The organism is Cupriavidus consociatus (genome assembly GCF_017814975.1).
Classification (GTDB): Bacteria; Pseudomonadota; Gammaproteobacteria; order Burkholderiales; family Burkholderiaceae; genus Cupriavidus; species Cupriavidus consociatus.
In genome coordinates this window covers 1-49,460 of the sequence record NZ_JAGIQA010000038.1, presented here as the reverse complement: position 1 = coordinate 49,460, position 49,460 = coordinate 1, and the positions used below count along the sequence as shown (strand labels likewise).

The window sequence follows — 49,460 nt, the reverse complement described above, 5'->3', positions numbered from 1 at the left end:
CATGCAGCGAACCATGGACGCCGCGCTCACCATTCAGGCACTGCGGGAAGAGTCATGACTTCCGTATAAGGAAATGCCTTGAAGGGCCGCGATCTGAAACGAGAAGGCGAGGCGTTTCGCTTTGCCGGGAATACCTTCCGCGTGTTCAACAGCCGCCCGTTGCCCGCGGGCAAGATCAAGGACGGCACAAACTTTGCCCAGGACTTGCGTGGGAACTGGTTTCTCAACATCGTGATCGAGGTCGCTGATGTGCCGGCACGTCCGATTCAAGCTGGCGTCGGCATCGACCTTGGTTTGAAGGACTTCGCAACGCTCTCGACCGGCGAGAAGCTTCCCAATGACCGGTTTGGCCGGCATGCCGCCGAACGACTGGCGAAGGCGCAGCGGGCGCGAAAGCACAAGCGGCATATCGCCAAGCTGCATGCCAAGGTGGCGAATGCCCGCGCCGACTTCCAGCACAAGCTCGCGCTCGATCTCGTCCGGCGCTTCGATTACATCGCAGTCGGCAACGTGTCGGCGTTGAAACTCGCCAAAACCAAGATGGCGAAGAGCGTCTACGACGCATCCTGGTCGTCCTTCCGGGACAAGCTCCGCTACAAACCGATTGCGCACGGAGCCACGTTTGAGGAAGTGAACGAAAGCGGTTCTACCCAGTCCTGTTCGGCGTGTGGTTCGAAAGACAGCACGACGCGGCCGAAAGGTATCGCAGGACTGCGAATAAGAGAGTGGACGTGTAGTCGATGTGGTGTCGTGCATGACCGTGATACCAATGCTGCGCTGAACATTCTCCGATGCGGACGTGCATCGCCAGCTGTGGGAATCCCCTGCCTTTAGGCAGGGGAGGACGTCAACTCGGAAGTCATAGAAAAAAAGCCCCGCACTCCTTTCGGGAATGCGGGCTTGATTAGAAAGGAACGACGGAGTCGCGGCGCTACTGAGCCGCGAGCGCCACCACGTCGATGACGGCATCGGCTTCATCAACGAGATCGGGCGTCTGGCTGATGAAGAATTCCCGCTCGTAGCCGCCAAGCCGGAGCACCTCGCGCTTCATCTGCATGAAGGCACGCTTGCGCTCCGGATCGAGCGGGCCGTCGGCTTCGTCGGTGAACAGGGTCTGGAACGGCTGCCGCGTGTCTTGCGCCCGATACAGGGCGATTCCACGCGTCAGGCATTCGTTGATCCACACCTTTTGGCCGCCACTCAGCACGGAGAAATCCTTCGTCGTGCCGTTGTCCGCGTCAAGCACGCTGATGGCGAAGCCCTCCCGGGCGTCACCATTGGCCAGCTTCGTCTGCGTCTGGATGGCGACCGTGAAGCGCCGTCCGTAGCAAGCCAGCAGCAGGTCATTGACCATGGCGGTGATGGCAGGGCCAGCGTCGTCGATCGACAAGGCAATGACGCCATCGTTCCCGAGCCCTTTGGCGAGCAACTTCCATTGGGCGATCTCGTCGGACAGACGCTGGACATGGGATTCAAGGCCGCCCAACCCGACGAGCTCCCGCTCGAGCAGACTGCGCTCGGTGGACAGGGCGCTTTGCCGGCGGATCAGCGATTCGATCCGGCCGTCTAATGCACTGACCGCCTCGCGGCCGGCTGCAAGCCGACGGTCAAGATCGGCAACGAGGCCGGTCACGTCCGTCACAGCCAGGCTGTCGCGCTCGCGCTGCAGGCTCGCCAGTTGCGTGTCCACGTCACGGGTATCACGTTCGAGCCGTTCTTTCCGTTCGGTTTCCTCCGCCTCCAGGGTCACGAAATCGCGTTGCGCCAAGTCCAATGCGGACGCCGCAGCATCGAGCAAAGGCTTCTTCGCTGCAAGCCCCGTGAGGCGCTGCAGCTCTGAATTGCCCTGCTCGACTTCCTGCCGCAGCGCTGCAACGGCGCGGCGCACGACGTTGAGCCGCGCCAGCGCTTGGGCCAACTGCTGCAAGGCCTCCTGCTTTGCCTTGTAGCTGGTACGCAGGTTCGCCACTTCGATGACCTGTGGCTCGAGCTTGCCGTTGGCTTCGCGCGCCTGGGCCAGCAACGGACAACGCGCGTGCATGTCATGGCCAGCGCACGGTACCTGGTCCATCACTTCCGTCTGGGCCTTGAGCGTCTTGACCAACTGCGCCGCCACCGATCCACGGGATTCCATCCCCCGTAGTTCGCTGGCGAGCGCCGCGTGCTGGCCGGCAACGGGCTCCAGATCGGCGAGCTCCTTCTGCAGGCGCTCCAGTTCGCCGCGATGGCGGCCCAGCGCCAGCTGCACTTCGTCACGCTGATGGGCTGCCGCCTTGATGGCTTCAGCCTGGGCAAGCGTGGACCGGTGCTCCGCGGCAAGGCGTTGCAGATCCTGGCGTCGCGCCGAAGCCTTCGACGCCGCAGCACGGTCGTCGCCGGCCAGCTGCTGCCTGCGGCCCGTCAGTTCACGATGGCGCTGGTCCAGCTCGCGCAAACGTGCTTCGGTGCCGGCAGAGGCGGCCTGCTTGGCCGCCAGCGTCGCACGCTCCTGCTCCAGCTTGCTGCCGCTGGTGAGCAGGTCTGCGCGGCGGGCGCGCTCGGCGCCTAGACCCTCGTCAATCTGGCAGATCTCCTTGGCGATCGCGTTCACGGTGTCGCGCTTTCCGGCCAGCACAAGCACGTCCCGCTGCACCGTCTCCAAAGCCCGGTTCAACGCCTTGCCGACGTCGCCAGCCTTGGCCGACAACTCACGCAGGTGGTCGATTCCGAGCAGCTCGGCGAGCAGCGTCTTGATCTCGGCAGGCTGATAGCTGGCCAGCGGCCGGCGGTTCTGGGCAGAAAAGACGCTCGTGAAGAACGCCTCGGCCGAACCGAGCACCGCCTCGAGGCAGCGACCATAGGTCTCCGCCTTGCCATCGGACAACGTTCCATCGGCCAGCTGCACCGGCTTCCAGTCATCATCCACCTTCGCGAACAAGTAATACTCCGCCTTGCGGCTCTTGCCCGGGTTGCGGAACGCGAATGCCGACCGGTAGACCTTGCCGCCATGCTCCCATTCCAGATCCTTCTCTGCGCGTGGTGCGCAGAGATGGTCCCAGTACGAGAACGCGTCGGCCGACATCTTGGCCGCGTGGCTCGGCATGATCGGATACGGATGCAGGTTGTCCATGATCGTCGTCTTGCCGGCACCGTTCGGGCCGACAAGCGCGATCAGCCCGGCGGGCAAGGAGGAGAGGTCGACGGTAACGCTGTCGCGCTGCATCCCGTCGCGGATCCCATGGAATCCGGCGAGCGTGAGTTTCAATGGGCGCATTCGGACACCTCCATGCCGGTAAAGGAGTGAAGGTAGTCCGGCGGCACTTCCATCACTTCATCGTCCAGCAACGGCATGTCTGCCGGCATGGATGCTTCGGCGTTGGGCGCGTCATGCGCCGGCGTGCCCGCGATTGCGCGCTCGACCGAGCGGCGTGCGGCCGCGAACTGCGCTGCGGCCATCGTCATGAGAGCATTCCAGTCCGCCTCGCCGGTCAGGGCGCGGAGTTCCAGCTCGCTCCACTGGGAAGCCAGGCCATGCGAGAACGACCAGATGAGGTCCTGCAGTTCCTTGGACGGCGCCACCGCATAGAAGGTGTTGCCACCCGCCTCGCCCAGCGCCATCACCAGCATGTGGTCATGCTTCGCAATGACCGCGCCGCGGCCTGCGCCAAACGGCTCGTACAGCGTGCATGGGGTGAACCCATGATTTTCGGTCAGGCGCTTGGCCATCTCCGAACGATTGATAGACGTCTCGTCGACGAACAGCCACTGCGGGCCGGCGTGATACAAGATCATGGTGCACTCCTCGGGATAGGACGGAGTGCGCCCCGAACGGGAAGCACCCGTCAGGGACAATGGAAAGAGATGGATACTGCTGGGTCGATGCGTCCAGGACGCGGGGTGAAACCGGGTTTCGACTGCCACAAAGGCAGTCGGAACATGGCTTGCATGCTCAAGGTGTTGGCGTATTGCTACGCAAAAAGGTCGTCGGTCAGCCACTCCATCTGCGGCGCTGCTGCAGGGGTCAAGCCCAGTGGTTCGGCACGCGTAGTTGGTACATCATCGCCGGGCGTCGCGAACGGGCTGGCTCCGGATGGGAAATCCTCCGACCAGGCGGGCGATTCCGCGGGTTCCGGCGCCGGCATGCCGCGCAACTGTTCAAGCACGCCGTCAGCAATCGACTGCGCGTCAAGCGATTCCAGCAGCGCCAGCCGCTCCGCGAGAGGGCCTGTCGCAACACCGGTCAATTCCCCCCACCGGGAGAGCTTTTCGGGCAGGCTGGCCGCACGGCTGATGCCTTCGGCACGGCTGCGCACGGCGGGCAGGATGTGGCCTTCGATTTTCAGCTCGGCGCTCTTGGCAAATAACGCCACGATGGCGTCGCGGTCGACCAACTGCCGATGCTCTTCGTTCACCGTCCAGCGCACGCGCACGAACTTGTCGACAGACTCGGCCGCAAGGGCAGCCAACGCGTTCATGTCCGGCGGGCCATCGAAGTCCACGCAGACCGTCTCGCGCGCGGGCGTCTCCACCAGCGCTGCGGTCGCCCTGCCCGGAACGATGTCCCATTGCAGGTACCCTTTTGCACCGATCTCGCCGTAGTGGAAGCGTCCAATGGAGCCTGGGTAGGCAATCACCCTCCCCTCCCGTTCCCATTGCTGGGCACGGTGGATGTGGCCGAGTAGGAAGCCATCGCACTCCGCGTCGAACAGGGCGCCGATCCCGAACTCGTGATCGAAGCCTGCCATGGGTACACCGTGCTCGGTCTGGCAGCCGTTGACCGTGCCGTGCGAGACGCCGACCGTGGCGATCCCCCAACTGCGCAAACGCGCGTTCATCGTGCCAGCGGCGGCCAGGTAAGCAGCCAGATGGTCACCCACCGCGGTTGCCGCTTTGGCCACTCCTGCCGCCGCAGCCAACACCGCCTTGTTGACGGTTGGCACGCAGGTGAAGACGACCTCGGGCTTGCCGTGTTGCGCCAGCAGGACGTCAATCTCCGCCTCGGTGAAGATGGGGCCATCCGACGGATAAAACGCGCCGTCACATAGCGCCACCTGGTGGATGCGATCAGCGACATAGACTGGATACTGCGCACCGATGAGCCGGATCACGTCCAGCGTGCCGGGCGGCTCGTGGCTGAATGTCCCTTGCAGCATCAAAACTGGGCAGTAGCCCGAGAGTCGATGGATGCGCCGTGCGAGCGATCCAAGCGCCGGCGTGTGCGCATCGAGACCGTGGTCCGTCGAGTCGCCGGACACTACGGCGACATGGCAGCCGGAAACGATGGCATTCTCTACCGCGAAGCCGAAACACCGGTCGGCCTCGGCCAAGTTGCCGGGCGAGTAATGCAGGTCAGAAAAGTGGGCAAGCCACAAGGGCTCGCTCTCGTTGAGCATCGTGCTACCTCCAAACGAAATGTGCCGGCGAAGTGCGGCAGAGAAAGGAAAAGGGAAGCCCGATGGGCTTCCCTGCAAACGCCGGCACGAGGCTGGCAGGTTACGGAAGGACGTCCGCGGCGATGGCAGCCACCTGTTCACGGAACGCGAGCGGATTGGCCAGCGCCGTACGCAGTTCTTTTACGAACTGACGCACGTCGTGCGGGCGCTTGGACCAGCCACGCCCGATGGTGGCCGCGGCAAAAGCCTTGAGTTGCAGTGCCCCTTCATCGCTGTCCAACTCCAGCCGGGCAATGAGATCGCGGTACTGGCTCTCGAGATCGTCGTCCTCGGGCGACGGCTCCGCATCGGCGTTGTGCGCAGGCAGCGAAGGTCCATCGCCAACGCCTGAATCGTGGACAAGGTTGTCGACATCGTCGGGCCCGGCACGCCGCTCCCCTTCCAGGGCGTCTGCGGCCTGATTGGCCAGCTCCAGAGCAGGCACCGGGCGGTCGGAACCGTCCAGCAGCGCGGCGATGTCGATCTCTGCGTCCAGCGTGATGAGCCATTGCATCTGTCGCACCGGCTTGCCGCCGTCATCGATACGGCTGATCTCGACTTCCTGCTTGGACATCCAGAACTTGACGCCCACCAGCCTGCCACGGGCCATCGCAACGGTCTGCATGGCGGCGTGAGCCTTTTGCAGAACGTAAATCGAGGTCGTGGGCATTTCAATCAGACCAAGCCCCGTCGCGCAGGGCACGGAAAAATAGAAGCTGGCCGAGAGGTTGCAGTGTCCGCTCTGGTACTGCGGGCATTCCTGTGGGTCACAAATGCCATCAGGGACATCCTCGTCCTGACGCAGAATGATGGTGCGGCCGCCCCACATGCGCTTTGCGCGGTTGGCCCGCGCGTCGCGCACAGGTGGCGCGTACATCTTGCAGTAGCGCCTGCCGTCGGGGCCATACTCGGAGAAGTACTGTCGACCGCTGTGCGTCCATGCCACGAGCTGGTTGGGCATGTTGCTCAGCCAGTCGTCGAACACAAAGACCACGGGAAAGCGCCAGAGGCGATGTCCGTTGCCGTCGTTGCGGTCCTCGCCGTAGCGCTGCACGATGTCCTCGGCCAGCGCCGGGTTGGCGAAGTCAGAGGCGCGGCAGGTGAACCACGGAACGTTCTTCGGGACCATCGGCATCTTGATGCCGGTCGCCCGGATGATCTCGGCCGCAATACGCTCGAAGCTTTCGCCTCGAGCCAGGCCGGCATCGTGGATCCGCACGGCTTCGGGCTTCTCGCGCGCGGCCTTGGTCAGGACCTTGATGCCGGGCCGGATCTTACCGATGATTGGCGGCCGCATGGGCCGCTCTTCTAGCAGGCTTCGGCGTCCGCCGGGCTCGCTGTAGGTGATGGGTGCATGCATTCGTCCGTTCTCCTTTTCTGAAGGAACTGAACGACCTGCGCCCGGATGGACACAGCATGCTCCCGAAGGCGCAGGGCTGTGTCGGCCCCGCGCTGGGTCGTTACGCGATTGAGGAAATCCGCTCGCGCGGTTTCCGAAAGACTGGCGACATGAGCCGCCTCACAAAGTGCGCGCCAGGCGTGCGGCATGTCCTTGTACTGCGGACGGCGCAGGTCCAGCGTTGCCGCGATAGCGGCGGAAATCTCGGCGTTCTGGTGCATGAGCGTCTCCTGAAGATCGAGGTCTCTCACCAGAAACAAAAAAAGCCCGCCCCGGTTTGCGCCGGTGAGCGAGCTTTGATTTTCAGACCTGAAATGCCACGCCCCTTCCGGGGGCGTGGCACTCAGGGAGCGACGCACAAATGCGCGCTGCTCGATGCTGAGGACGTAAGGTCGTCCTCGTGCAGCATGGTCACGCTGCACAACAACCCATTTCGCGAACCCACAGGTTCGGCCGCAGGTTCACGGATCGGCTCGACGTCAGCCGTTCTGCCCGGGAGGGGCCTTTGAGAGAGAGCTCCACATGGTCCCGGGCTCGAACGGTGTCCATCGCGTGCACTCACGAGGAGGCAGAACGAGAACGCGTATTACGAGCTGATGAGGGAAGTGTTCGGCGAAAACACTTAGCACAAGGAATATCCACACTGGTAGCCAACCAGTCGGCGCGTGCGCAAATGCACGACTTGAAGCAGAAGATGGACTCGCCAGGAGTCAGGGTCGATGCGTCAGTGACGCGAGGTGTGAAAGCATTGTGGCACAGAATATTCCGGGCAAAGAATACGAAAGCTCGGCTATTTGGCATATGTTTCAAAGTCATTCGGTGTCCGAATGTGCTCGACAATTTCAACCTGAGAGAGCGACCTGAAAACATGGAAAAATGGCCGACCAGGATCCACCCAAGAAACCCCCCAGTGGGCTCAGGCCCATTGAGCGCCATAACAGTGAAGAGCGCCTAAGCCGGCTCACGCCGACGACAGCCTCCTCCACCCTCCACGCCTACTACTCGAAGTTCGCGCGCGACTTCCTCGACGCACATTTTTACTATTGCTCGGCCAAATTTGTCGTGGCTCGAGACGGGAAAGTCAAAGCGCTGGACGAAGCCTTTCGCGCCGCGGAAGAGTGGTATGGCAGCGCCCTCGGTTGGCTTGCGAAGACCGACCAGGTCGAGATTCCGTTGTTCCACGAAGAGAAGGAGGTCAAGGTTTCCCATTCCTTCGCCGGCCGGCTCCTCAGGTTGCTGATGCAATTCGATCGGATCTTCGTGGAAACGCTCTACAGCCAGGAATTCGGGTCCATTTCTCCGGACGAACGCACCACGACGATCCAGATCGCCTCACGACGCATCAATGCGATTCACCAACTCTGCATCCCGGATACCGACAAGTTCGAAGCCGACGGGACACTGATTTCCTCTCACCGGAGCCTTCCCGATGGACATGCGTGACATCGAGCAGTTGCATGCTCATTACGCCCAACCGCCTCTCACTATCGACATCTCGCCAGCAGGTGCGCCAGTGGCGCAGCTTGGCTACGCCGGGGTGTCTTCCACATCAGCTGCCGCCCCGGCATCCAAACAGTTCGCCGCATTGCGACGCAATCAGCGGCTACTGTGGGGGCTCGCCTTCGTGGCTGCTGCTGCGACCATGTTTGCCATCGGCACCTCGATCGGGAAGCGAGAAATGCGCGCTGCCAACGATCGTGACCAACCGGTTCAGGCAGCTTCCGAAGCGCCTGCGCGCGCGACTGCCGAATCCAGTGACCATGAATGGCTGCGAAAGCGTGATGCCGTTTCCGATTCCGAGGCGACCAAGTTGACTGTCGCGCCATCGCCGGCAGTGCCTGTGGATGGACCCGCATCTGGACCCTCCGCCACCGTGGAGCCCGTACAGCAAAAGCCGGAGCGCACAGAGGCAGAGCAGCCGAAGGCGGAGGCGGAGGCGGTGAAGCGACCCGCCCCCGCCGCGCTCCCTGCGGCAGCGACCACCCCTACCAGGACCGCGACGGTGGCAGCGACTGCCAAGACGATACCGCCACCGCAATCCGGCGCGCAGACACGGAATTCTGCGACGCAGCATGCAAGCTCCCCTACCGACGTCAAGATATTCTGAGCTATGGATACTCCTCCGATTTTCAGCCTGCTACGTGCGGGCATGAGCGTTCACGGTGACCTTGTCTCGGATCATGGCTTCACCTGCCTGGCGCTGGTCACCGGCAATGTTGGCGCATCCCGTGGGCTGCTCCATATCGCGGCGGGCGGCGTGGTGCATGGCAACGTCGATGGCGAGCATGTCATTGTGGACGGCGTGGTCGAAGGCGATGTCGTTGGGCGCGCCTCGCTGCTAATCAATGGACGCGTGAAGGGTCGGATCTTGTATGCCGGCACCATCCGGTTGGGTCCGAATGCCGCCCTGGACGGCACCATTGCCCGCATCCAGCCGGTCGGCTACGTCCCCCCACACAGGGAGGGTGCAGCGATCGACAGCCCAGCAACCGAGGCGCAGATTCCCACGCCTTGCTGAGGAACATGTTCCTTCCAAAGACACCGAAAGCACCCTTCCGCACCCCCTCTTTCAAAGACAAACGCCCGGCAATGCCGGGCGTTTGTCTTCAGTAAACCCGTCTCAGGGTCATCAGCTCTGCCTGCGTGAAGACACCAGGGAAAGCCACCCACGGATAGTTCACAGCGTTCGCTGGGTCTCGGAATGACACATAGGGAAAGTCGTTTTCCAACTGCACCCGGAAGAGGCGCCGGCGTCCGTCCTTGCCCCGCACTTCGAACACGGCTCCATGCATTAGTTCGAAGACAACACGTTTCTGCTTGAGCGTCACCGCGGCCGCGGGGCCCTGCAGATATCGCTGGTCCAGCCAGGCGTCATACCCCATCGGCACTGCATGCTGCCTGACATGAGCCTGCCACTCGAAAAAGAGTACGAGAATTCTGTCCTTCGGAAAGCTTGCCACATCGATGGCCTGTCGCTGCATAAGTCGCTCCGCGACTCGTTGCCCTTCAGTCCTGATCGTGTTGCGGCAGGCGTGGCGGCCTTGAAACGCAGGCGTCTGCGAGGTCCGGAACAGCCAGCGGGGGTATCGAGAATAGAAATCAATCAGAATCATGAGCAACGAGCGAAAAAAAACCCCGGACAGTGCCGGGGTTTTGGAGACCTAAAACGACTACTTCCATGCCAAGCATCGGCATCGAACGTAGTTCGCTTGAGGCCTTGTCAATGAGATGAGCTCTTCAAGCAACGAGTTCGAGCGCTGCGTCCCAGGCCCGCTGCTTGAGTACCGCGCCGGCACCGAACCACGCCGAATCCAGCCGATTGCCCGGATTGCGCGCACGCTGGCGGTGATCGACGTACTCGGTGACGCTGTTCACCAGTCCCCAGGCAGTGCCGGCCGCCGATTCCAGTGTGGCGCCGCGACCGTTGCCATCGAAGAGATTGAGCACCGACTTCATGCCGCGCTCGTTCACCTTGGTAGGGCCCTCGGACTCCGGTGTCGCCCACGAGTACGTGAACAGACGCTGGAAGAACCGTTCCGATTCCGCCTGGCTCACCTTGCGGGCGGCCAACTCATGCATGCGGACCATGAAGCCATCCCACGACGAGATTGCGATGCCCAGTTCTTCCTTGACGGCGCGCGGGTCGAACTGGCTGCGGTGCGGCACCTTGACGGCGCCACGATTGCGCCCAAGCGCGATCTGCAGAGTGTTGTTGCAGACAACCCGCACCGACGTGAACTGCGCCGTGGTGGCCAGCGTGCCATCACATGCGGTGGCCAGCAGCAGATAGCCCCGGACCTCGTCGACGCCGGCGATACTGGTCGATTGCCCCGTGCGCGCGAGCGCCCAGAGCTTGCGACCTTCCTTGAGCACACCAGCGGTTTCCAGCTGGTAGCCGCCGACTTCGGTCAGATCGCGGTAAAACTCCAGGATCTCCGCGGGTTGAACGACCTGATAGCGCTTCGACACCGTCGAGAGCGGCTTCTTGGTATCCGAGCGGAACAGCACTTTCTGCTCGGGGAACGAGTGAATTGGATCAAGATCGTGGGAGCCGATGCGATACATCACATCGGTTTCCTCGATTCGCCAGTTCATGCCGGCGGCTTCGGCCCAGGCTTCGAGCGGCTGATTGCTTTCCAGCTGGTTGCCAAGGCCGTGCCACGGAGTGGCGCCAACGTAAGCCATGGTTTGCACGAGATGAGACATGGATTGCTCCTAGAAATGGGGATGGCGCGAACACGGCCAATGAGCCGGTCGCAGGAGAGAAATGGAAATGTTCAGAAGCCGCGACGAGCGATGCAGCAGCTCGCGCGTGGACTGGCGTGGCAGTTGACCGTGGTCGCGGGCAGCGGTCTCGGACGACGCGCCACAACGGGCTACGGCAGGTGTTGGAGATGCATGTGGGACAACCGAATGGAGCCCACAGAGACGTCCCGACAGGGAGGGTCCCTGTGGGAAGTTGCAAGAAATGGCCGGCGAGCCGGCTGGGGTCGATGCGTCTGAGACGCGGGTAAAGCTCGGTTTGGACTGAACGGTCTTCAGTGCGAACAGAGCTTCTTGGGTCAAGCAAAGACTAACGCAGTCGTTGCGATTAGAAGGTATCAAAAGCTCGCGATATCCCTGCGTGAGTCGAAGAAGGCGTCCCCAGCCAGCGGCCGGGGACGAAAGTATCAGGCGGCAAGCGCCTCGGGCGCGGCGATCCGCGCCAGCCGGGCACGCGCGTAGCCGAGCGTTCCGTCTTTCGCACGTAGCGGTCGAGACGTCCGCTTCACTGGGTCGTGGATCCAGTAGCGCCGGGCACTCCCGCGAGGCTCGTCAATCAACTGCGTGAAGCCTGCATCGATACATAAGTCGACATACTCGCGTCCGCTCATCACCTGGCCGGTTTCAAGACGGTACCTGGCCGCCTCGGCCTGATGCGTTGCATCCGACAGTTCGCGATCCGTGCGCTTCCGCGCCTTTTCGATGACCTCGTTGGCTTCCCATTCGGCCTGTTCGGCCTCCGAGAATCCACACAGTGCGAAAAGCCGTCGGCGCCTGGTTGCCGCAGCGCATTGGAGAACGTCGACACCGAGCTCGTCGCGCAAGGCGCGCTTCGAATCGGTGTTCCAGTCCTTCGGGCCATCGAAGATCTGCAGGAGCGCAGCGACATTTCGTTGCATGATCGCGAGTGCGACGCGGTTCGGCCACTCATAGCCATAGGCCAGTCGATAGGCCGCGGCGACGCCGGCCTGGCGATCGAATTCGCGCTGGCTGATGCGAAGCGCTTCTCGCTCGCCCTTGGCCTTGTACATGCTGTCGCGAAATTGCCGCTCGCTGATCCGCGCATGGATCGTCGCCGCCAGCTTGGTCACCGGCTGGGCGTTCTCTCCTGCCGGCGGCTTGGGCGTCGGTACAGTCCGTGGCGGGAGAATCCCAGCCTCGAACAAAGCGTCATCGAGCTGCACATCACTGGCATCACGCGGGACATGCCGCAGCGCCGCAAGCAGCTTGCTGGCATTGTGCGGCGTGATTTCCAGCTTCTCGGCACGCATGATCCGGCACAGCGCCTGCAGCACGTTGGGCGACAGAGCGCCGCGCAGGGCCGGTACTTCGATCAGCGGCTTCATCCAGAGGTCATGACGGCCGTGTTGCGGGTTTTCGCGGTACGTATTGATGATGCAGTCCCGCACTTTCTCGCCGCGCAGAAGCGCGTAGGCAACGTGCACTTCATGTCGAGCGTTCGGGCTCGCGTTGGGCGCATACAGTGGCCCGTTGATGCCGTAGCCGAAGCGGCGCACAAACTCACCGCAGACGAACTCAGCAATGTCGAACGGCCCCTGCTCTTCAAAAAGGTCTGCCGTCTGGAAGAGCGGCCCAGCATCGCCCTGCGACAAGTCGATGGCTTCGGCGGGAAAATATGCCAGGCGGCCGGCGGCCACCACGGCGCCCCAGGAAGCGCGGCTCATTTCGTGTGGGCGCAGGATCTTGCCCCCCACGCGCACGATAAAGCGGTCGACCTCATCCAGAATCATGGTGAGAATGCCGCGCTGGCTCCCAGCCGGGCGAACCGCAAAGTTGCCCGAGGCAAGTCGCACCACCGGGATCGCGCCACGTTCGACGTGACGCACGGTAATGTCGTCGACGCGCGGCATCGCCTTGCTGTCACGGTCGTCGTTCAGGTACTGCAGCACGCCGGCAAGCGTCGTGCGATTCTCGGCCCGCTGGCCGATATGAATTACGTACATGTTGGCTCCGGGCGGAGCACGCCCCTTCGGGGGACGTGCCCCGAAAGGGTAGAAAGGGATAATTGCTAGGCGACGGCGGCCATGCGACGAATCGGCCGGGACCGGCTGGCCACGATGCGAGCGCCTGCCAATTGCGACAACAGCTCTGGACACGTGATGCGCCAGACGGCACCGCACTGGTCACCTCCCTCGGTGCCACGCCCCGTGTTGGAGAACTTGCCAGTGGCAAGCAACGCCGCTTTGATGTCCGCGGGAAGGTTCCAGTCGGCCGCCACGCAGAATTCGCCGGCGAGCAGTGGCGCCTGTGGCACGTTCACGCTGAGCGAGGCATAGGGCATGCCATCGTCTGCGCAGACCAGCTGGATCGCCGGGCGCAGGTTCGATTCGTAGAGGCCGATGCGCAGCAGAACGCCGGCGGGATAGCTAGCCGTGCCAGCACCGTAGATGATGTCATCCATGGGGGATACTCCTTTGGGAGGGAGCCGCCCCCATCGGGACGACGCCCGTGTGGGTCTGAAAACGAAAAACGCACTCCAGCGGTGGAGTGCGTTCATGCGATGAGCCAAAGACCGGCCGTTAGCGGAATGCGACGGTCACTTGGCTGGGTGTGGACTAAGCGACACCTAGTCCTTATGGACACGACGCCCGTTTCGGTCTGCCCAAAGCAGGAAGGCCGAAATGGCACCGCCGAGAATCAATACAAAAAGGCCGAGAGTCATCACTCAGTCTCCTTTGGAAAGAACTGCGCCTACGAGAAATAGTACAACACCGACGCCGACGAGGCTAAGAACGTCGGTTAAGGCGCCCAGCGTCCATACGTCGCTTGACCCCACGTAGCCGCTGGCGCCGATGAGGGCAGCAGCCGACAGCGTGTGCGCAAAGCGGCCGGACTGCTGTCGCTGTTCCTTGGTTGGCGTTGTGACGGCCTTCCAGGCTTGTTCCAATAGACCTTGCCGATGCCGGCGCGAGCGGTCAAGCCGGTAGACACCATTCTCCACCGGCTGCAGCGGATAGCGATATCCATCCTCATGGGCAACGAGGGCATGGCCATCACCTGCAGCTTTGGCTCGCTGAACAAGCTCGAGCAGTCGCGATGGCAGTGTAACAAGCCCGGACATCGGCTCGAACTGCGCCTGGCCGTTGATCTCCTCGCCTGCCGTGGATGTGAATGTGACCTTGATAAGGGTCGTCATGATCGCCCCTCAGCTGCGCCGACCGGCAACCACGCGAAGCGAGGTGAGCAGCTTGGCATAGCCTTCATCGGTGGAGAGAGAAGGCACGTGGACGGCATTGTCGCGGCCGCCACTCAGGTCATCGCGACCACGGCAAGTCCGGTAGGACATGCGAACGCCTTCGGCGCCTGGCGGGTGTTGGATCTCGACCAGCAAGGAATCGGTCTGCAATGCGAACACGTTGATGTCGCGCCGACGATGGCGGTGCTCGCGGATTGTGAAATCGCGCGGGCGCAACGCCATGTCGCCTGCAAAGCGGCGCAGCACGCGACATGCGTCGCGACGCAGTGCCTCGCGTGCGGCGGGGTTACCCTGCGAAGGCGACTTGAAGAATGACTTGGGAAGTTTCATGGGTGTCCTCAAAATGGATCGGGACATCCCTTCCCTGACGGGACGAGTGTCCCGCAATGGGTTGGTTCGGCAGTGCCGAACAGTGGGTCGATGCGTCAATGACGCGGGTGAAAGCGGCTTGCCGAACCGGCGACGGTTGGGCAAGCCCTCTCGGGCTTGCAAGGGTTGGCCTGAATTTCAGGCGATATCAAACAGCTTGCTGATTGTTCGGACGGTGTCCCACGCTTGGCGCTCGGTCAACACCTTGGCGATCAACAGCTTCTGACCAACGGTGACCAGGTTGGGGGCATCGCCGGTGTAACCGATGCGGTCGACAAAGACCACCCAGCCTTCGCACCGGCCACGCTGCACGGAGACGGCGAGCCGTTCGCGAGCACCGATCTGCGGCCACTGGCGCGACGATTTCGGGCCGTACATAGCCTCGTTATCGTCATCCATAAAATTGGCCGCATTGAGCCATTCCGGCTCGAGTCCCGCGCTGCGCAGCTGACGGCGGACGTCGTCAGCGACTTCAAAGATGTACTTCCCCTTCGTTTCGATCGGGGTGGTGAGGGGAGACGCTTCTGCAACGTCGAACATGATGGCTCCAGTTCGCGCAGAGCCCCCCGCGCGGGAAGGCCCGCGCGGGGAGATGGATGGAAATGGGGTTCCGACTGGAGCCCGTTAGCGAGTGAGACGATAGCCGCCGGCGCCAGAGACGAGATACAGCCGCTCGCCGGTGACGAACTGCTGATCTGCGTCCTGCGTGACGACGATCTGGCGGCCACTGTCCGTACGGACAATGACCTCCACACCATCGCGGCGATTCAGGTGGGTGGCGGCCGTCTGCGCGATAACCGCGGAGACAGTGCCAGACAATGCGCCAACCAAGTAACGACCGTTGCCGTTGCCGATGACGCGGGCACCGAGCACCGCGCCGACGACGGCGCCGAGAACACCGGGTACACCCGAGTTCGCGGAAAGCATGCCGTCGGTGTCGGCGATCGTGACCGGGCGGACCCGGACGACAGTCACAGTCTCGGCGTTACTCGTGCGCAGCGCTTCGGAACCCCGGTAGGTGTTCGGCGAAGTCGGCTGTGCAGCGCAGCCAGTGAACATGGCAAAGCAAAGGAAAAGCAGGAAGACACGCTTGATCATGATGGCCTCAACGAAAAATGGGCCAACATGCCCACGGGCAGGAAGGCCCGTAGGTGGGAGAAAAGAGATGTCCGGCTATACAACCGGAAGAGTCGATGCGTCTGAGACGCGGAAGGTGCCGTAATGGTAGCAGGCCCACTACCGATTGTGGAGGGGTCTACACCACACCACCCAGCTCGCGAGCGAGACTGTCCAGCACGGTTTCGGCGAGCCGCTCGCGCGAGAGCCGCGATTGCGCGCCGCCGTCCTCTGCTACAGCGAGCGCCAAGACCGCGTCGACGACGTCGAGCCACGCGCCACCGCGCACCCGGACCGCTTGGCCCTGGGTAATCGATGTCGCGAGCCTGGCCCGGGAGACCGTCGCCTCGAAGCCGGACAGGTCGAACCTGGGACGGCCGTCCCGTCGCTCTTCGCAGAAGCCTGCCAGCAGGAACTCCACGTAGGGCGCCAGTGCCTGACCATTCTGTTGAGCGAGGTTCTCGATCCACACACCAACCTGCGGACGCAGTTGCAGTACCAGGTAGCTACCAGATACCTCCATGGCATCCGTTCCCGAACCGGCGAACTGCCAGCACCAGCCATTACCGATCGCATAGAGAGGCTGTTCCCTGCCTTCCACGACATGCACCGCAGAGTGGAACCATTCGACGTGGTCGTTTTCGTCGAACAGGAAGGCCCGGCGGCCGGCCACGTAGACGAGATTCGGCATCACGGCGCACAGCGCATCGCCATCCTCGCTGGTGAACACCGGCACCGGAAAGCCGTTCCACATCGCGCCATTCCAGTAGGCGCCGACGGCGACGTCATCCGGCAGCCAACTGCCTGTCACAAAGACGCGACGATAAGCGCGCGCGGTCTGGCTTTGGATTTTTTCATTCATACGTGCTCCGAGAGAAAGGATGGAGCACGCCGTCAGGGCAGGTGCCCCAACGGGTTGAAAATAGAGCGTGGCGGAGTGCCACGAGGTCGATGCGTCCTGGACGCGAGGTGTGACGCGATCTTAGCAGCGCACGGCGCGGCTCGACAACCAAGGTCGCCCACAAACGAAAAAAGCCACTTCCGACAATGTCGGAAGTGGCGGGCTTAACCGGTCTGGCGGGCTGCGCGGGTTGCACGTCCCTTCGGCTCAGGCAAGTGATACCCGAATCGTGCCCAGGCTTGGGGATCCACTGGCAGTGGGTTCGTGCGGCCCACAGCCAGATTCACAAACGCGCCGCAGTACTGCAAGGTGCCCGTGCGGAACAGCGTCCAGAGCAAATTGTACGCCTGCACCGCCATCGCCTGGTTGATCACCAGCGACTGCCGGCTGAGCGCTTCGGCCATCGAGCAGGACGGCGCCGTGTCACTCTTGTCCCCCTTCGGGTCCAGAAGCTCGGGAAACAGGTCGCCCACATGGGGCAGCCGTTCCGCCGCCCTGCCGCGGACCTGACCGAGGATCACCTGGCCGCTGTCGGCCTCGTTGCCGCAGTCGAGATAATAGCCACCGGAGCCGCGCTGCATTGCGCCCAGGATGGCCTTGCGAGCCTTCCGGGTATCCACGCAGCCGATCACCATGTCGCAATGGAAGCGGTCCCGGCTGCCGACACGACAAACGCGCGCTTCCCAGCGCGTGCCCATCAGGTTGTTGAGCCGATTGACCAGCAAGGTGGCCTTGGGCTGGCCCACGTCCACTGGATAGAATCCCTGACGGCCGACATTGGTCTCGCTGACGGTATCGTCGTCGTAGACCATACAGTCAATGCCGCCTGGGTGGCCCAATTCGAGCATGGCGTGGTGCAGCCGCGCCAGGTTGGGTAGCAGCGCGCTGCCGGTGCCACCGGCACCAACAACGATCACTTTCCAGGCCCGGCTAGCCATGTTCACAGGGATGCGGTGCTCGAAGGTCATGCCAACACCTCCTCGCGTGCCGCCGAATACCAGTCGCCTGGCACTCGCTCCACCGTCTCGAAAATGCCCTTGGCGCAGAGCCGCAGTGCCATCGATGGCGTGAGCGCCGCACAGTTGCCGATCACGAACGCGAACTTCACGTCATGGCGGTCATCCTCGTCATCCGTCACCGAGAAGAAGGCGGGATGGCTGCCGTGAGAATGGCAATCCACCACGAGCACGTCGTCATCTGCCAGCACGGGGCGCTCATACTTCAAGTGCCCGCCGCTGTGCTCGAGGATACCGACCGGGATCAGCCGAAACGCCGCGCTAGCGGCATTCCAGACAATCCATGCGCCAGTTTCCTTCGGATACGCGGCCCGGGCCATCGCGGCGAACTCGCCGATCAGCTCGGCTGGCACCCGGCCGCAGTGCAGTTCGGTCGCCTCCGCGGCCTCGCCATACGGAATGGCGGTGCGGTGCTGAAATGCGCCGAGCCGGCGCACCACGCGCAGCCACGGACGTGCGATCTCAAGAAACACACCGTTGGCCGCGATAAGCAACCGCTCACCGGGCCGCTCCATCGCAGCAAGCTGCCCGAAGCGCGGCACCATGACGGACGGAAAGGACTGCTGCAGGGCAGTGTCTGCAAGATGCATGATTACTTCTCCAGTTTGCCGGCGATCAGATCGGCCAGCGTGCGTTTCATGGGGATGAGGACTTGCTTCGGGTACTCCGGGAACTTCCCGTCGAGCATGTCCTTCCAGAAGGCATAGGGTCCGCGCTGGTACTTCACGCGCTGCGCCCCGTGGTTCGGATGGGTGAAGGCGGAATTGAAGAATCCCGCCTCCCAACCTGCGATGGATGCAACGTCGATCTGCTTGGGCACATGAGCGCTACCAATGCAGATCTTCCCGTTGTCCCAGGTGTTGAAGTAGGGTGGCTCGTGGAGCACCGTCTCCGGTAGCGGCCGATCGTCGCCACGCAGCGCAAAGACTCGGAAACCGTTGTGCGACGCCTGGAAGACCAGGGCCGGATGGGGCACCACCGCGCTGCACTCGCCGAACTCCTTGCAATGAAAGAAGATGCGGCGATGCTCGGCCGGGCACCACCACGTGACCGAGGTGGGACTTATCGAGACCACATTGGGCGTGAGGAACTCGCCCTTGGGCAGCGAGGCTTCGGCGACTTGCCGCACTGCCTGAATCAGCGCGAGGCGATTGAGCGGCGTGCCGGGACCGATGGTCAGGCGACCGGTTGTCGCGTCGGGTTCGATTCGGTGCGCGGTGGCATACGAAAACTCCGCCACTGAACGGCCGTAAAGCAAAATCGCCCCTTGCAGGGCCACGTCGTGCGACCGCGAAACGGTCAGGATCTCGGCCATGGGGCCCTCCTATGAAGAAATGAGTGTGAGCACGCGGTCAAGCGCGCCGATGATCTGCAGCATGCCTGCCAAGTCTTGGAACTGCTGGCGGATCGCCGTAGCGTCCTCAGCAAGCGGAATGAAGCACTGGAACATCGTGGCGTCGCCAGCGTTGTTCAGGCAGTCGTAGTGGTCGTCCAGGATTTCCGACACATAGTCGCTGGGCCGGTAGGCAATGGTCGCCGCTGAATACGCCGGCTCAGCCCATTGGGCACCGTCGATGGCAGACCGCTCCCCCGCTCTGGCCACCACCAGCCGGAGGTCGGCAAGCGCGGTGCAAACCTCGCTCAGCCAGCCATCATGCGAACGCGCCAGCTTGCGCAAGGCGCGTGGGCCAAGCTCACGCAGACGGACCGAAGCCGCCTCGACATGTGCGTGCTTCGGCAGGGTGTCGTCCGGTGCCAGTTCGGCCCGCACGACCGACGGCAGATAGCGCTCGATATCGGCGTCATCGCCGCCGAAGTTCTCCTTGAGAAACTCCCGGGCATTCTCGTCGTCGGCTAGCGTCGAGTCGTAATCCCAGTGCCACCGGGCGAACTGATCCAGCAGCATATCTGGCGTGCGAAGGAAGAGGGACTTACCGCATGCGGCATTGATCATGCTCATGGCGGTATAGAGAAGCGACGGGTGAGCGGATCGCATCGCTTCCGCGCGCGCCTCTCCGATCGCGTACACCTCCTCCTCCGGCAATTCGATGGCCAGGTAGAGCGGCGCTTCCAGGCCGTCCTCCCAGCCGAACTGCATGACCTGGTCCATGGCAGCGCCACGGTCGATCAAGGTCAGGCCGAACTGCAAGCGCTGACACACCGGGGTACGGCAATTCAACCATGCGAACATGGCTTGGGTAAAAGCGTCGCCGGCGCTGGTCGGGTTGGACACATCGCTGGCGCGCAGCACGCCGGCGGCGAACTGCGCGATCACCAAGTCTTTCACCTCCACCTCGTCGCCATAGGTCAGGCGCGCCGTGGCCGGGATGGTGTCGTGCAGCTGCGGCAGCGTCAGAAAATCATGGGCAGGTCGACGGCCGGCAGCGGAATGCTGTCGGTATGACGTCCATGCGGGTCGTTGTCCCGGATCGAGTTCAGGAACAAACGACCGAGGATCGAACAGCATTGTTGAGTCTCCTCAGAATGTAAAAAAACCGCCCTTTCGGGCGGCTCCTTGTTGATGCTGGCGAAATGCCCAGTGGACAGCGCCTTCATGAGGTCAGATTTACGCATCCGCGCCCTTCGCGCCGGCCGCGCGCACGAACGTGTAGCGAGCGACGTCACCCTTGTGCTCCGGGCCGTCCACCGCGGCGGTGGTGAGCTCGGGGTACTGGGCTGAATACACATCGCGCACCTGCTGAGGCGTGAACTGTGGACCGGGATCCATCAGATTCATGCCGTTGTACGAGAACTCGCGCGTGAGCTTCTTGACTTCGAGTGCCATGGCGGTCTCCTTTACAACAGCGATGCGAGGTCGGTACCCGTGGTCGCGGGAGCGTCGGTGCCGGCTTTCGCCTCTGCCTTCGCTTCCGTAGTCGCGGCGTCGCCCTCGTCGTCATCCTCGTCCGATTCATTGGACTGGGCGGTGCTCGAGGGCGAAGCCGCCTTTGTCAGCGCCTTCGTTGCCTTGCTCGCCTGAGTAGACTTGGCCGCATCCAGGATGGATTTGGTGGCTTCAGCCTGCTCCGCCAGCGAGCGGTGCGAAGCCGTCACGGCCGTCACGGTCGCGGCGAACTCCGCATCGAGCTCCGCCGGCGTCGCGGTGAGCGACAGGGGCGTCGTCAGGGCTGCGTCGGCAGCGTTCTTGATGACGGGCATGACAACCACGGTCATGGCGTCGCCAATCATGGAGAGGGTAAGGACGACCTTGTCGGTCGCGCGCACCAGGGGTGCAAGCTCAGTGAACATAGGTGAAGTTTTCTGTGGAAAGGGGAAAAGACAGAGGGCGCCGTTGGCGCCCTCCGATGGGGATGAAGGACTAGTAGTTCAGGATCTTCGGCACCTTGCCGGTGTAGTCGAAGTCCTTCACTGCCAGCAGGCCGGCGATAACCTCCGGCTTTGGCTTGTTGAACAGCTTGGCGAAGTTGTCGCCGAGCGCCTTGCGGATACCCAGTTCGTCCGCCAGGACCTTCATCTCGGACTTGGTCAGCATCTCCAGGAAGTCCTGCGACTTCTGCAGGTTCCAATGACTGCGCAGGTCCAGCCTGTGGTACCGGCACAGTTCCCGAAGGTTGCTCACCTCCATGCCGTCGATGGCCGCAACCGTCAGACCGATCGTCAGTTGCTGACGCCGGCCTTCGTCGAGGGTATGCGCTGCCGTCAAGCAACCTTGGAGGGTCGAAGACACCTTTTGCTCGGTCAGCTTCTCGAAGAATTTGCCCATCACGTCGCCGCCAATATTGCGCGACAAGCCGTTCAGGACGATGGCCAGCAGATAGGCGTTGGCCTGCTCAGCGTTCTGCGCGACTTCCTTGCGCAGCGCCTTGCGCCAGAGCTCGGTGCGGTAATGCTTCACTTTCTCCGACTCGCTGATCGACGTGACCGGCTTGTCCGCAGCAGCGGAGGACTTGTCGCCCTTCGTTGCCGCGGCCGGCTTGCCGGCGGACAGCTTTGCAGCCGGCGCCGCGGCGGCATCACGTTCGGCCTTGATCCGGTCGGCCACCTTCTTCTGGTTGCACGCCGTATCAAAGCACTGACCGCTATAGACCTTGCCCATGGAATCCGGCAGCCCGCTCACCGCGGCGCCGAAATTCTGGCAGGCGTGGCAGGCCTTGGCCTGTTCCTCGCCGACGCCGGTCGGACCATCCACCTTCAGCTGAATGCGGGTATGGTTGTCGCCGGCGCGGATAACACGCACGATCGGGTACTCCTCCCTGAGCCCGTACGCAATGCCATCGAGCTTGCGGTCGGTCTTCTCGGTGTAGCAGGCCCGGTTAGTGCAGTTGCCCGTGGCAATCGCCTCACCGAACATCTCCGTCTGCAACGAGGAGTTATGCGGGCAGGCAGCACAGTCGGCCTTGTCGAAGATCGCCGCTTCCAGGCTGCACGCAGCCGCCTCGATGGTCTTTTTCAATTCCGACACCGACTTCTTCTCGCTGATGATGACCGGCAGGAGCTTGTCCTGCTTGTCCTTGGCGAGCGTGGCGAGCAGTTCGGCGTGGCCAAGCTGGATCTTCTCGTGGGTCAAAGCCTCCCGAACGAGCGAGCTGCAGTTCATGAGCGCCAGGCGCTTATCCAGCTTGCTTCGCGACCAGCCGAGAATCCGTGCGGCTTCATCTCGGTCGCCTTTCACGCGACCAACGAGATTGGCTGCCCAAACTGCTTCATCTGCAGGCGGCATGTCGGCGCGATGAACATTCTCGACACCGGCCAGCGTATCGGCTGTGTCGTCATCGATGTCCTTGATGAAGATGGGCATCGGATAATCCGGCCCATGCTCTTCCCAGGCGGCAAGATAACGGCCTTCGCCGGCGACTTCCTCATACTCGTAGTCGCCATCGGGAGGGATGGGTCGCACGAGAATGGGCTGTATGACGCCGTGCAGCTTAACGGAGGCACGCAGTTCCGCGAATTCCCCAGGATTCCGGTAGGTTCGGGGATTGGCGCGACGACGGATCTTGCGCAGCGGGATGGTTGTGTTGCTGATTTGCATTTGTGGGTTCTCCGAGACGAATGGGAACCCGTAGCCGCACCGGGAACGTGGTTCCCGATGGGATAAGAAAAGAGAGGCATGGCGGCCCGGCAGAGCGGGAAGCCACGTTACTGCAAAAAGCTGTGCACCGGGTGGTGCGAGGTCGATGCGTCAGGGACGCTGAAGTAGGCGAAAGGATATACCAATCGGCTCGCCTACGCCAGATGCGGCACTGCCTGCCACGGGAATCGTTCCTAGCCCCCGCTTCTTGGGGGTAATCTACCCGCGGGATGAATCCAAGCCGACCGAAGCCGATATCGAAGAGGCGAAACTGCTGGAAGACGTGATCGCGGACGCGCAGTTGGGTGCCGATTCCGCCATCAAGAAGCTGGAACGCGACGCGAGCGACGCGGTCGGAATCGTCTGCCCAGCCATCGTGCGGGCGCTGGTCGAGCGCCATGACACGGTCCGAGAGGCCCTGGGCAAACGTCGAGTGACGCTACGCGCGTCCGGGACTCACCAGCGTGGCTCCACCTCAATATCCAAGCCGGCGTACGACATCCACATCACGTCATCGGCTGCGTACTCTAGGGCGCGGCCGACGGAAAACAGGAAATCTTCACCGGATTCCGAGTACACATCTGCTTCGATAAGGATTGGGATCGACCTGATATGCCTGAGTCCCCCCGCCAACCGGAAATCCACCTCTTCCAATGTGGCCGCGGCGATCCGCGCCACAATCTGCGCGAAGGCTGACCCAATGCCTTGCTCGCGCCAGGCGGGCTCCGCCCAGACATCATTGACTTCCAACGCGCAGCCGCTTCCATGGCTCAGCGTTAGGTCGAAGGTGCAGTAGCCAATGGGCGTCAGGTCGTGAGTGCAGGCGATCAGGCGATACTGGATGCGCTGAAACTGAATCCCGTCTTCCACGAACACCGTCGGGGGCTTCGTGCCGTTCTCCCGATGGAGGCCGAAGCCTTCAAGGGTGCTGTAGCGCTCCGAGCCCTTGTCCAGCTTCTTCGCATCCTTGACACCCTTGCGCAGGTGCTGGAGCACCGCATGTATCCCGGGCGCCTTCGGCGGCTCCGTGAAGACGACGAAGTCAGCCACCCCGGCGTCATCCCATTCTGGTCGGGCAAGTTCGAGGGGCAACGGTAGCGCCAGCGCCTTGTCAGTGGCACGCTCGTCCGCCAGTAGGTCGTTCGTCTTCATGGCAAGCTCCTCGTGTGTCAAATGGGTACAGCATACGCGCCCCCGCCGGTCCCTTTTCCTGCCACCGTTTACGGTCGGCTTCGGTACGAGGGGTTGCCGGCACCGACGACCCTGGAATTGCGGATGTTTGGGCCGATGTTCCGAGGGAGCTTACGACGACGGCCGTCACGCGGCTATTCGACGGTCATCGACCGGTCCCCCGTTGAGCCATTGGCTGACCTCGGCCGTCAGCTCTTCCATTGCCCTCGGATTCGGCGGAGAGCCGAAAAAAACCCTCCACGTAGGGAGGGTTGGGAGAAGGGTCCAACTGAGAGAGCTTCCGTAGCGGGCGCTACGGAAACTATCTGTGGTGGTTTGGGGCGTCACATTGCCCCGAAAGCTCAGCTATTTTGAGTGCCTTTCTCCGGCAACGGGCCGATCGGCCTGACCAGCAGGGTGGTGACCGCCCCGCTGACCTGCCACCCGCCCAGCTCGCTCTCAAAAATGCCATGGACAAGGCGGTCGAGGCAGATGAGCTCCACCCCATCCGCTTCCACCGTGCCGAGGACGTTGGCAACAATCGTGCCGCGCGTTCCGCGGCGTTTGATTGTCGCCATGCCTTCACCCAGGGTGACCGTGCATTCGTTCGCTTTCATGCGGCCTCCTTGAGCAGCTGGCGCTGGTCGCGATTCTCGCGGCCGTGTAGCGCCGCCAGATCCTCGACAAATGCATCGAGAAGCGTATCCATGTGCAAGAACGCTTCGCCCTCCAGTTCCGGCGTCGCCCAATCCAACCCGGCTTCCATGGCGTCGCGTTTGTGCGCCACCATCTGGTCCTGGTAGACATCGATGCTTCCCGGCAGGTGGAAGTACATCACCTTCAACTGGCCCTTCCGGTTCCACCGCAGCGCGCGTCGCATCGCCTGATACTCGATGCGCCACGTCCACGAGCGGTCGTAGAAGAGCACGTAGTCGGCATTGGGCAGGTTGTACCCTGCCCTACCCGACCCCTTCGTGCACAGCAGGCCGGTGGCCGAGCCATTTACGAATCGCTTGTCCTTGTCGGCCACGCGTTTCGTGATTGGGATGCCGCCATGGAACGGCACCGTCTCGACGCCCCTAGCCTTGAGCTGCCCGGCTATCAGGTCGATGACCCCGGGGTTTTCGGCAAACAGGATGGCCTGCTTTCCTTCCTCGGCGATCGCGTTCAAGCGGTCAATCACGGCGCGTTGCTTGCTGGTGAGCTGCCCCAGCGCCCCCACCCCGTCCACCCCATGCTGCGGGTAGTTGGCGGCGAAGTGCACTGCGCGGATGCGTGCCAGGATCGCGATCAGGTTGTTCGAGCGCCCGTCGGTGCGACGGATCTCCCGATACCAATCCGCGAACTCGTCGGCCGTGCGCAGATACAAAGACAAGTGCGCCGGGTCCCAGTCCGTCTCGACCGCTTCGACTACCGGTGGATCGATCTGGATGTACCTGGCCACGTCAGGCTCGCAAACTAGCCGGCGCTTGACGTGCGGCGCCAGCATCTGGCGGTACAGCGGCAAGTTGCCGATCTTCGGCACCTCCCGCTTTGCGCCATCCTGCAGGCTCTCGGCAAACTCCCATGTCACCCATTCCAGCACGACGAAGTCATCCCGGAACCGATCTACCCCGCGCTGGGCATGCTGCACGGTGGCCAGCCAGTGCCTATCCAGATAGCCACGGCGGTAGCCATAGGGCTGTGCACCGGTACCGTCACCACCCGTGAAGGCGATGAGGCCAAACACGTCCCGCGGGTAGTTCGCGATAGGGCTACCGGTGAGGATGTAGCGGCGTCTCGCCGACAGCTGCCAGAGCGCGCGGCTCTGATCGCTGTTCGGATTCGACAACCGTTCCCCTTCGTCGGCCACCAGCAGGCCAATCCGGCGTCGGAGCCGATGGGCATACGTGACGCGCCGGGACGCTTCCCGGCACACCGGCATGCGCAGCCGCTCGTAGGCTATGAGATTGATCTGCCCGAGCGCCGCAAGGCTTTCCGGCGAGTCGATAACGTGTACCGCCGCCGGCGGCAGGATCTGCGCCAGCTCGGCACGCATTTCCGGTACCAGCCTAGCCTCGACGACGATCAAGCCATGTTTGACGCCAGCCAGCAGGATCAGCGCCGCGGCGAGCCGTGACTTGCCGCACCCCTGTTCCCAGGCTGCTACCGCACCAGACGGCTTCTGCAGCAGCTCCACCAGGTCATCCTGTTGGAATTCCCAGTTTAGCCACCGGTGGATGCCGAGCGCCTGCATGCGCCGGCGTAGCGCCAGTGCCTGTCCCGGGTACTTCACCGACAGACCTTCGTGCACCGTCTCCCATGTCTGGGCCGACCGGCTGACCGCATAGCGGCTCATGAGCTCATCCAGCGTCAGCACAAACTGCGCACCGCCCGCCTGGTAAGTGTAGCGGCCATCCGGCTGGCGAACGAATGCTACGGCGTCGCCTGCCTTGATCACCGGGCTGCCCCACTTTAGCGGATCCGCAACATGGCTTTTGAGGGCCACGCCGCTGATTGCTTCGGCGGCATTCACACCGGTGGTCCAGACGGTGTGCCGCAGAGGCGTCGCCTGGCGCGCGCTCCGCCGCAGCCGCTTCCGGAAATGCTCCAAGAAGCCCGGTGCCAGTTCGGCCACGCCGCCGGCCTCGCGGATCAGCCGCAGAAGGCCGTCCAGCGCTGCCATTGGGTCGTGCTGCACCAGGTAGGCTTCGAGATCGAGGCGCCCGCTGCCGGCATAGCGCATGCCGCGTGGCAGGCGCTGGCCGTCCAACGGCAGGATGCGCCGATCAAACACCCGGTTGAGCACCATGGCCTCCATGAATCCGCACTCAAAGCCCAGAACGATTCGACGGCCATCATGGGCAATCCGTACCCGTTTCTGCGAAGTCACCGGCCGCGTGATGGCAGGGCCGGTATCGTCCAGCACCTGATGGTTCAGGCGTGGCTCCTGGAAATGGCGGTCGTCCACGTTCAGGTCCAGGCCGGGCAGCGGGACGGTGAAATCGCCGTGCGCCTGGCGCACGACGCGCCCCATCCTGTAGCGGCCAAACACTGCAATGGAGGTGTGCACCGTGGCGCCTTCCTCGCGGAAGGCCGAGGCCGGCAAATCGAAGATGCCGACAAGGCGGCGCGCGGCCGTGCTGTGCGCATCCCGGTGATCCAGGACGTTAGCGAAGCGGTCGACAAAGCTCGTCGGCAGCAACGCCACCACCACCTGCGCGGCCTCGAGCGCCTGGGCAAGCGCATACTCATGGCTGAGGGCGCTACTGTTGGCCCCAAACCGGCCCCACGTGGTGCAGCCAAAAGGCTGCAGATGCGGCGATTCGAGGTGAATCGAGAAAGGCGGGTTGATCAGCGCCACGTCGAAATGGCGCGGGTGAATCTCCTCCATCCCAGCCATGCGGAAGCTTCCTTCGAAGCCGGCGGCCTCTACACACTGCTGGACAGCGGCAATCGTCGGCTCATGCACGTCGACGCCATACAGCGTGTGCACCGCCGGATCCGCGAACTGCAACAGCCGGGCGGAGCCGACAGAATTGTCCAGCACCGAGACCTTACGGCCAGGGCGCCAGCTATCCACAACGCCCCACATTAGCGTGGCGATGGCATCAGGAGTAAAGAACTGCGAGAGATGCCGCTGCCGCGCGGCATGCAACTCGCCCATGTGCGCAATCTTGTCAGCCTGCGAACCGAGGCTGACGATGGCCCGCAAGGGCTCGTACCAGTGAGTCATGGGGATTCCTAAAAGAAAAAGCCCCGTCAACGACGGGGCAATGGATGAGGTGCCGAGCTGCTTAGGCAGCAGCCGGCTCTTGCAGGTGCTGGGCGACGAAGGCTAGAAGGCCATCGCCGAGAGGCGCGGCGAATCGCAATTCCCAGTACTCGTTGAATTGCAGGACGTCCAATCTCGGGAAAGTCCGCCGCTGCTGGGCAGCGAAGACCTCCCCATGGTCGAACTGACGCAGGCAGCCTGCCAGCGCGGGCTCACCCGCATCCTGCGCATACGCGGCCAGGGCCAGCAAGGCCGCGCGCACATCGGCATGCGCGGCTGCTGCAACGCGCCGTGACGGACGCGCGGCAGCCACAGGCACCGACGGCGCCTTGAGCCGCAGCAGCACGACCTTGGCGTGCCGGCGCACGGCATTGGGCTGATCGAGCTGCAGCGCCGCGGCCAGCGTCTCGGCGACCTGCCGGTACGCCAACGTGCGGGCGCTGGCCTGGTACCGCTCGGCCAGCACCCGCCAGTAGCGGTCGAGGTCGGGCGTATCGCCGGTGCGGATGGCCTCCCAGATGTTCGGGTGGCCGTTCACTGGAATGCGCGTCTCGTCGATGCACACGGGTGCGCCTTCGATGCCGAACTCCTTGCTTGCCCGATCGATCAGGCCCGCAACGAGGCGTCGAAGGAACCGGCGAAAGTCGCCAGCCTGGTCGACAGGCAAGGGAACGATCGCAGCATCGGCATGGACCTGCGCGGCAAGCGCGCTGACCCGGTCATAGGCATCGAGCGAAGCGCTGCGCCGAGCGAAACGCCTCAACAAGCGCGTTTCTCAGTGCCGTTCCTGCATGGCGTCCTGGCCGTACTCGCCCACGAACAGCATGAGCGGTTCAGCCAACTCGTGCGAGAACGTAAACTCCCACTTGTCGTTGTAGAGCGTGATATCGAGGCCCGGCATGGACATCTTCTCGCGTGAGGTGTATTCCAGCTGATGCAGATCGATTCGCTGCAGCATGCTCGCCAGCACCGCGTTCCCCGACTTTCCGGCGAAGGTAGCCAGGCCTGACAGGCAGTCGGCCGTGGGCTGCGTGCTGTAGTAACCAACTCTGCGGCGGGCAGATTTCCACCCCGCCTCGGAATGGACGCTCTTTTTGAGCACGACGCCGGAAGCGGTGCGCTTCACTTCCGCATTCCGGTGCAAGCCGAAGCCACGGACAATGCGTGCCGCAGCTTGCCGGTACGCGGTGGTGGCACCGCCGTCGCCGTTGTAGTACGCGCTGAGGGATGCCCAGAGCTGGTCGACATCGGGGATATTGCCTTTTTTCAGCGCTTCGCCGATATCCAGGCCTGCGCGGTCGAACTCGGCGTTGTTGTCGATATCGAGTCGCGCACCCACCGGCGCGAATTCCCGACGCGCGCGGCTGACGACGTTCCCAGCCAGGGCGAAGCAGAACTTCTCCAGTTCGTCGTCCTGGCGGTACTCGGAACGGACGCCCACTGCAAAGAACGGCTCGGCCGTGCACGTGCTGGCCAGCGCCTCGCGCTCGAACTGCGCAGCATCCTGGTAAGCCTGGCGGGCCGTACGCTGGGCCGCAATGAATTTCTCAATGATTTGGTTGTACATGTCGGTCTCTCAAGGAATATGGGAGACCGCCCCGTCGGGATGGTCTCCCGAGGGATTGAATCGGTGAATCAGCGCGGACGGAACCGCTTAAGTGGCCAGTTCCATCCAGCGCTGGGCGGACTCGCGGCTCATTTCTGTGGCGGCTTCCAGACGGACAGTGGCGCGGCCGCCATCGGGCAGGGTTTTGACTTCGTCTTCGCCTGCACCTTCGAGGTCATGGTCGACGACGATCACGTGGACGTGGCAGTCACTCTCAACGTACTGCACCAGGCCGCCGTCCAGATGCACAACGATCGTCGGCTTCGCAAGGGTGTTGGTCATGGCGTGGCCCCTCAGTGAATCGAGATGGCCCGGCCAATCGGCATGGGCATGAATCCCAGTGCCCACCACATCGCAGCCGGATGATTCGGAAAATCAGGAATCTCCGTACGCTGGAAGATGTCCGGTACAAGCTCGATCGCCGAGGGGCGGGCCCTCACCGTTTCGCGCCATTTCCCCTGCAAGCGCAGCCAGGTCAATTCGGCGCGAGCGATGTGATCCCATTCGCTGGGTACCAACGACTCGTTGAACAGGTCGGCGCCTTCCGCGGTTATAACGGCAACCACTTCGTGATAGCGGCCGAGTTCATGCGGGAAGCCGCGGCGGACAAACCGCAGGACTGTGGGATCCGGATTGCCGAAGATGCGCTGCAGCTGCCGGATGTACACCGCGCACTCGCGCCGCGAGCGTTCGCTGTAGTCGTCGCGACCAACCTGCGCGCACGCCTCCTCGGCCGGCACCGGGCCGACTTCAATTTCGATGGTGTTGAGTTTAAACATGGCGTTACCTCGAGAAAGTGGGAACGCCCCCACCGGGCGCGTTCCCGATGGGTGATTGAGTCCGGAAGCGCGAATGCGACCGGATTGGTGTACCTAGATGGCGATACCCTAGTTCAACTGCTCACATGCCGCAGCGTAGACGTTGGATAGCGAGGCGCTGCGGGCATAGCCTCGCCGCCGTGCTTCGCGGGATCGAACAATGCCAGCTTTTCGGCGAGCGTCAGGCTGCGATGGCCGACCGGCTTGACAGTGACCCCAACGTCAGCCACTGCGACCTCTACGGCAAGGCCTTCCGTGAAATGCGCGGCACGCGCCACATTGGTGGGGATGCGCACGGCGAGGGCGCTGCCCCATTTCTGGATCGTAAGTGTTGCGGACTTGGACATGGCAACCACCTGTCGGAATGTAGAGACGAGTTTATACATGGAGACACCATGCATAAACACCGTCTCGCCTTTGCCGCCCGGATTAGAGAAACGCCTGGAGGTCATACATTTCCTCGCAAGGCGGGATACGCCCCACCGGAGAGTATTCCCCGGTGGGTAGTGGAATCGGCCGCTGGCCTGAGCGGTCACGCGGCGGCAGCAGGCTTCCGGTCCAGACCCAGCAGCTTCGCGAGAAGCCAGCTGATCAGCACCAGAAACTCGATCTCCGCAACGATGTGCACTTGCATGGCAGCAAGGCTATCGTCCTCGGTAGTACAAAGAAAGAAGAGGACCGCGAACAGGTTGATGACGGTCGCGAGGACAGCCAGCGCGGTGATACGGGAGAAGATACGCATGGAAGGGCTCCTGAAATGGAGCCTTTCCCATTGGGAAAAGCCCCAATGGGTGGAAATGAAGATGGCCGGTACGCCGGCAAGGTCGATGCGCTGATGCGCGGAGAATCGGACGAATCTTACCCTGCCTGCCGGTGCGGGACAAGAATCGGATGCTTAGCGCGCGCGCGCTGCCGCCTCGCGCGCCCGGCGGTTGGCCTCGCGGATGCGATTGACCACTGCCCAGCGCCGCTGCTCGACCTCCTCCGGATTTTCGAGCTTGGCATAGTCCTGCACCGGCCCCTCGCCCACGAAGGGCTTGTAGTCCTGGGGCAGCTTGCCTTCGGCCTTGGCCTTCTCACGCTGCATGCGACCCAGCCCATCGCTTGTCTCCGTGATCGCTACATAGTCCCACCGCGCTGGCACGGCCGCCTCGGAGAACCAGATCTCTCCCTCGCCCTGCCCCACGATGGCGACCACGTCGTAGACGCTGCCCACAGGCGATGGGATAGCACGAACCTCGAAACGCAGCACCTCCGGCCGTGGATGCCAGAACACCCGGTCCAGATAGCGTTTGAACGTGAACGCGTCCAGGCGGGCGATCTCGCCGTACTGCGGCTCGCCGGGCGCGATGAACTCCGGTTCGTGCTTCGGGCGGTTGCCCAGGGAGATTTCCCGGGAAGTCGGATTGCGGGATGACATGGGGGATTTTGGTAAAAGACGCCCGAAATTCTAACGCTTTCGGCGCCTACGCCGGCAGGACACCTCGGAAAATGGTTGGCGGCGAACTTCGCCCGCCCGCCGCCTTGACTTCGGCGCGGGGCCGGTATCTTGGTCTTAGACCACTCCATTCCTTGCCGCCCATGCGATTCACCCGACTCGGACGCCACGACCCTATCGACTTTAACGCCCGCCGCCAGGCCGCCTTCGCGCGCAAGCAGCAGCGCGAGCGCGACCGATATCCGCTCTTCGCGGAACACGTGGCCGCCGAACAGCACTCGGCCGACGAGGAACTGGCTCGCCGCCAGCAGCGCTCCGACAGGCTCGAAACGACGATGCGCGGACTGCACGCCCGCGTCTGGCGCGAGAAACGCGCCGTCTACTTCTCGCTGACAGCCGAGCAGCGGGCTGACGTTCGCGCCAAGTGGCAGGCCTGGACCGGGCCCACCAGCGCCCTCTACTTCGCCTATATCGTTGACAAAGTCAGCGGCGAGGCCGCACGGCGCGCCGAGGCCTCCCGCGCGCACGCGCTGACCATCCGGCGACGGGCTCTTGCGCGCCTGCCGGAACAACTGGAGATGGCATGACTCCTACCGCCGAACAAGAGTGTGTCGTGGAGGCGGTGCGTGCCGGTGGCGCCGTCAAGGTCAAGGCGTACGCCGGCGCCGGCAAGACCTCCACGTTGCGCATGGCCGCTGAGGCCCGCGGCTTGCGCGCGTGGCCTGTATCTGGCCTTCAATCGGGAGATCGCCAACGAAGCGGCCCGCAAGTTTCCGCAGAACACCCGTTGCCGCACCGTGCATTCGCTCGCCTACAGCGCCACGCGCCCGGAGATCACGCGCAAGCTCAGGAATCCGGTCGAGCCACCCCATCAACTGGCGATCCGCTACGGCTTCGGGAAACTACGCCTGCCCACCACCATCGGCAAGGACCTGGAACTCAGCCCGAGCAAGGTCGCCCGGATGGTGATGGATGGCGCCGCGCGCTTCTGCCGCTCCGCCCAGGCAGAGCCGCTCGCTTGGCACATCCCGGTCGAGGCGATCGTCAAGGAAGAGGAAGCCGAGCACCTGCGCGAATCGCTGCTGCCGTATGTAAAGCGGCTCTGGGATGAATATCTTGATCCGAATGCGCCGTCTGCCATCGCCCACGACGTCTATGTCAAGCTGTTTGAGCGCAGCCGGCCGCGCATCGGCGCCGACTTCATCCTGTTCGACGAAGCGCAAGATGCCGACGGCCTGATGCTGTCGGTGCTGCGCGCGCAACAGGCGCAGGTCATCTACGTGGGCGATCCCTACCAGCAGATCTATGAGTGGCGCGGCGCTGTCAACGCCATGGACCATATCCGTGCCCCGGAACGCGCGCTGACCGAGTCGTTCCGGTTCGGCCCGGCCATTGCACAGCTGGCCAGCCGCGAGCTGCAGCTGATGGATGAGGACACGCCAGTGCGCGGCCAGGACCACGTCGAGTCCCGAATTCTGCACGATTCGACCTCAGGCCACGACCGCTTCGACGCGATCCTTTGCCGCAAGAACGCCACGGTCCTGACCCATCTGGCCGAGGGCATCGGCCGCGGCGACCGCGTCGCCGTACGGGCCAACGTCGACGAGCTCCGGGCGTTCGCCGACGGCGCCGAGCAGCTGATGCGCGGCCAGCGCATTGGCTACCCAGCCACCCTCGCCTTGTTCGAGACCTGGGAGGAGGTTCAGGAGTACGCCGAGTCGTTCGCCGGCCGCGACCTGAAGCCGCTGGTGCAGCTGATCGACAACGAGGGGGTGGACTATCTGCGCCTGATCCTCACCCGCGTGTCCCCAGAGGACGAAGCCGACTACATCGTGTCCACCGTCCACCGCGCCAAGGGCCTTGAGTGGGACCGCGTGAAGCTCGCCGGCGACTTCAAATTCAGGAACGGCGACGACGGCAAGTTGACCATGGCGCGGGAAGAAATGCGGCTGCTCTACGTCGCCATGACCCGCGCCAAGCGTCTGCTCGACGTAAGCGAGATCCGGCGCGATCTGTACACCATGTTCCGGGAAGCCGGCGTCTAAGGAGAGGAATCCATGATCACCGTGCGCATTGGCGGGAACGAGTTTCCGCTCGACGATGTACTGGAAGATCCCGGCCGTTACGCGCGTCACCTCGAGCGCGCGAAAACGGTCCAGGGTTTTGCGGAATGCGGATGCAGCACTCGGCGCCCACGGCCCAAGCTGGTCATTCGCCGGCATCGGGACATCTTCCTGCTCGTGCGCTGGCCGGAACAGGCACACCACCATGCTGCAGGCTGCCCGTTCAACCGCCAGGCGCTGGCCAAGTCGGGCGCGAGCGGCAACCTGGACCCGTTCCGGATGAAGGACGGCCACCATGACATCCGCCTCGATGCCTCGCTCTCGGTCAGCGCGCACACCCCAGCCAAGACCGTCCAGCGAGCACCCAAGGGGCAGAGCACCATGCCGCAACGGCGTTCGGCGGGGCTGCTTGCGTTTCTGGAATACGCCTGGGAACAAGCAGGGGCTGAACGTATGGCCGGGAACGGGTTCGCGCGGCTGGAACGCCTGCTGGTCACAGCTGACAACGGAGCTGGCAGAATGCCGAATCAACGGAAAGCCGGCCGATGGGCTGCTGCACGTCATGCAACGGTGGGACCCGAGCCACAACACGGAGATCCTGGCGGAGTTCGAAGCATGGCAGGGCAGGCTCACGTCCACTCCGGCCGGCAACCCGCGCGGCATCGCGATCGGCCAAATCGAATCCCACGGCACGACCCAGTTCGGTGGCAAGTTCGTGCTGCGCCAAAGTACCCAGCGCTTCTTCATGGCCGCCGACCTCTACGCGCGCCTGCAGGTGTCGTTCGGGGCGCCCTGTCCGGCATCGGCAAGGCAGAACAGCGTTGCGTCGCCGTCCTGCTGGTCGAGCGGTCGAAATCAGGCTACCTAACGGTGGTCGATGCCGCGGCCATGCTGGCCAACCGCCAGTTCGTGCCTTGCGAGGTTGCCATGGCTGACTATCTGGTCGGCCTGCAGCGGGCATTCCGCAAACCGCTGCGCCACATTGGCCGAGCCGCCATGCACCCCGACTTTGTGTTGACCGACGTGGCACCGGAGGTCGTCATCGGACTTGCTCCCACGTTAGAATGAGCGGCATGATCCTTGTCTACCGATACCGGGTGAAGTCGCTCAACGGCCTGCTTAACAAGCAGAGCCGAGCGGTGAACTTCGTCTGGAACTTTTGCAATGACACGCAGAAGCATGCGCTCAAATGGGGTAAGAAATGGCCGAGCGGGTTCGATCTGAATGTGCTGACCACCGGTAGCAGCAAGGAACTCGGTATCCATTCCGGCACCGTCAATGCGACGTGCGAGCAGTACGCGAAATCGCGCAGCCAGCATCGCCGTCCTTACCTGCGATACCGCGGCAGGAAGTGCCTTGGATGGGTGCCCCTGAAGGGCCGCGATCTGAAACGAGAGGGCGAGGCGTTTCGCTTTGCCGGGAATACCTTCCGTGTGTTCAACAGCCGCCTGTTGCCCGCCGGCAAGATCAAGGACGGCACAAACTTTGCGCAGGATGCGCGCGGGAACTGGTTTCTCAACATCGTTATCGAGGTAGCTGATGTGCCGGCGCGCCCGATTCAAACCGGTGTCGGCATCGACCTTGGCTTGAAGGACCTCGCCACGCTCTCGACCGGTGAGAAACTTCCCAATGACCGGTTTGGCCGGCATGCCGCCCAAAGGCTGGCGAAGGCGCAGCGGGCGCGAAAGCACAAGCGGCATATTGCCAAGCTGCATGCCAAGGTGGCGAATGCCCGCGCCGACTTCCAGCACAAGCTCGCGCTCGATCTGGTTCGACGCTTCGACTACATCGCAGTCGGCAACGTGTCGGCTGTGAAACTCGCCAAAACCAGTATGGCGAAGAGCGTCTACGACGCATCCTGGTCGTCCTTCCGGGACAAGCTCCGCTACAAAGCGATTGCGCACGGGGCCACGTTTGAGGAAGTGAACGAAAGCGGTTCTACCCAGTCCTGTTCGGCGTGTGGTTCGAAAGACAGCACGACGCGGCCGAAAGGTATCGCAGGACTGCGAATAAGAGAGTGGACCTGTAGTAGCTGTGGTGTCGTGCATGACCGGGATACCAATGCTGCGCTGAACATTCTCCGATGCGGACGTGCATCGCCAGCTGTGGGAATCCCCTGCATTTAGGCAGGAGAGGACGTCAACGAAGTCCTTGGCATGACGGGCCACGCGGATTATGACGCCAGGCTCGCGCAGAAGCAGGCGTTCTACCGCGCCAACGGCGTACCGTTGATCGAATGGCGCCCTCAGGACCAGCAGATCACGTGTGTCCGGCTGCCCCGGCCGAGCTCTACATGAGCGGGCGGGTACCAACGCCGGCAAAGCTGATCCGGTTCATCGAGCTGCACGACGGCAATACAGCAGTCGACAACGGCGATGGCACGCTGACCGTCACCTATGTCGCCTTCATGGCCGGTATCGCCTACGACAAGCGCGAGACGATCCCGGCGACGGCTGCCGCCGTTCGGGACGTTCTGGGCTACTAGGCATGGACGGAATCTATCTGAAGGCCATCCGTTTGGTGCATCAGTACCGCGCCGCGTCTGTCCCGCTTGTCCAGCGGCATCTCGGCATCGGTCCCGAGCACGCCGAGTCCCTGCTGGCGTGCATGGCGACAGAGACCACCATGGTCCGGCGAATGCCCCCTTGAACTCTATCTCTACGTCGGCGAGATCGTCGCTGACGAACTCACTGCACTGTATGGATTTGCCGAGGAAGTCCTCGCTGTCATCGCCTCCGGCGATATCGACGTGGACGCCCTTAGAGCCGCCGCGGCGAAGTTCGGCCTTTCGGCACCCACGTGACGGGTCTCCCTGCACCCGCTTGACTTTGCCCGCGATTGGATAGGCTGGAAGCATCCCTCACCTTCCACCGACCCGATGGGCTACATCAATCCCCTCCTGCGTCTACCTGCTGCACAGCAGCTCCTGCGCCTCCCACCAGAGCAACGCCGAGCCATCGCTGCGGTGCTCCGCGAACTGCGCGAGGCATCGAACGCCGAAGCCGAATTGTCCTGGCGCCGTCGCAAAGGCCCCATGGCGGCGTATTGGCGTGCCGTCTCAACCTACGCCCGGCATTTCGCCCATGCGCTCACGCAGCACTGCGAGTGTCCGCACGAATCATCCTCGGTGGCTGATTCCTCTTTCGCCACAGACACCGGCACAGCCGCGAATCGGCAGGCCAGGGATTTTGCTTTTCCATCCCATACCCGGGACACCCGAACCATGGACATGTTCGAGAAAACGAAATGAGCGAAAACACCAAGATCGAATGGACCGACCACAGCTGGAATCCATGGGAAGGCTGCCAGCGGGTTGGCCCCGGCTGCGACCACTGCTACGCTGAGGCCCGCAACGCACGCTTCGGCAGTGGCCAATCCCAAAACTGGGGCCCCGGTGCGCCCCGCCGGCGCACATCCGCCGCCAACTGGCGCAAGCCCTTGCACTGGAACGCTGCGCACGACGCCTTCGCCACGGTACACGGGCGCCGGCAACGCGTCTTCTGCGCGAGTCTGGCCGATGTGTTCGACAACGAGGTGCCGATCGAGTGGTTCATCGATATGCTCGATGCCTGGCGCCAGACGCCGAACCTGGACAAGCTCGTGCTAACCAAGCGCATCGGCAACGCGACGAAGCGATTGTGCGATGCGTTCAACACGCTGATGCTGCGCGACGACTGTGCGGACAATCCCCTCGTTCCGTGGCTGGCTACGTGGATCGCCGGCAATGCCCCCGCCGATATCTGGCTGGGCGCAACCGTGGTGAACCAGGTGGAAGCCGACCGCGACATCCCAAAGCTTCTGCGCACGCCGGCAAAGACGCGCTTCCTCTCCATGGAACCGCTGCTCGGGCATGTCGACGTGTTCTCGACTCTGACCGGTGAACTGCTGCATACCTCCGGCAACGACTATGCGCCGGGCTCCCTGGACTGGGTCATCGTGGGCGGTGAGAGCGGCACGGGCGCCCGCCCAATGCATCCGGCATGGCCGCGCTCGTTGCGTGACCAATGCGCGGCAGCCGGCGTGCCCTTCCTGTTCAAGCAATGGGGGCACTGGCACACGGCAGTCGTGGCGGGTTCCTCCAGTGAGCCGGTCTTCCGCGAGTTCGCCAGCTATGAGCAATGGGTGAGCAAGGCCGCGACGTGGATCGCCGGCGGAATTTGCCTCGACAGGCATGGCGCGCAGCTCGAGCGCGGTCAAGATTTCATGCGCGCCCGCGACGAGGGCCGGTTCCCCGTGACGGTGATGCACGCGGTGGGCAAGAAAGCGGCGGGCCGGCTGCTCGACGGCGCCGTGCACGACGCCTTCCCTGTGACGTCGCTCGACGTCGCGGCAGCATGCGAGCGTGCGCTTGCACGGGGCGCTGCATGATGGAGCAGTTGAACCTGTTCGGACACGTGGTAGCAGCGTTCGCCGACGCGCCAGCCGAAGGCATCGCCACCGCCCAGCTCTACGATGCGGTGGCGACCGCAGCCGGGATCGACCTCGCCCAGGCTCAAGCCAAAGTCCCGATCGGCGCCGCTGGCACCCTGCACACCCCGTTCAAGCGCGCCGTGCGCTGGCATCAGCAGACGCTGAAGGCCATTGGCGTCGTGGAGCGCATTCCGGACCGCGCCGGTTTCTGGCGGCTGACGCAGCCTGTCACGAACGAGCTCGACCGCGCCGCCGACGGCGTTCGGCTTGTCGCCTTCAGCACCACCCTGGGTGTGGCCGTCTGGGCGCGCCACGAGGAAATCTTCCGCGGCCTTGGCGAACCGATTGCGCTGTGCGTCACCTCGCCGCCATACCCGCTGCGCCAGGCCCGGGCCTACGGCAATCCCACGGAAGCGCAGTATGTCGATCCTGTGCGAGGCCCTCGAGCCGATCGTTGCAGGGCTTGTGCCGGGCGGCAGCATTGTCCTCAATGTGTCGAACGACATCGTCGAGCCGCGCAGCCCAGCCCGCTCGCTCTATATAGAGCGCCTCACGCTGGCCTTGCATGACCGGCTTGGCCTTTCCCTGATGGGCCGCGTCCCCTGGGTCAACTACAGCAAGCCGCCCGGGCCGACCCGATGGGCCTGCGTCGACCGTGTCCAGCTCGCCTCCGCCTACGAACCAGTGCTGTGGTTCACCAACGATCCCTCGTGCGTGCGCGCGGACAACCGCCAGCTCCTCGAGGCCCACACCGCCCGGCACCGACAACTGATGGCCGCCGGCGGCGAGGCTCGCAACGCGGTGTACGGCGACGGTGCCTACCGTATTCGAGCGAGCGCCTTTGGCAACCAGACTGCCGGCCGGCTGCCTCGCAATGTCATCGAGCGTGGCCACAACTGCGCGGACACCCGGGCTTACCGCCGGGCCGCCCAGTCGCTCGGCCTGCCGACCCACGGCGCCATGCAGCCGACCGACATTCCGGATTTCTTCACGCGGTTCCTGTCCAGACCGGGCGACCTGGTGGTCGATCCTTTCGGCGGGACGATCCGCACAGGCCTGGCTGCCGAGCGACTTGGCAGGCGATGGATCGCAACCGCGTGGATTCTTCAGTATGTCCGAGGCGCCGCCGAACTGTTCCGGCAAGCCGACGGCTTCCAGATGCACCCGGCCCTACAATGGGCCACCCAACCGAGATAGGCATGCCGCAGTACAACGACAACGAACGCGAATACCCGGAACCGGAGACCGTCCTCGCCATTCGGGGGGCGATCACCACCGGCCAGTTGGGGGCCCCATGGGCCCACCCGGCCATTGGCTCAACGAGTTCTGGCAGATCGGCGCCGCGCTACGCGACCATGCCGAGATCCTGCAGGGCTTCGAGAACACCGCCCGCCAGGAAGTCCTGAACACCACAGCCGGCTATCTGGCCATCGACGCGGTTTAGCAGGACCGCTGTTCGAACGCTTCATCGCACTGGACCGCTGGGCGCCGCCCTCGGGGCAGGCATAATGCCGGCATTTCCCGACCCTCATCTTTTCCCATGCCCAGCGGCCTCCTACAATGCGCCCACTGCGATGGCGCCCCCACCTATATCGCCGGCCGTCTCCAGGCGGTCATCGTCTGTGAAGAATGCGGCATCTCGACGCCTCCCGTCACCATGGATGCGGACAAGAACACCGCCTTCACCCGGCTAAGCGCCATCTGGAATAGCCGCATCGAACATCGCCCTGCCGACCAGGAAGCCGTATCCATGATGTCGCGCCGCGCGCTCACCAGCTCAGACATCCCCTATTTCCTGAACCTGCTCGCGGCGACCACCTCGGACTGGGAGACGGTTGGCCCCAAGTTCGCCGCCATGGCCGCGGCTCTCGCCCAACCCGGGTACGACTTCAAGCACGTGGACCCACCCGAGACCGTGGTGTCGCAGGCTGCCCGCTATCAGAAACTGCTCCAGCGCGCCAAGATCATCTACGTCGACGGCGCGCCCATGGTCCGCTTCGAGCCGGTGCCGGCGCTGTGCGCCGAGATCGCAGAAGAGGCACTGGCCGACCGGGAATGGCCGCTCCTCGACTTGCACGAATTCATCGGCAAGGCCATCGATGGCGTGCCAGACCATTGGCAGCCGTGACGCCTTGACTTCTGCGCTGGGCTGGCGAGCTGGAAGGGTGTTCACTTACCTTCCTCCCTGATGGGGTCTTCCGCTCCTTCATCGCCCTTTTGCTCGCTCTGGGCGCAGCAACCGCAGCCGTTGCCAAAGACGCCGCGCCCTGCCCGCACGTGCTGTCAGCGGGCCAGCCGGCCGTTCCCGAGGCGGCACGGGATACACGGCTCCTCTGCTTTCGCGCCTATGCGGTGCTCTACTCGCCCAGCACCCGCACGGCGCTGTGGTCGGCCGAGCGGCTGACTCCCACAGCGGTGGAGGCGGCCCGCAAGCTGCCGCGCGACAGCGACTTCTACGAAGAAGGCCGGCTGCCTGCTGCGGACCGGGCCAGGTTGCAGGACTACGCCCGCTCGGGCTACGACCGCGGTCAGCGAGCGGGGACTTTGCCGACAAAGCCTCGCAGGCAGAGAGCTTCAGCCTTGCCAACATCGTGCCGCAGCACAGCGTGTCCAACCGCCGGACGTGGAGTCATCTCGAGACGTCCACGCGCAGGCTCGCACGCGAGCACGGCTCCATCCAAGTTGTCACAGGTCCGGCGTTCACCGAGGACAGCCCCACGCTCAACGGACGTGTCCGGGTACCTGGGTATCTGTGGAAAGCGATCTACGTGCCGGGCGTCGGTGCCGCGGCCTATGTCGTTCGCAACGATGCGACGCCGGCATACAGCGTGGTGAGCATCGCCGAGCTTGTCCACTTCGCGAGGGTCGATCCCTTCCCGGCGTTGGCAGGCGCTGCGCGCACGGCGCCGATCGACCTTCCCCCGCCTACTCCACACCCCGGCGAAAAGCCTGCGCGCCGCGTCGCCTTCCCATGGCTCTTGTCCGGCGACGCCGTGAGCGCAAAGCGCGACGCGCAATCGCTCGCTCACCTCGTACGACACCCGGGAACGTTTGCCATGGCTCTCGCATTTGCCCGTTAGGGGGCGCCCGGACATAAGGAACATGTTCCTTCCAAAAACACGAAAGGCACGTCCAGAGGCGTGCCTTTCGTACTGTGAGGCCCATCGCAGGCACTCCCCATCAAGATCGCGATGGTAGTCCGAAGAAGCGCCGGCCAGGCCTCAGAGCCAACAACAGCCCGAAGGACATCAACACCAGAATCCAATACAGCGCGTTCACCTCGCGACTCGCCGCGCCACCTTCACGACTGATCTCCCGCGGCGTAGCTGTCCAAGAGTCGGTACAGCGAGCGGCGGCTGATGCCAAGCGCAAGCGCAGCGTGGGATTTGTTTCCGTTGGCTGCTGCAAGTGCCAACGCCGCCTGCCCAGGCTTGACAACCGGTTTGGAGAGTCGCTCCTGAACGGCGTATGTACTTAAGTACGCGTTCGACTTAGTGGGACGACTATGCCCAGCGGCTTCGGCAACGATGCGCTGTCCCTCCTCATGCACCTCACGACTGGCGAGCCGCGCGCCTCGCTTGACCGGCGCAGCATCGCCGGTACTGCGCTGGTACAGCCCCTGGAGATATTCATGGCGCAGGCCGTGCGCAGTGCAGCCCGTCTCCTTCCTTACCAGACCATGCTTTCGCAGTACCTCATAGAAATGGCTCATCCATAGGTCAAGTGTATAGTCCGCCGGGGTGGTTGAGCCCGTCCTGAGATTGGCAAGCGACGCCGCTCTGGCAAGCAACGGGTACTGTGTCTCCGGCATGTCGATTAAGACCTCTCGCTTCCGCCCACCCTTCGTTCCGCGTTCGACGTGCAGCGTGCCGCCGCGCACCGCCGCGCCTGGCTGAAGCTTTGCGGATTCCTCAACACGCAGGCCAAACAGCCACATCAAGCGAAGCTGAATGCCTACCCACTCATCAGTCCTCTCAATCTCCGCGATCTTCGCCTCAATGTCGATGCCATTCCCCGACCAAGACTTGTCTTCTTGGGCAACATAGTGGCGAACGAGCCCATGCTCAGTGCGATCGACGTATTCAGCAAGCGTCTTGATCAAATACGGCTTGTTCATGAACTCAGCCATCGCGCGCAGATAGGTGAGCTTGTTTTCGATCGTTCCCGCTGTTTGCCCTTTCCGAACCCAGCTTTCAACCAACCATTGGACGTGCTTGTTCCGAATTGACCACGGAGATTCAACCGCATAGCCACCCTCCTGCCGCAGCTCGCGCACTGCGGCGCAGACATTGAGAAGGCGATACTCCTGCGTCTTGATGCTCAGCGCATTTCTGCTGCGCCTCGACCTACTGATTACACGGTCCACGTTGTCCTCGAACAGCGCGATGAGCTCGCCTTCCAGCCGCGCGGGGAACGCGTAGCTCCTGATTTTTCCCCGGAAATCGATCCTGATACCCATGCTCGTTAGTCCTGGCCAGCCGTGATATCACCACGGCGGGGGCGCGCTTTACGGTGCGAGCCCTTTTCCAACGCTGTCAAACGCCCCGTTCGTTCGACACCTGCCGGTTACTTCTCCCCACCGGATTTGGGGGACTGCCTTCCTTGCCTTTAGCGATAGCACTCGATCGACCAGACACAGGGAAGAACTGTGGTCCGACCGTCCGCGTAGTCCATGGCCCGGCTCACGCCGAACCCGTCCCCGCGAATACCCAAGCCGCTGCGTCGATCGACGCGACTGCGATAGCGACCCTTGTGGTCCACCATCGCAAGCCTCTTGGGCAAATCGTTCTTGCGCATTTCTGTGCCGGCTGCGCCTACCGGTCGTCAAGTAAAGGGATCCGCGATAGCCGTCTGGCCCGATCGCATCCAATCCCCCGTCCCAAAGTCAGTTCACCTTGGCCGCAGTGTCTCGGGCCTCCTGAACCGTACCCAGCTCTCTCGCTGAATGGACGTGTCTTCCGTGATGGAGCCTTGGGACTGTGCGACTGTGCGCTCCCAAAATCTCTCTCATTGCGTTACAGCGCGCACATCGGCGCTGAGATCGAGTGTTATCGCGGTGTGCAGCCTTCCTCAATGTCGGCCACTGTCTGCTTGATTTGATTGAAAAAAATGCCGATCAATTTCCGGCCTGCACACTGGGCGTCCGCACGTCCTGCTTGAGGTCGTAGTTGCCTGGGATTTGCCACCAACTGGTGGCGAGGTCGATGCGTCGGGGACGCTGAAGGTGCTCAAAGGATAAACCGAAACTCAGCCGCGTCGCAACGAAATCGCCGTCAAATTCGCCAGCATTCGACAACTTGACTTCGCGTCGCACCGGGTAGATTCGAAAGGGATCGGATCGCAGTGTCAGATGCGTGTTAGCAAGTGTCAGGTCTGTGTGAGTAGGTGTGAGATCAGCGCGACGTGGTGACGCCCGCTGACACCTAGTGACACCACCTAACACATTCCTATCAGATGACTGTCAGATATGTGACACCGCTGCGCTCCGGCAACCTTCAACAAGCCAAGGAGAGTCTTCAGATGAGTACCACCAAAACCATTGCGGTCGATGTCGGCTACGGCAACACCAAGTTTGCCTTTCCCCTGGGTGCGGACGTTGCGACCCGCATGTTTCCTTCGCTGGCCCCGACTCGATCGGCTTCGAGCCTCGCCAACCACGGTGACGGCTACTTCCAGTCGCGCGATGTCGTTCACGTAACCGTGGACGGCGCTGAATACGAGGTGGGCCCGGACGTTTCGATCACCTCTGCCTATGGCAATACCGGGCGGACCCTCTCGGAAGACTTCGTCACGACGCCGGAGTATGCTGCATTGCTGTTCGGTGCGCTTCACTATTCACAGGCCAGGGACGTTGGCCAGCTCATCCTCGGCCTTCCTGTCCATACCCTGCAGAAGTACGCCAGCGTTCTGCAGGAACGCTTTGCTGGCACGCATGACTTCGGCGCCGGAAGCGTCAGCATCAACCGCGTCGTCGCCCTGCCCCAGCCCCTCGGATCGCTGGTCACGTTCATGCGTCAATCCGGCAAGGACCTGGACCCCGATGACAACTGCCTGATCGTGGACGTGGGCTACTTCACGACCGACTGGGTTGTCGCCCGTGGCTACATGATGGATGACACCCGCAGCGGCGGCGTGCCCGGCGGATCGTCGCGAATCTACCAACAGGTCGCCCAACTCCTTTCGGCGGACGAAGGTGGCGAGCCGTCTGGCAGCATCGAGCGCATCGACAAATCCCTGCGTGACGGCAAGCTCATGCGCTACTACAACAAGATGCTCGACCTGCGCCCATATTTCGAAGTCGCCAAGGCCCAATGCCAAACCGCAGTCAAGGAAATGCAGACGCGGGTGGGCCGCACGGAAGACATCGCAGCCATTGTTCTCACCGGTGGCGGCAGCGCGCTGTACTCCGGCGCCATCCGTGCCGCCTTCCCGCGCTCGCATATCGTCGCAATGGAATCGCCCTGCTACGCCAATGTCCGCGGATTCTTCGACATCGGTAGCGCACGGCAAGCGCGCGGGTAACGACTATGGAGAAGCTCGCCATCAAAGTCACCCTCAACCCGATGACGACGCCTCAGCTCTACGCGCAGCTTGCGCAGGTCAACGACCCGCGCCTGCGTGCCGAGGTCTTCCGCCGTCTGGCGGAGATCGGCGCGCAGGTCATGGGGGTAAAAGAAGGCGCTGCGGCAACGCCGGCGCCTGCAGGTGGACTCCTGACCACCCTTATGTACCGCTCCGAGACAGCGTTCGTACCGCCCCAGGATGTCGCAGCGGTCGGGCAGTCCGCTGCTTCCACCCCGAGAGCCCAGCTCGTCAGGGAGGAAATCTCCCGGGATGCGCCAGCGGATATCGAGGTGCCCGCCGTGCCCGCTCCCAGCGCACTGGACCTTAGTGCGATGAACTCAGCGATGTCGCGATTCTTCGATTGACCCGCTCCGGCTTGACTGGCGCTCACTTCGTGGCAAGCTACAACCATCACAACGGACGACAGGACTTCACCATGAAATTCTTCGAGTATCTTTCCACCACCCAGGATCAGAACCGTTTCCTCTTTTACGCGCTGATCGCCTGGTGCATTCTGGAAGCCATTATGGTCGTCTATCGCGGGTGGCGCCCTCCCAAGGACGCCGGCTGACGCCTTCCCACACCAGAAAGCAAAAAAGCCCAGCATTTCTGCTGGGCTTTTTGTTGAAGTGGATTTTGCGCTCAGTGAAGCGTGGCTGGCGCGAGGCAATAGTCGAGCGCTGAATCAAACGACAGATTCCGCTCGACCAACGTCATATTGCCCGAGGCTTCCCTTCGGTAGACGTGGAAGAACTGGGCGTCCGACTGACCAGCCTGGACTTCGCTGGTGGCGGTGCTACGCATTGCGTGAATGTGCAGCCTGTTCACGATGGCGGTAAAACCCTTCTGTGGCATGGTGCTTCTCCTGAAGTCCTGCCACACACGGGATTCCGCCCAGTGGGGCGAACCCACCGGGCAGAGTTGAAAGGAACGCCACCTCTCGGGTGGCGAAAATGTCAGGCGGCGATTGCCTGTTGGGACATCAGGCGCAACCGGTGTACGGTTCGCCATTCGTCGCAGTAGTCCGTGCCTCGGACTTTCGGCCGATGCAGCACAACGGTGAAGCCATTGGCGCGCAAGCGCTTTTGGAGGGCGAGCGCGTCGGCCATTCCCGGTGACTTGCCAGTCCTCGGGTCCACCTTGTCAAAATCGGCGAAGATGTGCACGGTATCGATGCCCATACCGTCGGGCACTACGAACTTGCTCAAGAGCACGCGGTTCAGGCACGACCAGGTCGGAATCCGGAACAGCATGTACGCTGCGTAGGCATTCTCGATGCCCTCCGCAACGCCAATCGCTCCATCGCGAGGCGACATCAGCCGCACGGCACCGCCGTCAAGCGGCAAGGCGCCCGGATAATTTCGCTTGCTTGGAAGGATCTCGCCGTCCTCCGACACGACTATCGCCTTCTCTGGCTTGGCCGGGTGCAACGATGTTCTGTGAACCGTAGCAATCCGGCCGTCGTGCAGCTGGTACTCAGCAATCATCGTTGGGTACCGCCCGACAATGCTCCCGTCGTGCCAGTAATCCTGCACGGCCAGCCGCAGTCCATGTGGCAGCGGAGCGCGCAACCCTGGAACTCGGGCGGCGAGATAGCGCATGGCATGGTCACCTGCCGTGACCGGAGTCGAGCTGGTGACCTGCTTTATGACGCGGCGCATCAAAACGGATGCGCTCCCCTTGCTGCGCTGCCGGCAGGCCGGCCTGATGTCAGACACTTTCGCTGGCAACGGCTCGCCGCTCTTCCCATTGAGTCGTCGCTGCAACTCAAGGTACGACATGCCGGTGTAGCGACAGACCAACTCGATACCGTCGCCCGCTTTGGGACCACCGGCATCGCACTTGCGGCACACCCAGTCACCGCGGCCCCACTTGTTGTCGTAGGTAAATCTGTCTGTGCCGTCTCCGCAGATCGGGCACGGACCAGGGCGACCTCGCCAGAAGCCGTCCGTGAGGACGTCTGCGGGCAGGTACTGCGCAATCAGAGCGTCCCAGTGAGCGGGCGTCCAGTTCTTCACGATATCACTCAGCATTTTCATGGGATGGCTCCTTGTGGAGAGTGGTCGATGCCTGAGACAGGCGAAGGAACGCTTGCTCAAAGGACATCCCGGCTGCCTGAGGCGCCAGAATGTCTTTTCAGCACAGCGATTGGATCGGGGAGAAACGGGTGTGGCGCGAAGCCGAGGATGAGGGGCATGCCCCCGCGGAATCGCGGGAGGCATGAGTAAAGCTGCGACTTATGGCTTGTCAGAACGGAATCTGATCATCATCCATATCTTCGAAGCCATTCGACGGCGCCTGCTGCGGGCGGCGACTCTGGCCGCGTTGGCGGCCACCTTGGCCGCCCTCATTTCCACCGGCTTGGCGGCTTTCTTGCGACTGACGGCCATAGCCGTCGTCGCCGTCATCGTTCGACGATCCGCCCCGACCGCCAAGCATTTGCATCTGATCGGCAACGATCTCGGTGCTGTACTTGTCCTGGCCGGACTGATCCTGCCACTTGCGGGTGCGAATGCGCCCCTCGATATAGACGGAGGAGCCCTTCTTCAGATATTGCCCTGCGATCTCAGCCAGCTTGCCGAAGAACGAAATGCGGTGCCATTCAGTGGCTTCCTTCATCTCGCCGCTCTGCTTGTCCTTATAGCGATCGGTGGTAGCGATACGAATATTGGCCACAGCGTCCCCGCTGGGCATGTAGCGAACCTCAGGATCTGCCCCGAGATTGCCAACGAGAATGACTTTGTTCACGGATGCCATGTTGCTTCCTTGTTAATGAATGCGATTGACTTGCCAGACCCAACGGTCCCAGAGTTTCTGTTCCCCAGTCTCGGGGTCAAGAACAGGGCGGCCGGTCGCATGGTTGAAGGCGGGCACCTTCTCCTTGTGCAAGCGCTTGATGCCTACGCGGTCGCCGATTTTGCAAGCGGCGTCGGCCAGGGCATCTTTCAAACCTTCGCCCTGCAATGTCCTTTCGCCGGCGTGGGTGTCCAACTTTACCGCGAAGGAGGTGTATGTCGCCTTGCCGCCAGGTTTGCGGTTCGGGAACTCCATTTCACCCCACTCGACCAGCTTGCCAACGGTATAGTTCGAGCGCGATGCGTTACCGTCAGAGCGAGGTTCGGTTTTGGCAGGTCGGAGGTCTGGGCGCTGATGCTGACCAGTCCGCGGTCCCCGAGATTCCCTTGACTCATCCGAACCCTTCGACTGTGGAAGCGGAGCGGCGCTCGCTCCCTCTTTCGCCTCGCGCATGACGGCTTCGGCAACGGACTGCGGCGTCACGCATTCCCCATCGTGCCTGCCGAGCTTGTGCCAGCGCGGAACGACCTCGGGAAGAACCTTGTGGCCGAACGCCGTGTACTGAATGCGTCTATCAAACACGGCAACGAAGTGAACGACATGGTCGCCTTCGTCCCGAAAGAGGTTGGGGACGCCATTGATGAGGATTTGGAACTCGTTGTCCGCGCCAGTGCCGACGGGAACTTCATTGGCGGCCCGAGACGCCACCACCGGCGGTTGGCCCAGGATAGTGGCGACCGCCCGCTTGAGTACTCCTAACAGAGTCATGGTATTGGTCAAAGAAGAGACCCGCAGCACAACCGCTTTACTCCCTCGAGGTCGGCTTTCAGGCGGGCGTTGTTGAGAATCACATCCTGCAAGACTTCCGGGCTTACCCCGCAAACCGCGCAGACATAGGTGTAGGGAAGCGCTCCGTCCCAGTATCCGAAGATCCAGCCGATCGTCATGGAGTATTCCTCCAAATCGAGCGCCTTGTTCCGCATACGGGCTCGCAAGAGCTCAGCACAGTCGACCAGGGATTCGGGCATGTTGTCGCCACGGCGGCTGTCACAGGCCAGGCTGATGAGCGCGTCGACCATCTGCTCGCGTACCGCGTCGCTCCAGAGCGAAGGGTCCGGCAACGGGTCAATCTTGGGTGGGGGCACAACGATGGCGGCCGCTTCATCGAAGAAGTCCAGCTGCCACCCTGCTGTCATTGTTTCCATGATGGTCTCCGGACAGGCACCCGGAGACCCACCTGTCGGCGGGTAACGGGTACCCGCGACAGGTGGAAGGCGCCCGAGAACCGGGCGGCGAGGGAGTTAGGAACGATCGTGCGTTCCAGTGCGACGGATTGGCGTCACCACAGCCGAGCGTGCGTACTTCTGCTCGGGCGATTCGGCGACCTGGTCATTCGTCGGCTTCCGCTTGGAGTCGTGCTCCGGCATCGAAACCTTCGGCGCAGCTGGTACAGCCTTGCCCCACTGCAGCACCTTCTCCTTCAGGTAGAAGAAGCCGACAGCGGCAAAGAACACACCAACAATGAATGACTGCGAAGCCAGATACAGCGCCATGCAAAAAGCAGAAAGCTTGAGCGGGCGCGAGATCATGTTTTTGGCAAAGGATTCCATGGTTTCTCACGAGAAACGATTTAAAGGGATTTCCTGGCGGATGCCAGGCGATTATTCGATGCTCGGAAGAGCAAGGAATCCAATGAGGCGCGACCGCTCGGCAACGCGCTTGCGACATGTCATGCATGTCGTAAGGACGCTGCTCGCGTGCGAAGAAGGGAGGTGGGGCGTGCCGCGCAAAGAAAGGCCAGTGAGGCCCACGCGGAATGTCAGTTCGGTCTGACCGCCATGTCGATGCGTCATAGACGCTAGAGGTATCCGCACTCTACACCGCTTGGGAAAGCATGACAAGCGCCGCCCCGGCGCTTTCGATTTGCCTTCAAATCACTGGCCCGCGTCCTGAGCTTTCGCCAAATTTGGAAGGAACATGTTCCTTCCAACAACCCTCACTCAAGGCCAGGTTGTATATACAAGCACCCCCATCTGAAGGCAATCCATCCAAGTTAAGCCGCCAATAAAATCGCAATTTGCCCCGCGAACCCTTGACTTGTGACGAGGTTCGAGGGG

Annotated in this window: 55 protein-coding genes and 3 pseudogenes; 20 read left to right on the top strand and 38 right to left on the bottom strand. The window is 62.9% G+C overall.

The genetic code is table 11. The features are described 5' to 3' along the window. Positions 1-78: 78 nt before the first annotated feature. A pseudogene (locus J8I82_RS33565) lies at positions 79-834 on the top strand (RNA-guided endonuclease InsQ/TnpB family protein); the annotation flags it as partial. A 97-nt stretch (positions 835-931) separates the two neighbouring features. Here the strand turns inward: J8I82_RS33565 and J8I82_RS33560 are convergent. The 5 genes from J8I82_RS33560 to J8I82_RS33540 form a co-directional block, all read right to left on the bottom strand. Beyond that, the gene (locus J8I82_RS33560) at positions 932-3,253 is read right to left on the bottom strand and encodes a sbcc family protein (protein ID WP_209763978.1); all 2,322 of its coding nucleotides are present in this window, start codon (positions 3,251-3,253) and stop codon (positions 932-934) included. Then, entirely contained in the window at positions 3,241-3,771 is a 531-nt protein-coding gene (locus tag J8I82_RS33555; protein WP_209763977.1) for a hypothetical protein, read from the bottom strand. Before J8I82_RS33555 ends, J8I82_RS33560 begins: the two co-directional genes overlap by 13 nt. Positions 3,772-3,947: 176 nt before the next feature. Then, positions 3,948-5,372: a metallophosphoesterase family protein gene (locus J8I82_RS33550; protein ID WP_209763976.1), complete on the bottom strand. Its 1,425-nt coding sequence runs from the start codon at positions 5,370-5,372 to the stop codon at positions 3,948-3,950. Positions 5,373-5,472: 100 nt separating this feature from the next. Further along, positions 5,473-6,771, bottom strand: a complete 1,299-nt coding sequence (locus tag J8I82_RS33545; protein ID WP_431831606.1) for a recombination directionality factor — start codon at positions 6,769-6,771, stop codon at positions 5,473-5,475. Further along, entirely contained in the window at positions 6,720-7,031 is a 312-nt protein-coding gene (locus tag J8I82_RS33540; RefSeq protein ID WP_116386089.1) for a DUF7696 family protein, read from the bottom strand. The genes J8I82_RS33545 and J8I82_RS33540 overlap by 52 nt, the downstream gene beginning before the upstream one ends. 655 nt (positions 7,032-7,686) lie before the next feature. Between J8I82_RS33540 and J8I82_RS33535 the strand changes: the two genes are divergently transcribed. The 3 genes from J8I82_RS33535 to J8I82_RS33525 are packed head-to-tail and all read left to right on the top strand — an operon-like array spanning position 7,687 to position 9,328. After that, the gene (locus tag J8I82_RS33535) at positions 7,687-8,253 is read left to right on the top strand and encodes a hypothetical protein (RefSeq protein WP_209763975.1); all 567 of its coding nucleotides are present in this window, start codon (positions 7,687-7,689) and stop codon (positions 8,251-8,253) included. Further along, a complete protein-coding gene (locus J8I82_RS33530; RefSeq protein WP_209763974.1) occupies positions 8,240-8,917 on the top strand; it encodes a hypothetical protein in 678 nt (225 codons plus the stop codon). Before J8I82_RS33535 ends, J8I82_RS33530 begins: the two co-directional genes overlap by 14 nt. 3 nt (positions 8,918-8,920) lie before the next feature. Next, positions 8,921-9,328 carry a polymer-forming cytoskeletal protein gene (locus tag J8I82_RS33525; RefSeq protein WP_209763973.1) on the top strand — a complete coding sequence of 136 codons (408 nt, stop codon included), beginning with the start codon at positions 8,921-8,923 and terminating at the stop codon, positions 9,326-9,328. Positions 9,329-9,416: 88 nt separating this feature from the next. On the opposite strand, the gene J8I82_RS33520 is transcribed toward J8I82_RS33525, so the two are convergent. From J8I82_RS33520 to J8I82_RS33395, 26 genes are all read right to left on the bottom strand, one after another. Then, positions 9,417-9,791 carry a hypothetical protein gene (locus tag J8I82_RS33520; RefSeq protein ID WP_245180427.1) on the bottom strand — a complete coding sequence of 125 codons (375 nt, stop codon included), beginning with the start codon at positions 9,789-9,791 and terminating at the stop codon, positions 9,417-9,419. Between the two features lie 256 nt (positions 9,792-10,047). After that, the gene (locus J8I82_RS33515; RefSeq protein WP_209763969.1) at positions 10,048-11,016 is read right to left on the bottom strand and encodes a DUF932 domain-containing protein; all 969 of its coding nucleotides are present in this window, start codon (positions 11,014-11,016) and stop codon (positions 10,048-10,050) included. A 464-nt stretch (positions 11,017-11,480) separates the two neighbouring features. Continuing rightward, positions 11,481-13,037 carry a hypothetical protein gene (locus J8I82_RS33510; RefSeq protein ID WP_209763967.1) on the bottom strand — a complete coding sequence of 519 codons (1,557 nt, stop codon included), beginning with the start codon at positions 13,035-13,037 and terminating at the stop codon, positions 11,481-11,483. Between the two features lie 65 nt (positions 13,038-13,102). Further along, complete coding sequence (locus J8I82_RS33505; RefSeq protein ID WP_209763966.1) at positions 13,103-13,495, bottom strand: hypothetical protein; 393 nt, start codon at positions 13,493-13,495, stop codon at positions 13,103-13,105. Positions 13,496-13,759: 264 nt separating this feature from the next. Then, on the bottom strand, positions 13,760-14,230 hold the full coding sequence (locus J8I82_RS33500; RefSeq protein ID WP_209763965.1) for a hypothetical protein: 471 nt from the start codon (positions 14,228-14,230) through the stop codon (positions 13,760-13,762). A 9-nt stretch (positions 14,231-14,239) separates the two neighbouring features. Further along, on the bottom strand, positions 14,240-14,620 hold the full coding sequence (locus J8I82_RS33495; RefSeq protein WP_209763964.1) for a hypothetical protein: 381 nt from the start codon (positions 14,618-14,620) through the stop codon (positions 14,240-14,242). A gap of 177 nt (positions 14,621-14,797) precedes the next feature. Then, on the bottom strand, positions 14,798-15,199 hold the full coding sequence (locus J8I82_RS33490; protein ID WP_209763963.1) for a hypothetical protein: 402 nt from the start codon (positions 15,197-15,199) through the stop codon (positions 14,798-14,800). A gap of 84 nt (positions 15,200-15,283) precedes the next feature. Further along, positions 15,284-15,757, bottom strand: a complete 474-nt coding sequence (locus tag J8I82_RS33485; RefSeq protein ID WP_209763962.1) for an outer membrane lipoprotein — start codon at positions 15,755-15,757, stop codon at positions 15,284-15,286. Between the two features lie 157 nt (positions 15,758-15,914). Beyond that, complete coding sequence (locus tag J8I82_RS33480) at positions 15,915-16,637, bottom strand: hypothetical protein (protein WP_209763961.1); 723 nt, start codon at positions 16,635-16,637, stop codon at positions 15,915-15,917. A 203-nt stretch (positions 16,638-16,840) separates the two neighbouring features. After that, a complete protein-coding gene (locus J8I82_RS33475) occupies positions 16,841-17,644 on the bottom strand; it encodes a PRTRC system ThiF family protein (RefSeq protein WP_209763960.1) in 804 nt (267 codons plus the stop codon). Beyond that, positions 17,641-18,282, bottom strand: a complete 642-nt coding sequence (locus J8I82_RS33470; RefSeq protein ID WP_209763959.1) for a PRTRC system protein A — start codon at positions 18,280-18,282, stop codon at positions 17,641-17,643. The genes J8I82_RS33475 and J8I82_RS33470 overlap by 4 nt, the downstream gene beginning before the upstream one ends. Positions 18,283-18,284: 2 nt before the next feature. Then, entirely contained in the window at positions 18,285-19,007 is a 723-nt protein-coding gene (locus J8I82_RS33465; RefSeq protein ID WP_209763958.1) for a PRTRC system protein B, read from the bottom strand. A gap of 9 nt (positions 19,008-19,016) precedes the next feature. Then, positions 19,017-20,159 carry a PRTRC system protein F gene (locus J8I82_RS33460; RefSeq protein WP_245180426.1) on the bottom strand — a complete coding sequence of 381 codons (1,143 nt, stop codon included), beginning with the start codon at positions 20,157-20,159 and terminating at the stop codon, positions 19,017-19,019. Positions 20,160-20,258: 99 nt separating this feature from the next. Then, on the bottom strand, positions 20,259-20,477 hold the full coding sequence (locus J8I82_RS33455) for a PRTRC system protein C (protein WP_209763956.1): 219 nt from the start codon (positions 20,475-20,477) through the stop codon (positions 20,259-20,261). A gap of 11 nt (positions 20,478-20,488) precedes the next feature. After that, complete coding sequence (locus J8I82_RS33450; protein WP_116386099.1) at positions 20,489-20,941, bottom strand: PRTRC system protein E; 453 nt, start codon at positions 20,939-20,941, stop codon at positions 20,489-20,491. 70 nt (positions 20,942-21,011) lie between these two features. Then, positions 21,012-22,685: a PRTRC system ParB family protein gene (locus J8I82_RS33445; RefSeq protein WP_209763954.1), complete on the bottom strand. Its 1,674-nt coding sequence runs from the start codon at positions 22,683-22,685 to the stop codon at positions 21,012-21,014. A 495-nt stretch (positions 22,686-23,180) separates the two neighbouring features. Beyond that, entirely contained in the window at positions 23,181-23,876 is a 696-nt protein-coding gene (locus J8I82_RS33440; protein ID WP_209763952.1) for a hypothetical protein, read from the bottom strand. A 380-nt stretch (positions 23,877-24,256) separates the two neighbouring features. Next, positions 24,257-24,511, bottom strand: a complete 255-nt coding sequence (locus tag J8I82_RS33435) for a hypothetical protein (RefSeq protein WP_209763951.1) — start codon at positions 24,509-24,511, stop codon at positions 24,257-24,259. Beyond that, a complete protein-coding gene (locus J8I82_RS33430) occupies positions 24,508-27,609 on the bottom strand; it encodes a DEAD/DEAH box helicase (RefSeq protein ID WP_209763950.1) in 3,102 nt (1,033 codons plus the stop codon). The genes J8I82_RS33435 and J8I82_RS33430 overlap by 4 nt, the downstream gene beginning before the upstream one ends. Positions 27,610-27,670: 61 nt before the next feature. Then, on the bottom strand, positions 27,671-28,414 hold the full coding sequence (locus J8I82_RS33425) for a hypothetical protein (protein WP_245180425.1): 744 nt from the start codon (positions 28,412-28,414) through the stop codon (positions 27,671-27,673). 9 nt (positions 28,415-28,423) lie between these two features. Next, positions 28,424-29,215: a hypothetical protein gene (locus tag J8I82_RS33420; protein ID WP_209763949.1), complete on the bottom strand. Its 792-nt coding sequence runs from the start codon at positions 29,213-29,215 to the stop codon at positions 28,424-28,426. Between the two features lie 87 nt (positions 29,216-29,302). Next, entirely contained in the window at positions 29,303-29,536 is a 234-nt protein-coding gene (locus J8I82_RS33415) for a hypothetical protein (protein ID WP_209763948.1), read from the bottom strand. A gap of 11 nt (positions 29,537-29,547) precedes the next feature. Further along, on the bottom strand, positions 29,548-30,033 hold the full coding sequence (locus J8I82_RS33410) for a hypothetical protein (RefSeq protein WP_209763947.1): 486 nt from the start codon (positions 30,031-30,033) through the stop codon (positions 29,548-29,550). Positions 30,034-30,146: 113 nt separating this feature from the next. After that, the gene (locus J8I82_RS33405; protein WP_245180424.1) at positions 30,147-30,524 is read right to left on the bottom strand and encodes an AbrB/MazE/SpoVT family DNA-binding domain-containing protein; all 378 of its coding nucleotides are present in this window, start codon (positions 30,522-30,524) and stop codon (positions 30,147-30,149) included. A gap of 80 nt (positions 30,525-30,604) precedes the next feature. Next, the gene (locus tag J8I82_RS33400; protein WP_012354526.1) at positions 30,605-30,814 is read right to left on the bottom strand and encodes a hypothetical protein; all 210 of its coding nucleotides are present in this window, start codon (positions 30,812-30,814) and stop codon (positions 30,605-30,607) included. Between the two features lie 153 nt (positions 30,815-30,967). Then, the gene (locus J8I82_RS33395) at positions 30,968-31,492 is read right to left on the bottom strand and encodes a hypothetical protein (protein WP_209763946.1); all 525 of its coding nucleotides are present in this window, start codon (positions 31,490-31,492) and stop codon (positions 30,968-30,970) included. A gap of 161 nt (positions 31,493-31,653) precedes the next feature. Between J8I82_RS33395 and J8I82_RS33390 the strand changes: the two genes are divergently transcribed. From J8I82_RS33390 to J8I82_RS39210, 13 genes and pseudogenes are all read left to right on the top strand, one after another. Continuing rightward, complete coding sequence (locus J8I82_RS33390; RefSeq protein ID WP_209763945.1) at positions 31,654-32,097, top strand: hypothetical protein; 444 nt, start codon at positions 31,654-31,656, stop codon at positions 32,095-32,097. Then, positions 32,094-33,555: pseudogene (locus J8I82_RS33385) on the top strand (3'-5' exonuclease). Before J8I82_RS33390 ends, J8I82_RS33385 begins: the two are co-directional and overlap by 4 nt. Positions 33,556-33,567: 12 nt before the next feature. After that, positions 33,568-34,641: a DUF1173 family protein gene (locus J8I82_RS33380; RefSeq protein WP_245180423.1), complete on the top strand. Its 1,074-nt coding sequence runs from the start codon at positions 33,568-33,570 to the stop codon at positions 34,639-34,641. 5 nt (positions 34,642-34,646) lie between these two features. Further along, complete coding sequence (locus tag J8I82_RS33375) at positions 34,647-35,699, top strand: RNA-guided endonuclease InsQ/TnpB family protein (protein WP_209763943.1); 1,053 nt, start codon at positions 34,647-34,649, stop codon at positions 35,697-35,699. Between the two features lie 137 nt (positions 35,700-35,836). Next, positions 35,837-36,058, top strand: coding sequence for a hypothetical protein (locus J8I82_RS33370; protein ID WP_209763941.1), 222 nt, complete (start codon positions 35,837-35,839; stop codon positions 36,056-36,058). A gap of 393 nt (positions 36,059-36,451) precedes the next feature. Further along, complete coding sequence (locus tag J8I82_RS33365; protein ID WP_209763939.1) at positions 36,452-36,823, top strand: hypothetical protein; 372 nt, start codon at positions 36,452-36,454, stop codon at positions 36,821-36,823. After that, a complete protein-coding gene (locus tag J8I82_RS33360) occupies positions 36,820-37,941 on the top strand; it encodes a phage Gp37/Gp68 family protein (protein ID WP_209763937.1) in 1,122 nt (373 codons plus the stop codon). The genes J8I82_RS33365 and J8I82_RS33360 overlap by 4 nt, the downstream gene beginning before the upstream one ends. After that, a complete protein-coding gene (locus J8I82_RS39445) occupies positions 37,938-38,552 on the top strand; it encodes a hypothetical protein (RefSeq protein ID WP_284183240.1) in 615 nt (204 codons plus the stop codon). The genes J8I82_RS33360 and J8I82_RS39445 overlap by 4 nt, the downstream gene beginning before the upstream one ends. Then, positions 38,476-39,180, top strand: a complete 705-nt coding sequence (locus J8I82_RS38680; protein ID WP_284183239.1) for a DNA methyltransferase — start codon at positions 38,476-38,478, stop codon at positions 39,178-39,180. Before J8I82_RS39445 ends, J8I82_RS38680 begins: the two co-directional genes overlap by 77 nt. Positions 39,181-39,277: 97 nt before the next feature. Continuing rightward, positions 39,278-39,427, top strand: coding sequence for a hypothetical protein (locus J8I82_RS38675; protein WP_245180420.1), 150 nt, complete (start codon positions 39,278-39,280; stop codon positions 39,425-39,427). Between the two features lie 96 nt (positions 39,428-39,523). After that, a complete protein-coding gene (locus tag J8I82_RS33345) occupies positions 39,524-40,111 on the top strand; it encodes a Lar family restriction alleviation protein (RefSeq protein WP_209763935.1) in 588 nt (195 codons plus the stop codon). Positions 40,112-40,260: 149 nt separating this feature from the next. Next, positions 40,261-40,452: pseudogene (locus J8I82_RS39215) on the top strand (DNA/RNA non-specific endonuclease); the annotation flags it as partial. Continuing rightward, the gene (locus J8I82_RS39210) at positions 40,368-41,063 is read left to right on the top strand and encodes a DNA/RNA non-specific endonuclease (protein ID WP_336620925.1); all 696 of its coding nucleotides are present in this window, start codon (positions 40,368-40,370) and stop codon (positions 41,061-41,063) included. The pseudogene J8I82_RS39215 and the gene J8I82_RS39210, both read left to right, overlap by 85 nt. 221 nt (positions 41,064-41,284) lie before the next feature. Here the strand turns inward: J8I82_RS39210 and J8I82_RS33335 are convergent, their stop codons facing one another. Further along, positions 41,285-42,442, bottom strand: a complete 1,158-nt coding sequence (locus J8I82_RS33335) for a helix-turn-helix domain-containing protein (protein WP_209763933.1) — start codon at positions 42,440-42,442, stop codon at positions 41,285-41,287. 1,061 nt (positions 42,443-43,503) lie between these two features. Here J8I82_RS33335 and J8I82_RS33330 point away from each other — a divergent pair. The 3 genes from J8I82_RS33330 to J8I82_RS39205 all read left to right on the top strand — a co-directional run bounded on the left by J8I82_RS33330 (position 43,504) and on the right by J8I82_RS39205 (position 45,118). Further along, positions 43,504-44,505 (top strand): PRTRC system protein D, encoded by a 1,002-nt coding sequence (locus tag J8I82_RS33330; RefSeq protein WP_209763980.1) that lies wholly within the window; start codon positions 43,504-43,506, stop codon positions 44,503-44,505. Between the two features lie 5 nt (positions 44,506-44,510). Next, entirely contained in the window at positions 44,511-44,912 is a 402-nt protein-coding gene (locus tag J8I82_RS33325; protein ID WP_209763931.1) for a hypothetical protein, read from the top strand. 71 nt (positions 44,913-44,983) lie between these two features. After that, a complete protein-coding gene (locus J8I82_RS39205) occupies positions 44,984-45,118 on the top strand; it encodes a hypothetical protein (RefSeq protein WP_280908682.1) in 135 nt (44 codons plus the stop codon). Between the two features lie 71 nt (positions 45,119-45,189). Here J8I82_RS39205 and J8I82_RS33320 read toward each other — a convergent pair whose 3' ends face one another. The 6 genes from J8I82_RS33320 to J8I82_RS33295 all read right to left on the bottom strand — a co-directional run bounded on the left by J8I82_RS33320 (position 45,190) and on the right by J8I82_RS33295 (position 48,953). Next, complete coding sequence (locus tag J8I82_RS33320; RefSeq protein WP_209763930.1) at positions 45,190-45,402, bottom strand: hypothetical protein; 213 nt, start codon at positions 45,400-45,402, stop codon at positions 45,190-45,192. A gap of 101 nt (positions 45,403-45,503) precedes the next feature. Next, positions 45,504-46,586 (bottom strand): DUF7146 domain-containing protein, encoded by a 1,083-nt coding sequence (locus J8I82_RS33315; protein WP_209763929.1) that lies wholly within the window; start codon positions 46,584-46,586, stop codon positions 45,504-45,506. Positions 46,587-46,794: 208 nt separating this feature from the next. Beyond that, positions 46,795-47,304: a single-stranded DNA-binding protein gene (locus J8I82_RS33310; protein ID WP_209763928.1), complete on the bottom strand. Its 510-nt coding sequence runs from the start codon at positions 47,302-47,304 to the stop codon at positions 46,795-46,797. Positions 47,305-47,316: 12 nt separating this feature from the next. Continuing rightward, a complete protein-coding gene (locus tag J8I82_RS33305; protein WP_209763979.1) occupies positions 47,317-48,111 on the bottom strand; it encodes a hypothetical protein in 795 nt (264 codons plus the stop codon). An 8-nt stretch (positions 48,112-48,119) separates the two neighbouring features. Beyond that, positions 48,120-48,548, bottom strand: a complete 429-nt coding sequence (locus tag J8I82_RS33300) for a hypothetical protein (protein ID WP_209763927.1) — start codon at positions 48,546-48,548, stop codon at positions 48,120-48,122. A 96-nt stretch (positions 48,549-48,644) separates the two neighbouring features. Beyond that, positions 48,645-48,953, bottom strand: coding sequence for a hypothetical protein (locus J8I82_RS33295; RefSeq protein ID WP_209763926.1), 309 nt, complete (start codon positions 48,951-48,953; stop codon positions 48,645-48,647). Between the last annotated feature and the right edge of the window lie 507 nt (positions 48,954-49,460).

Coding starts and splice junctions, on each gene's coding strand:
- J8I82_RS33305 (WP_209763979.1), bottom strand. CDS start 48,111: ATGACTCTGTTAGGAGTACTCAAGCGGGCGGTCGCCACTATCCTGGGC.
- J8I82_RS33335 (WP_209763933.1), bottom strand. CDS start 42,442: ATGGGTATCAGGATCGATTTCCGGGGAAAAATCAGGAGCTACGCGTTC.
- J8I82_RS33465 (WP_209763958.1), bottom strand. CDS start 19,007: ATGGCCGAGATCCTGACCGTTTCGCGGTCGCACGACGTGGCCCTGCAA.
- J8I82_RS33475 (WP_209763960.1), bottom strand. CDS start 17,644: ATGACCTTCGAGCACCGCATCCCTGTGAACATGGCTAGCCGGGCCTGG.
- J8I82_RS33395 (WP_209763946.1), bottom strand. CDS start 31,492: ATGTCATCCCGCAATCCGACTTCCCGGGAAATCTCCCTGGGCAACCGC.
- J8I82_RS33540 (WP_116386089.1), bottom strand. CDS start 7,031: ATGCACCAGAACGCCGAGATTTCCGCCGCTATCGCGGCAACGCTGGAC.
- J8I82_RS33295 (WP_209763926.1), bottom strand. CDS start 48,953: ATGGAATCCTTTGCCAAAAACATGATCTCGCGCCCGCTCAAGCTTTCT.
- J8I82_RS33345 (WP_209763935.1), top strand. CDS start 39,524: ATGCCCAGCGGCCTCCTACAATGCGCCCACTGCGATGGCGCCCCCACC.
- J8I82_RS33520 (WP_245180427.1), bottom strand. CDS start 9,791: ATGCAGCGACAGGCCATCGATGTGGCAAGCTTTCCGAAGGACAGAATT.
- J8I82_RS33380 (WP_245180423.1), top strand. CDS start 33,568: ATGATCACCGTGCGCATTGGCGGGAACGAGTTTCCGCTCGACGATGTA.
- J8I82_RS33325 (WP_209763931.1), top strand. CDS start 44,511: ATGGAGAAGCTCGCCATCAAAGTCACCCTCAACCCGATGACGACGCCT.
- J8I82_RS33550 (WP_209763976.1), bottom strand. CDS start 5,372: ATGCTCAACGAGAGCGAGCCCTTGTGGCTTGCCCACTTTTCTGACCTG.
- J8I82_RS33470 (WP_209763959.1), bottom strand. CDS start 18,282: ATGCATCTTGCAGACACTGCCCTGCAGCAGTCCTTTCCGTCCGTCATG.
- J8I82_RS39205 (WP_280908682.1), top strand. CDS start 44,984: ATGAAATTCTTCGAGTATCTTTCCACCACCCAGGATCAGAACCGTTTC.
- J8I82_RS38675 (WP_245180420.1), top strand. CDS start 39,278: ATGGGCCCACCCGGCCATTGGCTCAACGAGTTCTGGCAGATCGGCGCC.
- J8I82_RS33390 (WP_209763945.1), top strand. CDS start 31,654: ATGCGATTCACCCGACTCGGACGCCACGACCCTATCGACTTTAACGCC.
- J8I82_RS33375 (WP_209763943.1), top strand. CDS start 34,647: ATGATCCTTGTCTACCGATACCGGGTGAAGTCGCTCAACGGCCTGCTT.
- J8I82_RS33485 (WP_209763962.1), bottom strand. CDS start 15,757: ATGATCAAGCGTGTCTTCCTGCTTTTCCTTTGCTTTGCCATGTTCACT.
- J8I82_RS33365 (WP_209763939.1), top strand. CDS start 36,452: ATGGGCTACATCAATCCCCTCCTGCGTCTACCTGCTGCACAGCAGCTC.
- J8I82_RS33450 (WP_116386099.1), bottom strand. CDS start 20,941: ATGTTCACTGAGCTTGCACCCCTGGTGCGCGCGACCGACAAGGTCGTC.
- J8I82_RS33410 (WP_209763947.1), bottom strand. CDS start 30,033: ATGTTTAAACTCAACACCATCGAAATTGAAGTCGGCCCGGTGCCGGCC.
- J8I82_RS33510 (WP_209763967.1), bottom strand. CDS start 13,037: ATGTACGTAATTCATATCGGCCAGCGGGCCGAGAATCGCACGACGCTT.
- J8I82_RS39445 (WP_284183240.1), top strand. CDS start 37,938: ATGATGGAGCAGTTGAACCTGTTCGGACACGTGGTAGCAGCGTTCGCC.
- J8I82_RS33430 (WP_209763950.1), bottom strand. CDS start 27,609: ATGACTCACTGGTACGAGCCCTTGCGGGCCATCGTCAGCCTCGGTTCG.
- J8I82_RS33560 (WP_209763978.1), bottom strand. CDS start 3,253: ATGCGCCCATTGAAACTCACGCTCGCCGGATTCCATGGGATCCGCGAC.
- J8I82_RS33515 (WP_209763969.1), bottom strand. CDS start 11,016: ATGTCTCATCTCGTGCAAACCATGGCTTACGTTGGCGCCACTCCGTGG.
- J8I82_RS33480 (WP_209763961.1), bottom strand. CDS start 16,637: ATGAATGAAAAAATCCAAAGCCAGACCGCGCGCGCTTATCGTCGCGTC.
- J8I82_RS33310 (WP_209763928.1), bottom strand. CDS start 47,304: ATGGCATCCGTGAACAAAGTCATTCTCGTTGGCAATCTCGGGGCAGAT.
- J8I82_RS33455 (WP_209763956.1), bottom strand. CDS start 20,477: ATGGCACTCGAAGTCAAGAAGCTCACGCGCGAGTTCTCGTACAACGGC.
- J8I82_RS33490 (WP_209763963.1), bottom strand. CDS start 15,199: ATGTTCGACGTTGCAGAAGCGTCTCCCCTCACCACCCCGATCGAAACG.
- J8I82_RS33460 (WP_245180426.1), bottom strand. CDS start 20,159: ATGCTGTTCGATCCTCGGTCGTTTGTTCCTGAACTCGATCCGGGACAA.
- J8I82_RS33440 (WP_209763952.1), bottom strand. CDS start 23,876: ATGAAGACGAACGACCTACTGGCGGACGAGCGTGCCACTGACAAGGCG.
- J8I82_RS33360 (WP_209763937.1), top strand. CDS start 36,820: ATGAGCGAAAACACCAAGATCGAATGGACCGACCACAGCTGGAATCCA.
- J8I82_RS33405 (WP_245180424.1), bottom strand. CDS start 30,524: ATGACCTCCAGGCGTTTCTCTAATCCGGGCGGCAAAGGCGAGACGGTG.
- J8I82_RS33445 (WP_209763954.1), bottom strand. CDS start 22,685: ATGCAAATCAGCAACACAACCATCCCGCTGCGCAAGATCCGTCGTCGC.
- J8I82_RS33315 (WP_209763929.1), bottom strand. CDS start 46,586: ATGAAAATGCTGAGTGATATCGTGAAGAACTGGACGCCCGCTCACTGG.
- J8I82_RS33320 (WP_209763930.1), bottom strand. CDS start 45,402: ATGCCACAGAAGGGTTTTACCGCCATCGTGAACAGGCTGCACATTCAC.
- J8I82_RS33545 (WP_431831606.1), bottom strand. CDS start 6,771: ATGCATGCACCCATCACCTACAGCGAGCCCGGCGGACGCCGAAGCCTG.
- J8I82_RS33535 (WP_209763975.1), top strand. CDS start 7,687: ATGGCCGACCAGGATCCACCCAAGAAACCCCCCAGTGGGCTCAGGCCC.
- J8I82_RS33495 (WP_209763964.1), bottom strand. CDS start 14,620: ATGAAACTTCCCAAGTCATTCTTCAAGTCGCCTTCGCAGGGTAACCCC.
- J8I82_RS33435 (WP_209763951.1), bottom strand. CDS start 24,511: ATGAAAGCGAACGAATGCACGGTCACCCTGGGTGAAGGCATGGCGACA.
- J8I82_RS33525 (WP_209763973.1), top strand. CDS start 8,921: ATGGATACTCCTCCGATTTTCAGCCTGCTACGTGCGGGCATGAGCGTT.
- J8I82_RS33500 (WP_209763965.1), bottom strand. CDS start 14,230: ATGACGACCCTTATCAAGGTCACATTCACATCCACGGCAGGCGAGGAG.
- J8I82_RS33555 (WP_209763977.1), bottom strand. CDS start 3,771: ATGATCTTGTATCACGCCGGCCCGCAGTGGCTGTTCGTCGACGAGACG.
- J8I82_RS33505 (WP_209763966.1), bottom strand. CDS start 13,495: ATGGATGACATCATCTACGGTGCTGGCACGGCTAGCTATCCCGCCGGC.
- J8I82_RS33330 (WP_209763980.1), top strand. CDS start 43,504: ATGAGTACCACCAAAACCATTGCGGTCGATGTCGGCTACGGCAACACC.
- J8I82_RS33300 (WP_209763927.1), bottom strand. CDS start 48,548: ATGGAAACAATGACAGCAGGGTGGCAGCTGGACTTCTTCGATGAAGCG.
- J8I82_RS33415 (WP_209763948.1), bottom strand. CDS start 29,536: ATGACCAACACCCTTGCGAAGCCGACGATCGTTGTGCATCTGGACGGC.
- J8I82_RS33420 (WP_209763949.1), bottom strand. CDS start 29,215: ATGTACAACCAAATCATTGAGAAATTCATTGCGGCCCAGCGTACGGCC.
- J8I82_RS33530 (WP_209763974.1), top strand. CDS start 8,240: ATGGACATGCGTGACATCGAGCAGTTGCATGCTCATTACGCCCAACCG.
- J8I82_RS33400 (WP_012354526.1), bottom strand. CDS start 30,814: ATGCGTATCTTCTCCCGTATCACCGCGCTGGCTGTCCTCGCGACCGTC.